This is a genomic window from Dyella sp. 01N448 (assembly GCF_056399225.1).
Map to the genome: position 1 here is coordinate 1 of NZ_JBFTQX010000017.1, position 56653 is coordinate 56653.

53 protein-coding genes and 2 tRNA genes (1 of these 55 cut by a window edge) are annotated in these 56653 nt (G+C 64.6%); 34 read left to right on the forward strand and 21 right to left on the reverse strand.

Features of this window, described 5'->3' with window-relative positions; translation table 11 throughout:
- Window positions 1–459: 459 nt before the first annotated feature.
- Both phbB and gluQRS read right to left on the reverse strand, forming a co-directional pair.
- A complete protein-coding gene (phbB, locus tag AC1DKY_RS18980; protein ID WP_441605131.1) occupies window positions 460–1200 on the reverse strand; it encodes an acetoacetyl-CoA reductase in 741 nt (246 codons plus the stop codon).
- 155 nt (window positions 1201–1355) lie between these two features.
- Window positions 1356–2216 carry a tRNA glutamyl-Q(34) synthetase GluQRS gene (gene gluQRS / locus AC1DKY_RS18985; RefSeq protein ID WP_441605132.1) on the reverse strand — a complete coding sequence of 287 codons (861 nt, stop codon included), beginning with the start codon at window positions 2214–2216 and terminating at the stop codon, window positions 1356–1358.
- A gap of 204 nt (window positions 2217–2420) precedes the next feature.
- Between gluQRS and htpX the strand changes: the two genes are divergently transcribed.
- From htpX to AC1DKY_RS19015, 6 genes are all read left to right on the forward strand, one after another.
- Entirely contained in the window at window positions 2421–3320 is a 900-nt protein-coding gene (gene htpX, locus AC1DKY_RS18990; protein ID WP_441605133.1) for a protease HtpX, read from the forward strand.
- A 101-nt stretch (window positions 3321–3421) separates the two neighbouring features.
- A complete protein-coding gene (gene htpG / locus AC1DKY_RS18995; protein ID WP_441605134.1) occupies window positions 3422–5293 on the forward strand; it encodes a molecular chaperone HtpG in 1872 nt (623 codons plus the stop codon).
- A 126-nt stretch (window positions 5294–5419) separates the two neighbouring features.
- Window positions 5420–6322, forward strand: a complete 903-nt coding sequence (locus tag AC1DKY_RS19000; protein WP_441605135.1) for an AEC family transporter — start codon at window positions 5420–5422, stop codon at window positions 6320–6322.
- Window positions 6323–6331: 9 nt separating this feature from the next.
- A complete protein-coding gene (locus AC1DKY_RS19005; RefSeq protein WP_441605136.1) occupies window positions 6332–6688 on the forward strand; it encodes a nuclear transport factor 2 family protein in 357 nt (118 codons plus the stop codon).
- Between the two features lie 333 nt (window positions 6689–7021).
- Window positions 7022–7420, forward strand: a complete 399-nt coding sequence (locus tag AC1DKY_RS19010; protein ID WP_441605192.1) for an RNA-binding S4 domain-containing protein — start codon at window positions 7022–7024, stop codon at window positions 7418–7420.
- Window positions 7421–7533: 113 nt separating this feature from the next.
- The gene (locus tag AC1DKY_RS19015) at window positions 7534–8106 is read left to right on the forward strand and encodes a response regulator (RefSeq protein ID WP_441605137.1); all 573 of its coding nucleotides are present in this window, start codon (window positions 7534–7536) and stop codon (window positions 8104–8106) included.
- A 69-nt stretch (window positions 8107–8175) separates the two neighbouring features.
- On the opposite strand, the gene AC1DKY_RS19020 is transcribed toward AC1DKY_RS19015, so the two are convergent.
- Window positions 8176–9618 (reverse strand): catalase, encoded by a 1443-nt coding sequence (locus tag AC1DKY_RS19020; RefSeq protein WP_441605138.1) that lies wholly within the window; start codon window positions 9616–9618, stop codon window positions 8176–8178.
- Window positions 9619–9864: 246 nt separating this feature from the next.
- Here AC1DKY_RS19020 and AC1DKY_RS19025 point away from each other — a divergent pair, with 246 nt between their 5' ends.
- Window positions 9865–10116, forward strand: a complete 252-nt coding sequence (locus AC1DKY_RS19025) for a hypothetical protein (RefSeq protein WP_441605139.1) — start codon at window positions 9865–9867, stop codon at window positions 10114–10116.
- A gap of 53 nt (window positions 10117–10169) precedes the next feature.
- Here the strand turns inward: AC1DKY_RS19025 and mutS are convergent, their stop codons facing one another.
- A complete protein-coding gene (gene mutS / locus AC1DKY_RS19030) occupies window positions 10170–12749 on the reverse strand; it encodes a DNA mismatch repair protein MutS (protein ID WP_441605140.1) in 2580 nt (859 codons plus the stop codon).
- A gap of 205 nt (window positions 12750–12954) precedes the next feature.
- Between mutS and AC1DKY_RS19035 the strand changes: the two genes are divergently transcribed.
- The 10 genes from AC1DKY_RS19035 (at window position 12955) to AC1DKY_RS19080 (ending at window position 23618) form a co-directional block, all read left to right on the forward strand.
- On the forward strand, window positions 12955–14352 hold the full coding sequence (locus AC1DKY_RS19035) for an amidohydrolase family protein (protein ID WP_477180031.1): 1398 nt from the start codon (window positions 12955–12957) through the stop codon (window positions 14350–14352).
- Window positions 14339–15481: a dipeptidase gene (locus tag AC1DKY_RS19040; protein WP_441605142.1), complete on the forward strand. Its 1143-nt coding sequence runs from the start codon at window positions 14339–14341 to the stop codon at window positions 15479–15481. Before AC1DKY_RS19035 ends, AC1DKY_RS19040 begins: the two co-directional genes overlap by 14 nt.
- Before the next feature lie 108 nt (window positions 15482–15589).
- Window positions 15590–16096: a CinA family protein gene (locus tag AC1DKY_RS19045; RefSeq protein WP_441605143.1), complete on the forward strand. Its 507-nt coding sequence runs from the start codon at window positions 15590–15592 to the stop codon at window positions 16094–16096.
- A 122-nt stretch (window positions 16097–16218) separates the two neighbouring features.
- Window positions 16219–17250, forward strand: coding sequence for a recombinase RecA (recA, locus tag AC1DKY_RS19050; protein ID WP_441605144.1), 1032 nt, complete (start codon window positions 16219–16221; stop codon window positions 17248–17250).
- A gap of 116 nt (window positions 17251–17366) precedes the next feature.
- Window positions 17367–17852: a regulatory protein RecX gene (locus AC1DKY_RS19055; protein WP_441605145.1), complete on the forward strand. Its 486-nt coding sequence runs from the start codon at window positions 17367–17369 to the stop codon at window positions 17850–17852.
- Between the two features lie 81 nt (window positions 17853–17933).
- A complete protein-coding gene (gene alaS / locus AC1DKY_RS19060; protein ID WP_441605146.1) occupies window positions 17934–20570 on the forward strand; it encodes an alanine--tRNA ligase in 2637 nt (878 codons plus the stop codon).
- A gap of 260 nt (window positions 20571–20830) precedes the next feature.
- Window positions 20831–21037 carry a carbon storage regulator CsrA gene (gene csrA / locus AC1DKY_RS19065; protein ID WP_046971859.1) on the forward strand — a complete coding sequence of 69 codons (207 nt, stop codon included), beginning with the start codon at window positions 20831–20833 and terminating at the stop codon, window positions 21035–21037.
- 74 nt (window positions 21038–21111) lie between these two features.
- Window positions 21112–21204 (forward strand) — tRNA-Ser (locus tag AC1DKY_RS19070).
- Between the two features lie 535 nt (window positions 21205–21739).
- Window positions 21740–22849: a YXWGXW repeat-containing protein gene (locus AC1DKY_RS19075; RefSeq protein ID WP_441605147.1), complete on the forward strand. Its 1110-nt coding sequence runs from the start codon at window positions 21740–21742 to the stop codon at window positions 22847–22849.
- Between the two features lie 181 nt (window positions 22850–23030).
- The gene (locus AC1DKY_RS19080; RefSeq protein WP_441605148.1) at window positions 23031–23618 is read left to right on the forward strand and encodes a hypothetical protein; all 588 of its coding nucleotides are present in this window, start codon (window positions 23031–23033) and stop codon (window positions 23616–23618) included.
- A gap of 51 nt (window positions 23619–23669) precedes the next feature.
- On the opposite strand, the gene AC1DKY_RS19085 is transcribed toward AC1DKY_RS19080, so the two are convergent.
- The 7 genes from AC1DKY_RS19085 to AC1DKY_RS19115 form a co-directional block, all read right to left on the reverse strand.
- Window positions 23670–24398: a UDP-2,3-diacylglucosamine diphosphatase gene (locus AC1DKY_RS19085; protein WP_441605149.1), complete on the reverse strand. Its 729-nt coding sequence runs from the start codon at window positions 24396–24398 to the stop codon at window positions 23670–23672.
- Between the two features lie 6 nt (window positions 24399–24404).
- A complete protein-coding gene (locus tag AC1DKY_RS19090) occupies window positions 24405–25094 on the reverse strand; it encodes a peptidylprolyl isomerase (RefSeq protein WP_441605150.1) in 690 nt (229 codons plus the stop codon).
- An 89-nt stretch (window positions 25095–25183) separates the two neighbouring features.
- A complete protein-coding gene (locus AC1DKY_RS19095; RefSeq protein ID WP_441605151.1) occupies window positions 25184–26701 on the reverse strand; it encodes a Ppx/GppA phosphatase family protein in 1518 nt (505 codons plus the stop codon).
- 76 nt (window positions 26702–26777) lie between these two features.
- Window positions 26778–28880: a polyphosphate kinase 1 gene (gene ppk1, locus AC1DKY_RS19100; RefSeq protein ID WP_441605152.1), complete on the reverse strand. Its 2103-nt coding sequence runs from the start codon at window positions 28878–28880 to the stop codon at window positions 26778–26780.
- A 98-nt stretch (window positions 28881–28978) separates the two neighbouring features.
- Window positions 28979–30247 carry a phosphate regulon sensor histidine kinase PhoR gene (gene phoR, locus AC1DKY_RS19105; protein ID WP_441605153.1) on the reverse strand — a complete coding sequence of 423 codons (1269 nt, stop codon included), beginning with the start codon at window positions 30245–30247 and terminating at the stop codon, window positions 28979–28981.
- Window positions 30248–30320: 73 nt separating this feature from the next.
- A complete protein-coding gene (gene phoB / locus AC1DKY_RS19110) occupies window positions 30321–31010 on the reverse strand; it encodes a phosphate regulon transcriptional regulator PhoB (protein WP_441605154.1) in 690 nt (229 codons plus the stop codon).
- Between the two features lie 123 nt (window positions 31011–31133).
- Window positions 31134–32816: a M48 family metalloprotease gene (locus AC1DKY_RS19115; protein ID WP_441605155.1), complete on the reverse strand. Its 1683-nt coding sequence runs from the start codon at window positions 32814–32816 to the stop codon at window positions 31134–31136.
- Between the two features lie 242 nt (window positions 32817–33058).
- On the opposite strand from AC1DKY_RS19115, the gene grxC reads away from it, so the two are divergent.
- The 4 genes from grxC to AC1DKY_RS19135 all read left to right on the forward strand — a co-directional run bounded on the left by grxC (window position 33059) and on the right by AC1DKY_RS19135 (window position 36146).
- Entirely contained in the window at window positions 33059–33322 is a 264-nt protein-coding gene (grxC, locus tag AC1DKY_RS19120; protein ID WP_441605156.1) for a glutaredoxin 3, read from the forward strand.
- The gene (locus tag AC1DKY_RS19125) at window positions 33319–33726 is read left to right on the forward strand and encodes a carboxymuconolactone decarboxylase family protein (RefSeq protein WP_441605157.1); all 408 of its coding nucleotides are present in this window, start codon (window positions 33319–33321) and stop codon (window positions 33724–33726) included. Before grxC ends, AC1DKY_RS19125 begins: the two co-directional genes overlap by 4 nt.
- A gap of 199 nt (window positions 33727–33925) precedes the next feature.
- Complete coding sequence (locus tag AC1DKY_RS19130) at window positions 33926–34939, forward strand: isocitrate dehydrogenase (RefSeq protein WP_441605158.1); 1014 nt, start codon at window positions 33926–33928, stop codon at window positions 34937–34939.
- 133 nt (window positions 34940–35072) lie between these two features.
- Window positions 35073–36146: an acyltransferase family protein gene (locus AC1DKY_RS19135; protein WP_441605159.1), complete on the forward strand. Its 1074-nt coding sequence runs from the start codon at window positions 35073–35075 to the stop codon at window positions 36144–36146.
- Between the two features lie 55 nt (window positions 36147–36201).
- On the opposite strand, the gene AC1DKY_RS19140 is transcribed toward AC1DKY_RS19135, so the two are convergent.
- The 7 genes from AC1DKY_RS19140 to AC1DKY_RS19170 all read right to left on the reverse strand — a co-directional run bounded on the left by AC1DKY_RS19140 (window position 36202) and on the right by AC1DKY_RS19170 (window position 42532).
- Window positions 36202–36666, reverse strand: coding sequence for a carboxymuconolactone decarboxylase family protein (locus AC1DKY_RS19140; protein WP_441605160.1), 465 nt, complete (start codon window positions 36664–36666; stop codon window positions 36202–36204).
- 34 nt (window positions 36667–36700) lie between these two features.
- The gene (sigJ, locus tag AC1DKY_RS19145; RefSeq protein WP_441605161.1) at window positions 36701–37600 is read right to left on the reverse strand and encodes an RNA polymerase sigma factor SigJ; all 900 of its coding nucleotides are present in this window, start codon (window positions 37598–37600) and stop codon (window positions 36701–36703) included.
- A 58-nt stretch (window positions 37601–37658) separates the two neighbouring features.
- Window positions 37659–38603: an aspartyl/asparaginyl beta-hydroxylase domain-containing protein gene (locus tag AC1DKY_RS19150; RefSeq protein ID WP_441605162.1), complete on the reverse strand. Its 945-nt coding sequence runs from the start codon at window positions 38601–38603 to the stop codon at window positions 37659–37661.
- Window positions 38604–38697: 94 nt separating this feature from the next.
- Window positions 38698–39483 carry a bifunctional hydroxymethylpyrimidine kinase/phosphomethylpyrimidine kinase gene (gene thiD / locus AC1DKY_RS19155; protein WP_441605163.1) on the reverse strand — a complete coding sequence of 262 codons (786 nt, stop codon included), beginning with the start codon at window positions 39481–39483 and terminating at the stop codon, window positions 38698–38700.
- A gap of 214 nt (window positions 39484–39697) precedes the next feature.
- Window positions 39698–41077 carry a PhoH family protein gene (locus AC1DKY_RS19160; protein ID WP_121881422.1) on the reverse strand — a complete coding sequence of 460 codons (1380 nt, stop codon included), beginning with the start codon at window positions 41075–41077 and terminating at the stop codon, window positions 39698–39700.
- Between the two features lie 148 nt (window positions 41078–41225).
- Window positions 41226–41687: a peroxiredoxin gene (locus AC1DKY_RS19165; RefSeq protein WP_441605164.1), complete on the reverse strand. Its 462-nt coding sequence runs from the start codon at window positions 41685–41687 to the stop codon at window positions 41226–41228.
- 278 nt (window positions 41688–41965) lie between these two features.
- Entirely contained in the window at window positions 41966–42532 is a 567-nt protein-coding gene (locus AC1DKY_RS19170; protein WP_046971840.1) for a glycine cleavage system transcriptional repressor, read from the reverse strand.
- Between the two features lie 208 nt (window positions 42533–42740).
- Between AC1DKY_RS19170 and AC1DKY_RS19175 the strand changes: the two genes are divergently transcribed.
- The 4 genes from AC1DKY_RS19175 (at window position 42741) to AC1DKY_RS19190 (ending at window position 45464) form a co-directional block, all read left to right on the forward strand.
- Window positions 42741–43223 (forward strand): hypothetical protein, encoded by a 483-nt coding sequence (locus AC1DKY_RS19175; protein WP_441605165.1) that lies wholly within the window; start codon window positions 42741–42743, stop codon window positions 43221–43223.
- A 49-nt stretch (window positions 43224–43272) separates the two neighbouring features.
- The gene (locus AC1DKY_RS19180; protein ID WP_441605166.1) at window positions 43273–43779 is read left to right on the forward strand and encodes a hypothetical protein; all 507 of its coding nucleotides are present in this window, start codon (window positions 43273–43275) and stop codon (window positions 43777–43779) included.
- Between the two features lie 159 nt (window positions 43780–43938).
- Window positions 43939–44832, forward strand: coding sequence for a 4-hydroxy-tetrahydrodipicolinate synthase (gene dapA / locus AC1DKY_RS19185; RefSeq protein WP_441605167.1), 894 nt, complete (start codon window positions 43939–43941; stop codon window positions 44830–44832).
- Between the two features lie 38 nt (window positions 44833–44870).
- On the forward strand, window positions 44871–45464 hold the full coding sequence (locus tag AC1DKY_RS19190) for a hypothetical protein (protein WP_441605168.1): 594 nt from the start codon (window positions 44871–44873) through the stop codon (window positions 45462–45464).
- 101 nt (window positions 45465–45565) lie between these two features.
- On the opposite strand, the gene fdxA is transcribed toward AC1DKY_RS19190, so the two are convergent.
- Window positions 45566–45889, reverse strand: a complete 324-nt coding sequence (gene fdxA, locus AC1DKY_RS19195) for a ferredoxin FdxA (protein WP_441605169.1) — start codon at window positions 45887–45889, stop codon at window positions 45566–45568.
- Window positions 45890–45939: 50 nt separating this feature from the next.
- A tRNA-Glu gene (locus AC1DKY_RS19200) sits at window positions 45940–46015 on the reverse strand.
- A gap of 183 nt (window positions 46016–46198) precedes the next feature.
- Between AC1DKY_RS19200 and pcnB the strand changes: the two genes are divergently transcribed.
- From pcnB to pgi, 6 genes are all read left to right on the forward strand, one after another.
- Window positions 46199–47557 (forward strand): polynucleotide adenylyltransferase PcnB, encoded by a 1359-nt coding sequence (gene pcnB / locus AC1DKY_RS19205; RefSeq protein WP_441605170.1) that lies wholly within the window; start codon window positions 46199–46201, stop codon window positions 47555–47557.
- Window positions 47554–48036, forward strand: coding sequence for a 2-amino-4-hydroxy-6-hydroxymethyldihydropteridine diphosphokinase (folK, locus tag AC1DKY_RS19210; RefSeq protein ID WP_441605171.1), 483 nt, complete (start codon window positions 47554–47556; stop codon window positions 48034–48036). The genes pcnB and folK overlap by 4 nt, the downstream gene beginning before the upstream one ends.
- 56 nt (window positions 48037–48092) lie before the next feature.
- Window positions 48093–48923, forward strand: a complete 831-nt coding sequence (gene panB, locus AC1DKY_RS19215; protein WP_441605172.1) for a 3-methyl-2-oxobutanoate hydroxymethyltransferase — start codon at window positions 48093–48095, stop codon at window positions 48921–48923.
- 19 nt (window positions 48924–48942) lie between these two features.
- Window positions 48943–49788, forward strand: coding sequence for a pantoate--beta-alanine ligase (gene panC, locus AC1DKY_RS19220; protein WP_441605173.1), 846 nt, complete (start codon window positions 48943–48945; stop codon window positions 49786–49788).
- A 102-nt stretch (window positions 49789–49890) separates the two neighbouring features.
- Complete coding sequence (gene panD / locus AC1DKY_RS19225) at window positions 49891–50277, forward strand: aspartate 1-decarboxylase (RefSeq protein ID WP_046971832.1); 387 nt, start codon at window positions 49891–49893, stop codon at window positions 50275–50277.
- Window positions 50278–50389: 112 nt separating this feature from the next.
- Window positions 50390–52030 (forward strand): glucose-6-phosphate isomerase, encoded by a 1641-nt coding sequence (pgi, locus tag AC1DKY_RS19230; RefSeq protein ID WP_441605174.1) that lies wholly within the window; start codon window positions 50390–50392, stop codon window positions 52028–52030.
- Between the two features lie 97 nt (window positions 52031–52127).
- Here pgi and queG read toward each other — a convergent pair whose 3' ends face one another.
- Entirely contained in the window at window positions 52128–53198 is a 1071-nt protein-coding gene (queG, locus tag AC1DKY_RS19235) for a tRNA epoxyqueuosine(34) reductase QueG (protein WP_441605175.1), read from the reverse strand.
- 59 nt (window positions 53199–53257) lie between these two features.
- Here queG and AC1DKY_RS19240 point away from each other — a divergent pair, with 59 nt between their 5' ends.
- The 3 genes from AC1DKY_RS19240 to AC1DKY_RS19250 all read left to right on the forward strand — a co-directional run.
- A complete protein-coding gene (locus AC1DKY_RS19240) occupies window positions 53258–54742 on the forward strand; it encodes an NAD(P)H-hydrate dehydratase (protein WP_441605176.1) in 1485 nt (494 codons plus the stop codon).
- Entirely contained in the window at window positions 54739–55197 is a 459-nt protein-coding gene (tsaE, locus tag AC1DKY_RS19245) for a tRNA (adenosine(37)-N6)-threonylcarbamoyltransferase complex ATPase subunit type 1 TsaE (protein ID WP_441605177.1), read from the forward strand. The genes AC1DKY_RS19240 and tsaE overlap by 4 nt, the downstream gene beginning before the upstream one ends.
- Before the next feature lie 196 nt (window positions 55198–55393).
- Window positions 55394–56653, forward strand: the 5' portion of a protein-coding gene (locus tag AC1DKY_RS19250; protein ID WP_441605178.1) for an N-acetylmuramoyl-L-alanine amidase. The gene runs 393 nt beyond the window's last position; only the first 1260 of its 1653 coding nucleotides appear in the window; it begins with the start codon at window positions 55394–55396; the stop codon falls past the right edge of the window.

Sequence of the window (56653 nt, forward strand, 5' to 3'; positions counted from 1 at the left end):
TTCGTTCGAACGGCTGCCGCCGCTCGAGTCACTTTTCTTTTGCTGGCCCAAAAGATCCCTCGGGACTAGCTTCGCGTCGAAAGTAACCCAAAGAAAATGGCCTGATAACGCCCGCAGCATCGTGCTGGGATAAGCCCGAACGCTCGAGGCGCGCCGTCGTGGGACAACCTCCGAGGGTACAGAGGGGATACTTCAAAGCGTTGCGCAACGCGCCCGAATCCCTGAGGACTTAAAGCGGGGCCACGCTGCGCATCGGCTATCGGCTATCGGCTATCGGCTATCGGGTTTCGCGGTGCACGCCACTTCTCCCTCTCCCCTGCGGGGAGAGGGCTGGGGTGAGGGGCGGGTGCTCGCGGGGAGGCATCGACTGAGCGAGCTTTGATCTGGTTCTTCAAACCAACCTTCTCAGCACGGGCGTTTATCTTCAATCCGCCCGAGGGGAAGATGGCGGGTGGCAAATCACCACCCCATGTAATGCCCACCATTGATCGACAAATTCGCGCCCGTAATCCACGCCGCTTCTTCGCCGGTCAGAAACGCCACCGCATGCGCAATTTCCTCAGGCTTGCCGAGTCGACCGACAGGAATCTGCGCGACGATCTTTTCGCGCACCTCTTCAGGCACGGCCATCACCATATCGGTACCGACATAACCCGGCGAGACGGTGTTCACGGTGATGCCGAATTTGGCATTTTCCTGCGCCAGCGAAATGGTGAAGCCGTGCATGCCTGCCTTGGCGGCGGCGTAGTTGGCCTGGCCGTACTGGCCCTTCTGGCCGTTGATGGAGCTGATCTGGACGATGCGGCCCCACTTGTTGTGGCGCATGCTTTCGATCACCGGGCGGGTGACGTTGAAGCAGGCGTTGAGGTTGGTGTTGACCACTTCCATCCACTGCGGATAGGTCATCTTGTGGAAGGTGGTGTCGCGCGTGATGCCGGCGTTGTTGACCAGGATTTCCACCGGGCCCATCGCGCTCTCGATGATGCGCACCATCGCTTCGCAGGAATCGGGATCTTTCACGTCGCCCGGCACCAGCAGCACTTCGATGCCTTCCTTCGCCATCATTTCCTTCATGGCTTCGGCTTTGGACTGGTCACGATAGTTGGTGGCGACCCGGTGTCCCTGGCGCCCGAGGTAGCGAATGATGGCCGTACCGATACCGCCCGTGCCGCCAGTGACCAATGCCGTGCGTTGCGTCATGCCTGTTCTCCAAGGATGCGAGTGACCATTCAACCCCGATCGTGCAACCGGGACGCTGCCATGTCTACCACGCCATACGTGGCAAATCGTCTACGCAGAGTACGCCGACTTGCGCTTCTGTGTGGCAGTTGGACGATGAATGCGTTGATGGCCGTTTAGGCTGCCGCGCGTTCGCTGCAATGCGGTAGTCGATCCGGCGTGAATTCGGCGAGGGCGTGCGCTAGCAGGGCCGAGGGCTCACGTGCCGCCGGCGCCACCGGCAGATCCAGAAAAGCCAGCGCGCGGCGCAGTGCGGGCAGCGGGTCGGTAGGGTCCACCGGATGGGCGCGCTCGGACTTGGACAGCTTGCGGCCGTCGTCATCCAGGGCCAGCGGCAGATGCAGGTATCCGGGCGTCGGAAGCTTCAGGCAGCGCTGCAGGAAGATCTGCCGCGGCGTCGAGTCCAGCAAATCGTTGCCGCGTACCACCTGGGTGATGCCCTGGTGAGCGTCATCGACCACGCAGGCGAGCTGGTAGGCGTAGTAGCCCTCCACTCTGCGTATCACGAAGTCGCCTGCGGCCAGGCGGAGATTCTGGGACTGCGGGCCCTGCAAGGCATCGACAAAATCGAGCTCGATATCCGGCACGCGCAGACGCCAGGCCGGGGTTCGGCCTTCCATGGGCGGCGCCAGGCAGTGGCCGTCCAGATGCAGGCCGCCCGCGAGATCGTTGCGGCTGCACCAGCAAGGGAAGACGAGATCGGCCGCCTTGAGCCGCTCGAACGCTGCGTCATAGGCCGCCTGGCGGTGGGACTGGAACAGGGCGGGCGCGTCGGCCACCAGCCCGAAGGCGGGCAGGGCCGCCAGGATGCTTTCGGCCGAACCGGGCATCTCCCGCGGCGGATCGATGTCTTCCACCCGCAGCAACCACGCGCCACCGGCGTGGCGGGCGCACAACCAGCTGCCCACGGCAGCCACGAGGGAACCGAAATGCATGTGGCCGGTCGGAGAAGGGGCGAATCGTCCGCGGTAGTTCATCGGGCCATTTTACGGGCCGTCGATGGCCCGCAGGAACGCTTGGCGCGCGGTCGGCGAGTGGGTCCTTAGCTGACGCGCAGTTGAAAGCTGGACGTCGGGTAAGAAGATTCCCGGCTCACAGCCCTTGAAACCGCAAGAATTCGCCACGATCCTTTCACAGCGGCGAAAGTCGCATCCCCTTTCATGACTGCCCGAGAGACAGCCATGCGTCGCATCGCATTGTTCCTGCTTACCAATATCGCCGTCCTTTTCCTGCTGAGCATCGTCTGCCGCCTGTTCGGCATCGATCAGTGGGCTGCCGCCCGTGGTTACGGTGGCATGGGCGGTTTGCTGCTCTACGCCGCGGTCTTCGGCATGGGCGGCGCTTTCATCTCGCTGGCCATGTCCAAGTGGATGGCGAAGATGTCCACCGGCGCCCGCGTGATCGAGCAGCCGCAGAACGAAGCCGAGCGCTGGCTGCTGGACACCGTGCGCCGCCACGCCCAGGCGGCCGGCATCGGCATGCCCGAGGTGGCGATCTACGACGCACCGGAAATGAACGCGTTCGCCACCGGCATGACCAAGAACAGTTCGCTGGTGGCGGTGAGCACCGGCCTGCTGCAGCAGATGGACCGCGAGCAGGTCTCCGCCGTACTCGGTCACGAGATCGGCCATGTGGCCAACGGCGACATGGTCACGCTTACCCTCATCCAGGGCGTGGTGAACACCCTGGTGATCGTCGCGGCTCGGGTAGTCGGCCGCCTGGTGGACAGCTGGATGTCCGGCGGTCGCGACCGCGAGGGTGGCGGCGGCATCGGCTACTTCGTGTCGGTGCTGGTGCTGCAGCTGGTGTTCGGCCTGTTCGCCTCGATGATCGTGGCGGCCTTCTCGCGCTGGCGCGAATTCCGCGCCGACGCCGCCGGCGCCAAGTTTGCAGGCCGCGGCGCGATGATTTCCGCCCTGCAGCGCCTGCAGGTGCAGCACGGCGAGAGCACGCTGCCGCAGACGATTGCCGCGTTCGGCATCTCCGGTCCCCTGGCGATGGGCTTCAAGCGGCTGTTCATGAGCCACCCGCCGCTGGAAGAGCGCATTGCCGCCTTGCAGAATCCTTCGGCCAACGCCTGAATTCACCCGCTTTCCCACGCAGAGCGGGCATCATAAGGGGCCGATTCGTCGGCCCCTTCGCTTGTTACTCCTTCGACTGACCTTTGCATGAGTCTCTCCGCATGACCACTACCGCGCCCGAAACCCGCAAATTCGAAGCCGAAGTGGCCCAGGTCCTGCACCTGGTCACGCATTCGCTCTATTCGCACAAGGAGATCTTCCTGCGCGAATTGATCTCCAACGCCTCCGATGCCTGCGACAAGCTTCGCTTCGAATCGATCGCCAATCCTGACCTGCTCAGCGGTGACGGCGAGCTGCAGATCCATGTGAGCTGGGACCCGCAGGCACGCACCGTGACCGTGCGCGACAACGGCGTCGGCATGAGCCGCGATGAAGTGGTGGCCAACATCGGCACCATCGCCAGCTCGGGCACGCGCCGTTTCCTGGAAGCGATGAGCGCCGAGCAGAAAACCGATGCCCGTCTGATCGGCCAGTTCGGCGTGGGCTTTTACTCCTCGTTCGTGGTGGCCGATCGCGTCACCGTGCTGAGCCGTCGCGCCGACCTGCCGGCGAGCGAAGGCGTGAAGTGGGAGAGCGACGGCAAGGGCGAATACAGCCTGGCCCAGGTCGATCTGCCCGAGCGCGGCACCGCGGTGATCCTGCACCTGAAGGCCGACGAGGACGAGTTCCTCAAGGGCTGGGAGCTGCGTTCGCTGATCCGCAAATATTCCGACCACGTCGCTTTCCCGATCCGCTGCCCCAAGGACGAGGACGGCAAGCCGGGCGACGAATGGGAGACCGTCAACGACGCCTCGGCGCTGTGGGCCAAGCCGCGCAACGAGATTTCCGACGAGGATTACCAGAGCTTCTACAAGTCGCTCGGCCACGATTTCAACGATGCGCTGGCCTGGACGCACAACCGCGTCGAGGGCAGCCAGAGCTTCACCACGCTGTTGTACATCCCCGAGCAACCTCCGTTTGATCTGATGATGGGCGGCCGCGACGAGCGCAAGGGCCTCAAGCTCTACATCAAGCGCGTCTTCATCATGGATGCGGCCGAAGAACTGCTGCCCAACTACCTGCGCTTCGTGCGAGGCGTGGTGGATGCAGACGACCTGCCGCTCAACGTGAGCCGCGAAATCCTCCAGCACAATCGCCAGCTGGAGCGTATCCGTGCGGCCTGCGTGAAGCGCGTGCTCGACTTGCTGGAAAAGCTCTCGCGCGATGAGCCGGAGAAGTTCGCCACCTTCTACAAGGCCTTCGGCAATACGCTGAAGGAAGGCATTGCCGAAGATCCCGCCAATCGCGAACGCATCGCCAAATTGCTGCGCTTTGCCTCCACCAAGGGTGATGGCGCCGCGCAGACCGTATCGCTCGACGACTATATCGGCCGCATGCCGCTCACCCAGGACACCATCTGGTACATCACCGCCGATAGCTACACCGCCGCCATCGGCAGCCCGCAGCTGGAAGCATTCAAGGCCAAGGGCATCGAAGTGCTGCTGATGTCCGACCGCATCGACGAATGGATGCTCAACAGCCTCACCGAATACAGCGGCAAGAAGCTGCGCAACGTGGCCAAGGGCGAACTGCCGCTGGACGAGGCGGACAAGAAGCAGCAGGAAGAGGCGAGCAAGGCAGCCGAGCCGCTGGTGCTCAAGCTGAAGGAGTTGCTGGGCGACCGCGTCGGCGACGTGCGCGTGTCGGCGCGCCTCACCGATTCGCCCTCGTGTCTGGCCTTGTCCGATTACGAGATGGCGCCGCACCTGGCACGCCTGCTGCGCGAGGCCGGCCACGACGTGCCGCTGGCCAAGCCGACGCTGGAAGTGAATCCACACCATCCCTTGCTCCAGCGTGTGGAGAGCGAGAGCGATCCGGCCAAGTCCGCCGATCTCGCCAACCTGCTGCTTGACCAGGCCGAGATTTCGGCGGGCGCGCAGTTGCCGGATCCGGCGGCGTTTGTGCAGCGTTTGAATCGCCTGATCGTGGGGTGATGATCCAGGGCTCGTCATTCCGGCCTGCGCCGGAATGACGATGGGGTGGCGTGACGTTGTTCGACGTCACCAAGCCCCCCAACAAACGGCCGCTATACTGCGGCCGTTTCGTTTTCCAGGAAGCCCATGGGCGCGTTGCTACTGTTGTTCACCTGCCTTTTGCTTGGCGTACTGGTCGCGCGTTTCGCCCGAACGCCGGCCGGCCTCGTCCATGGCATCAACTGGTGGGTGATCAATATCGCGCTGCCGGCGCTGGTTCTGGCGCTGGTGCCCAAGGTGAAGGTGGACACGCAGCTATGGTTTCCCGTGGCGTCCATGTGGGTGACCTTCTTTGGCGCGTGGCTGCTGTTCGCGGTGCTCGGGAAAATCCTGGGCTGGTCGCGCGAACGCATCGGCGCCCTCACGCTGGTTTGCGGCCTTGGCAATACCTCGTTCATGGGGTATCCGATGATGCAGGCCTTGCATGGCAAGGAGGGCCTGGCACTCGCCGTGGTGGCCGATCAGCTGGGTTGTTTTCCCTTGCTGGCCTCGGCCGGCGTGGCGGTGGCATCGCTGTATGCCGGGCGATCGCCGCAGCCGGCCGTGATTGCGCGTCGCATCCTCACCTTCCCGTCTTTCCTGGCCCTGGTGCTCGCCGCGATCGTCGGCGCGCTGGGTGGCTGGCCGCCGATCGTCGATGAGGTTCTGCTGCCCGTAGGCGCCACGCTGACGCCGCTGGCGCTGTTCTCGGTGGGTTTGCAGATCAAGTTCCACTTGGGCGAGCGCCAGCTGCCGCCGTTGCTGCTGGGTCTGGGTTGGAAGCTGCTGCTCGCGCCCATCGCAGCCTTGTTGCTGGGCATGACGGCGGGCGTCGGTGGCCTTACGCTGACCGTGGGCGTGTTGCAGGCGGGCATGGCGCCGATGATTTCCGCGGCGATTCTTGCCGACGAGTACAAGCTGGAACCGTCGCTCGCCAACACCTTGCTGGGTGCCGGCATCGTGTTGTCGCTGATCACCATACCGCTGGGCAATCTGCTGCTGGGCAGCTGAGGAACGCGCATGGATCTCGCCGCGCATCTGCTGGATCTGGAGACACAGCTGCATCGACAGGACGTGCGTGCCGATGAGGCGGCGCTGCGGCAGCTGATCGCCGAAGACTTCTTCGAGTTCGGTGTCTCGGGCACCGTCTGGTCACGCGATGCGGTCGTGGAAGCGCTGCGCGGTGAATCGTTTTCGCCGCGTGAGGTCAGCGATTTTCGGCTGACGATGCTGGCTGCGGATGTGGCCTTGGTGACCTACCGTGGGCATCGCTTCGCCACGCCGCAGCGCCCGGCGTCGGATTCGCTGCGCAGCTCGATCTGGCGCCTGCGCGATGGCCAGTGGCAGATGCTCTTCCACCAAGGCACCCCCTTGTAGGAGCGCACCCTGTGCGCGACCGCAGCGTTTCGGTGTAGCTCAGTCCTGAAGGTCTTCGCGAAAGGCTGTCGCGCACAGGGTGCGCTCCCACAGAGGGCGCGGGTGATTGGGGGCGCCCGGTGCGCGACCGCGGCGCTTCGGTTTACCTCAGTCCTTGATGTCCGCGCGAAAGGCTGTCGCGAACTACAAAAAGGGCTGCGTGGATGGTTGTAGGAGCGCACTTGTGCGCGACCGCAACGCTTCGGTTTAGCTCAGTCCTGGATGTCCTCGCGCAAGGCTGTCGCGCACAAGGTGCGCTCCTACAAGGGGATCGGATGCGCGATAATTGAGGGCATGTCACGGCCCGAATCTTCTTCTGCAGCCCCTCTACGCGCCGATGTGTGGCTCTGGGCGGCGCGCTTCTACAAGACCCGTAGCCTCGCCAAGCAGGCCATCGAGGGCGGTCGGATCGACCTCAACGACGGCAGCTGCAAACCCGCCAAGGCGGTGCATGTGGGCGACGTGTTCCGCATCAACCGGGGCGAGGAGCGGCTGGAAGTGGAAGTTCTGGCGCTCTCCGAGAAACGAGGCCCCGCTCTGGTTGCGCAGGCGCTGTATCGCGAAAGCGAGGCCAGCATCGCCGCGCGTGAGGCGGCGAAGGCTCAGCGTAAGTTACTGGGCACCATGGCTCCTCCAGGGCGTCCGGATAAGCAGGCACGTCGAGAATTGCGACGGCTTAAGGATTCCATGTGAGTCACCCATCTCAGAACGCAGCGCCGTTCTGGGTAAGCATGTCCTCCAAGGAAAGCTGCGCGGGCGCGTGGTTTTCCCTTAGGAATTGAGGTGGGAGGGCGACAATGGCGGGGATGGGATTTCTAAAGCGACTGCTTTCGAGCGCAACGCCGGGGCAGGTCGAGCAGACGTGGCGCAAGACCACGCATGGTGCACGGATACTGGTGGTGGACGATTCGGCGACGATCCGTGCCGTGCTCGGCCGCATGCTGGAAGTGGACGGCTACGATGTTGTGCGAGCGGCTGATGGCGAAAGTGCGCTGGAAATGGCGCGCGCCGAGCCGCCGGCGATGATCTTTCTGGATATCGTGCTGCCGGGCATGAATGGCTTTGCCGTGTTGCGCGCGCTGCGCCACGACCCGGCCACGCAGCACGTGCCGATCGTGATGATCAGCGGCAACCAGCAGGCGACCGAGCAGTTCTACGTGCAGCGCTTTGGCGCGGACGATTTCATCAGCAAGCCGTTCGGTCAGGCAGAAGTCGCGCGCAGCATCGATCGCCTGGTGGGCTTCGGGCGGCTGTCCGCGCGCGAAGCGGCCAAGGTGGTGTCCTTGCCGGTGTCGGTGCCGGTGGAAACCATTCCAGCCCTGCTGGCCAATGCCACGGACGAACCGGTCCTGGTGACCGTTCCCGAAATGGCGGCCTGAGCGTTCTCTTCGCAAGCAAAACAGAAGGCGGCGCTCGCAAGAGACGCCGCCTTCGTTTTTTCCAGCAGCTTAGAGCGTGATGCCCACCGCCTTGGCGACGCCTTCGCCATAGGCCGGATCGGCCTTGCTGAAGTGGGCGATCTGACGACGGATGATTACCTCCGGCACACCGCGCATCGACGCGGCGATATTGCCGAATAGTTGTTTCTTTTGATCCGGACTCATCAAGCGGAACAGATCGCCCGGCTGCGTATAGTCGTCATTGCCATCGCGATGGTCGTAGCGATCCGCATCGCCGGAGATGGCCAGCGGCGGCTCCTGCACCGACTTGTCTTCGACCGGGCCATGGAACGAGTTCGGCTCGTAATTCACGCTGCCGCTACCGTTGCCGCCGAAGCGCATCTGGCCGTCGCGGTAGTAGTTGTGCACGGGGCAGCGCGGGCGATTGATTTCCAGCGCTTCGTGATTGGTGCCCAGGCGATGACGTGCCGTATCCGCGTAAGAGAAGATGCGAAATTGCAGCATCTTGTCCGGGCTGAAGCCGATGCCGGGAATCACATTGGCCGGCGAGAAGCTCGATTGCTCCACTTCGGCGAAGTAGTTGTCCGGATTGCGATTGAGCTCGAGCACGCCCACTTCGATCAGCGGATAGTCCTTGTGAGGCCATACCTTGGTGAGGTCGAACGGGTTGTACGGCGTGTTCTGCGCCTCGGCTTCGGGCATCACCTGCACGTACATCGTCCACTTCGGGAAGTCCTTGCGCTCGATCGCTTCGTAAAGGTCGCGCTGGTGCGACTCGCGATCGCGTCCGATCACGCCGGCTGCCTTGTCGTTGGTCCAGTTCTCGATGCCTTGCTGGGTCTTGAAGTGGAACTTCACCCAAAAGCGCTCGCCCAGGTCGTTCCAGAAACTGAAGCTGTGGCTGCCGAAGCCATGCATATGGCGCAGCGTCGCCGGCAGGCCGCGATCGCTCATCAGGATGGTGACCTGGTGCAGCGACTCGGGCGACAGCGACCAGAAATCCCACATGGCGGTGGGGCTGCGCAAATTGGTCCGCGGATGGCGTTTCTGGGTGTGGATGAAATCGGGAAACTTGTATGGATCGCGCACGAAGAATATCGGCGTGTTGTTGCCAACCAGATCCCAGTTGCCTTCTTCGGTGTAGAACTTGATGGCGAAACCACGCACGTCGCGCTCGGCATCCGCGGCGCCGCGCTCGCCTGCCACGGTGGAGAAGCGCAGGAACAACGGCGTCTTCGTGCCGGGCTTGAACAACTTGGCGCGGGTGTACTTGGTGATGTCGTGCGTGATGGTCAGCGTGCCGTGCGCTGCGGAGCCGACGGCGTGCACCACGCGTTCGGGAATGCGCTCGCGATTGAAGTGCGCGTGCTTCTCGAACAGCTGGTGGTCCTGCACCAGCAGCGGGCCGCGGGGACCGGCGGTCAAGGCGTTCTGGTTATCGGGGACGGCTGCACCGGATGAGGTGGTGAGGGTCTTGCGGCGGTCGGTCATGCGTGGCTCCTTGCACGTGGGTGAATGGCTGCGTGCACCCGACTCTAGGTAGCTGCTCCCATTTGTGGAATTCGATAGTTTTGATGTCGCCCATAGCTGCGGCCTATGGAGAGAGGCTCGTGCCGTGTACCCGCTGGCTTGGACAGTGGAAGCAGGGCCACCGATGACGTTGCATCACGGCTTTCACGCACACACCACCATGCCTGTCTGACGATGCCTGCCTCTTGATCCCAGCGGAGAGTCGTCGTGGCAGAGCACATCCAGGAAGGCGACATGGTTTTCGTGGCCGACGGCGAAGATGGCATCGGCTCGGTACGCCGGCTGCTGGCAGGCGGCCATGCACTGCTGGTCTATATCGAGAACGGCGGCGACTTCGAGATACCGGTGAGCGCCGTGCGCGCCGTGCATTCAGGCAAGGTCGTGCTCGACCTCGATCATTTGCCGACGCCGGTGCTCGAAGCGATCGGCAACGCCCGCAAGTCGGAATATCCGCACTAGATCCGGCTGTGTGATATCGACTCGCTCTCCGGCGAGCCGATGTCCGCTGCCTCTCAGGCCAGCGACTTGAGCCGATAAAGCGCTTCCAGCGCGTCGCGCGGCGTCATCGCATCGGGATCGATGCCTTCCAGTGCACGTTCCACCACGGACGGCGCCGCGGCGAACAAGCCCATCTGCGGCGACTCCTGCGCTGGCGTCTTGGTTTCCGTCGCCGAGGCGTGTTGATACATGCCACGTTCCAGCTCGGCCAGCGTGCGCCGCGCATCGGCGATCACCGACTTGGGCAGGCCGGCGAGCGCGGCCACCTGCAAGCCGAAGCTGCGATTGGCAGGGCCTTCCTTCACCGCGTGCATGAACACCAGCTGCTCGCCGTATTCCACCGCGTCCAGATGCACGTTGGCGATCGTGGCGTATTCGTTGGCCAGCTCGGTCAACTCGAAATAGTGCGTGGCGAACAGCGTGTACGAGCGGCTGCTGGCGGCCAGATGCACCGCCGCCGCGCGTGCGAGCGCCAGGCCGTCATACGTGCTGGTGCCGCGGCCGACTTCATCCATCAGCACCAGGCTGTGCTCGGTGGCGTTGTGCAGGATGTTGGCGGTTTCGCTCATTTCCACCATGAAAGTGGACTGGCCGCGTGACAAGTCGTCGCCCGCGCCGATACGCGTGAACACGCGATCGATAGTGCCGATTACCGCACGCGACGCCGGCACGTAGCTGCCGATATGCGCCAGCAGCACGATCAGCGCGTTCTGGCGCATATAGGTCGACTTACCGCCCATGTTCGGACCGGTGATCACCAGCATGCGACGATTGTCGTCCAGCATCAGGTCGTTCGGTTCGAACGGTTCTTCGCGTACTTTCTCCACCACCGGATGGCGGCCGCGCTCGATCGCGATGCCGGGCTCGTCGGTGAGTTCGGGCGCGCTCCAGTCCAGTGTCATGGCGCGCTCGGCGAGCGTGGCCACCACGTCCAGTTCGGCCATCGCGGTCGCGGCGCTCTTGAGCGGTTCCAGTTGCGCGATCAGGGTGTCGAGCAACGCTTCGTACAGCGCGCGCTCGCGCATCAGCGAGCGCTCCTTGGCCGAGAGCACTTTGTCTTCGAAGTTCTTCAGCTCTTCGGTGATATAGCGCTCGGCGTTCTTGGTGGTCTGGCGACGCGTGTAATGCGTGGGCGCCTTGTCGGACTGGCCCTTGCTGATCTCGATGTAGTAGCCGTGCACACGGTTGTAGCCCACCTTCAGCGTGGTGATGCCGCTGGCGGCTTTCTCGCGTTCTTCCAACTCGACCAGATATTGGTCGGCATGCGTGGCGAGGCGACGCAGTTCATCGAGCTCGGCGTCGTAGCCGTCGGCGATGACGCCGCCGTCGCGCTGCAGGACGGGCGGCTGTTCCACCACGGCCCGGCCGAGCAGCGCCGCCGCGTCGGCGTGATCGCCGATGCGCTCGACCAGCGCATGCAGCAGCGGGCTGTCGAGCGGCGCGATCAACGCACGCAGCAAAGGTGCAGCGGCCAGGCCATCGCGCAGTGTGGACAGATCGCGCGGACGCGCCGAACGCAGCGCCACACGCGCCAGGATGCGTTCCAGGTCGCCGATGCCGCGCAGCTGCTCGCGCAGGGGCTCGTGCTGGCGTTGATCGATCAGGCTGCCGATGGCCTGATGGCGTGCGCGCAACAGCTCGCGCGAACGCAGCGGGCGATTGAGCCAGCGGCGCATCAGGCGTGCGCCCATCGGGGTGACAGTTTCGTCGAGTACACCGAGCAAGGTGTGCTCGGTGCGCCCGCTGGGATGCGTATCCAGTTCCAGATTGCGGCGCGTGGCGGCGTCCAGCGCAATGGTGTCGCTGGCACTTTCCACCGACATGCCGGAGAGATGCGGCAGCGCGCTCTTCTGCGTTTCTTCCACATAGCCGAGCAGGCAGCCTGCGGCGGCAATCGCGAGCGGGAGCCGATCGACGCCGAAGCCGCCGAGATCGCGTGTGCCGAAGAAGCGGTTGAGTTCGCGCCTGGCGGCATCGCCGTCGAAGTGCCACGGTGGACGCTTGCGCAGGCCGGGCAGGGTGCTGACCAGTTTCGGCCACGCCACGTCCTCTCCCACCAGGGTTTCCGCCGGCTGCAGGCGCGCCAGTTCGGAAGCGAGCGCTTCGGCGCTGGGTACTTCGCTGAGCAGGAAACGGCCGCTGGCCAGATCCACCCAGGCCAGGCCATAGGCGCCGTGCGCGCCGGCGGCGATGGACATCAGCAGGTTGTCGCGGCGTTCTTCCAGCAGCGCGGCATCGGTCACCGTACCCGGCGTGACGATGCGCACCACCTTGCGTTCCACCGGACCCTTGGAGGTGGCCGGGTCGCCGATCTGCTCGCAGATCGCCACCGACTCGCCCAGCCGCACCAGCCGCGCCAGATAGTTCTCGGCAGCGTGATAGGGCACGCCTGCCATCGGGATCGGTTGGCCGCCGGACTGGCCGCGCTGGGTCAGCGTGATGTCCAGCAGGCGCGCGGCCTTGCGCGCGTCGTCATAGAACAACTCGTAGAAGTCGCCCATGCGAAAGAACAGCAGCACATCCGGGTGCTGAGCCTTGGCGCCAAGGTACTGGCGCATGAAGGGAGTGTGGCTTTCGAAATCCTGGGCGACCATAACGTGCTGTTCTGTCGGGCCTTATGCTGAAACCGGCCGTGGCGGGAAGGCGCTGCGCGCCAACGAAAAATGCTCGCCAAGATAACCGAATTGGCCCGGCAAGTATCCCGCGAGACGCAGCGCGACTCCTGAGCTTGGCCGGCCGCCGGTGCTTGCCGCGGGCGTCCTTGTGATGGGCGGAATCGGCTGTGTAGGATCGACCGCCATGCATAGACGCCCACGATCCGCGACTTCACTGGTGACAGCGCTGCTGGTCGCGCTGTCTGCGTCCACCGCGTTTGCCGCCGACAAGCAGGCCAAGCCGTCGCCTGCCGATGCGCTGACGCTCTACGCCGGCGCCACCGTCATCGATGGCACGGGAGCGGCGCCACGTGCCGATCAGGACATCCTGGTGCGCGGCGAACGCATCCTGGCGGTGGGGCCGCACGGGTCGCTGGCGGAGGCGAAGGGCGCCGCGGTGAAAACCGTCGACCTGCACGGCCGCTACATGATCCCCGGCCTGATCGACAGCCACGTGCATATGGCCACGCCGCCCGATGCCAAGCGTGCACAGGCCATCCTGCGTCGCAATCTCTACGCCGGCGTGACCGCTGTGCGCGACATGGCAGACGATCTGCGCTCGGTCGGCGAGCTGGCCCGTCAGGCGCGTGCCGGCGAGATTCCCTCGCCCGACATCTACTACGCCGCCGTGATGGCCGGTCCGGAGTTCTTTGCCGATCCACGCGTGGCCGCCGCCAGCTACGGCGTCAAGCCGGGCACGAGCCCATGGATGCAGGCCATCGACGAGAAGACCGATCTGCGCGAAGCGGTGACGCTGGCGCGTGGCACATCGGCGACCGCCCTCAAGGTCTATGCCGACCTTCCGCCCGACCTGGTGAAGGCGATCACGGCTGAGGCGCATCGCCAGCACTTGATGGTGTGGGCGCACAGCGCCGTGTTTCCCACGAGGCCGGTGGATGTGATCGACGCTGGTGTCGACGTGGTCAGCCACGCCTGCTACCAGGCCTATCAGCTCGAACCGGTGATGCTCAAGGCCTATGAGGATCACACGCCGTTCCACGAAAACCTGCTGGCCAAGGACGGCGACGATCCGGTGATGGCCGGTCTTTACCAGGACATGCTCAAGCACGGCACCATCCTCGACGCCACCGGCAGCCTGTTCGTGCGCTACGACGCCGAACGCAAGACGCATCCCGGGCGCAAGCCACTTCGCTGCACCGGACCGACCACCATCCGATTGGTCCGCCAGGCGTGGCAGGCGGGCGTGCCGATCTCGACCGGCACAGACAGCGACCCGGGTTTCAAAGACGTTTGGCCGTCCGTTTACGAGGAGATCTTTTTCCTCACCCACGACGTGGGCATGCCGCCGCTGCAGGCCATTCGTTCCGCGACGCTGATCGGCGCCGAAGCGGCCGGGCAGGCAAACGACATGGGTTCGATCGAGGCAGGCAAGCTGGCGAACTTCGCCGTGTTGTTAGCCGATCCGCTGAAGAACATCGGCAACCTGCGCAGCATCCGAATGACGGTAAAACGCGGCCATGTGTATCCGCGTGCCGACTATCGACCAGTGACCAAGGAAGAAATGGGCAATGACGACGATTGATCGGCGAACCTTCCTGACCGGCCTGAGCTGGGCTGCCGCCGCTTCCATGCTGCCGTGGGATGCGCGCGGCGCAGAGGCACCGCGTGCAACCGCGGCCGATGGCGGCATCATCATCAACGCGCTGGGTGGCCTGGGAGATCCCAATCGCGCGTCCGACGCACTGGTGCCCGAGCTCACCCCGCGCGTGCTGGCCGAAGCGCATGCATCAGGGCTGACGGCGGTCAACATCACCTTGGGTTATGTCTCGGGCCCCGACGATCCATTCGAGGCCAGCGTGCGCGATATCGCCGCCACCGATGCTCTGGTGCGCAAGCACGAGCGCGACGTGCTGAAGATACTCACTGCCGCCGACATTCGCCGCGCCAAGGCCGAGCACAAGATCGGCCTGATTTACGGCTTCCAGAACGGCGCCATGATGGGCAAGGACGCCACACGCGTCGACATCTTTTCGGACCTTGGCGTGCGCGTGTTCCAGCTCACCTATAACCCGGCCAACCAGCTGGGTGATGGCTCGATGGCGAAGGAAAACCGTGGACTGACGCCCTTCGGTCGCGAGGTAGTGGCGCGGCTCAATGCCTGTCATGTGATGGTCGATCTGTCGCACAGCGGCGAGCAGACCTGCCTCGAGGCCGCCCGCGTATCCACCGCGCCGATCTCGATCAATCACACCGGTTGCCGCGCGGTGACCGACCTGCCGCGCAACAAGACCGACGCCGAACTGAAACTGGTGGCGGAGCGGGGCGGCTTCATCGGCATCTATTTCATGCCCTTCGTCAACGCCTCGGGACACGCGCATGCCGAGGACGTGGTCGCCCATATCGACCACGCGGTGAACATCTGCGGCGAAGATCATGTGGGCATTGGCACCGACGGCTCGGTGACCCAGATCGATGATCTGCATGCCTATCAGGCGACGCTGGCCAAAGAGATTGCGCAGCGTCAGGCGGCCGGCATCAGCGCGGCGGGCGAGCGGCCGGATACCTATCCCTTCGTGGTCGATCTGCGCGGGCCGCAACAATTCCACAAACTGGCGCAGCTGCTTGCCCAGAAGGGCTATTCGACGGGGCGCATCGAGAAGATCCTGGGCCTGAATTTCCTGCGCTACGCCGAGTTGGTCTGGGGCAGCTGAGCGCCTCCATCCTCCCGGACGGGCCAGCCCATCGATCCTTGGACTCTTGGCGCGGTGCCCCCATCGCGGTAGAAGAGTCCACTTCCGCCTGTCCCCCCCGGAATCCCCATGAGCTTGTCTGTTCCCACTGATGCCGATCTCTATGCCCTGGCCGAACAGGTGGCCGCTGCGGCCCTCCAGCGGCGCCTGATGCTGGTCACCGCCGAGTCCTGCACCGGCGGCTGGGTCGCCAAGGCGCTCACCGACCTGTCGGGCAGCTCTGCCTGGTTCGACGCGGGTGTGGTCACCTATAGCTATGGGGCGAAGGAGGCCTTGCTCGGCGTCAATCCGCGCACGCTGGAGCGCACTGGCGCGGTCAGCGAGGAAACCGCGCTGGAAATGGTCTCGGGCGCGCTGGCCCGATTTGGCGCCGGCATGGCCGTAGCCGTCACCGGCATTGCCGGACCTACCGGCGGAACTCCGGAGAAACCCGTCGGCACCGTCTGGATCAGCTGGAAACGGCGCGGCGGCTACGCCCACGCCAGCCTCTTCCAGTTCGCCGGCGACCGCGAAGCGGTGCGCCGTCAGACCGTGGCCGCGGCGCTCAATGGCGTCATCAAGGCGCTGACGGACTGAGTCGAAAGCCGGCCACTGGGTCGCTTGACCGGTGTGGGATACTCGTCAGTCACAGATCGCAGCCCGTGAGACAAACCGCGGGCATCATGTCTTCATTCACTGCCACTCCGGGATTCAAGACGATGGATGACAACAAGCGCAAGGCGCTCACTTCCGCCCTCGGCCAGATCGAGAAGCAATTTGGCAAGGGCGCCGTCATGCGCCTGGGCGATCGCGTCGACGACGCCATCGACACCGTGTCCACCGGCTCGCTGGGCCTGGATATCGCGCTGGGCATCGGTGGCCTGCCGCGCGGCCGCGTCGTCGAGATCTACGGTCCGGAGTCCTCGGGCAAGACCACGCTGACCCTGCAGGTCATCGCCAACTGCCAGAAGAACGGCGGCACCGCGGCGTTCGTGGACGCCGAGCACGCGCTCGATCCCACCTACGCCGCCAAGCTGGGCGTCAACGTGGAGGACCTGCTGGTCTCCCAGCCCGACACCGGCGAACAGGCGCTGGAAATCGCCGACATGCTGGTGCGCTCCGGCGCGGTGGACGTGGTGGTGGTCGACTCGGTCGCCGCGCTCACGCCCAAGGCTGAAATCGAAGGCGAAATGGGCGACTCGCACGTCGGCCTGCACGCCCGCCTGATGAGCCAGGCGCTGCGCAAGCTCACCGCCAACATCAAGAAGTCCAACTGCCTGGTGATCTTCATCAACCAGATCCGCATGAAGATCGGCGTGATGTTCGGCAGCCCGGAAACCACCACCGGCGGCAACGCGCTGAAGTTCTACGCCTCGGTGCGCCTGGATATCCGCCGCATCGGCGCGGTGAAGAAGGGCGAAGAGGTGATCGGCTCGGAAACCCGCGTCAAGGTGGTCAAGAACAAGGTGGCGCCGCCGTTCCGACAGGCTGAATTCGAAATCCTTTATGGCGAGGGCACCTCGCGCGAAGGCGAAATCATCGAGCTGGGCGTGGCGCAGAACCTGATCGACAAGTCCGGCGCCTGGTACAGCTACAAGGGCGACCGCATCGGCCAGGGCAAGGAGAACGTGCGCCAGTTCCTGCGCGACAATCCGGCCATTGCCAATGAAGTCGATGCCGAACTGCGCAAGCGTCTGCTGGTGTCGAACGGCACTTCGCCGCTGCCGGCGGTGGAAACCGAGGAAGCCTGATCGGACATCGGGCACCCGCTGGGCCGCGCCCATGCGCGCTTTAGCGGGTACCCGTTCCAGATCAGCCGGGAGGGTGGCGCACGTCGCCCTTCTGATGGCAAGACCATAGGTCACGCATGCCGCGAGAACCCGGTGACAAACCCAAAACCTCAGCCTATGACCGGGCGTTGGGGTTGCTTGCGCGCCGTGAGCATTCCCGGCGTGAGCTGAAGCTCAAGCTGCGGCAGAAGGGCTACGAGGGCGACGAAGCCGGCGAGGCCATCGACCGGCTGGGCGAGCAGCACTACCAGGACGACGAACGATTCGCCGGGTCGCTGGTGCGCAGCAGAGCGTCCCAGGGTTACGGACCCATGCGCGTGCGTGCCGAACTCAAGAGTCACGGTTTGTCCGACGCCCGCATCCGGGCCGTTCTGGACGAAGCAGGCGTGGATTGGGACGCCAACGCCCTGAACGTGCTGCGGCGGCGTTTTGGCGGCAAATCGCCGCCGGATCACGCAGAAAAGGCACGTCGGGCGCAATTCCTCTTGCGCCGGGGCTTTCCCGCCGCCACAGTACGGAGTGTTACCCACGCCGACGTGGACGACGCAGCCGACGACGCCTGACCTCCCCACTGCTGGGACGGGAGAGTGTCGCTTCGGCGGTGCTTCCCGGCGTGACCCATCCGCCAGGTCCTCCCCAGTCGCATGAAAACCGCCGAAATCCGCTCGACCTTCCTCGACTATTTCCGTTCGAAAGGGCACACCATCGTGCCGTCCAGCTCGCTGGTGCCGGCCAGCGATCCGACGCTGCTGTTCACCAACTCGGGCATGGTGCAGTTCAAGAACGTGTTCCTGGGCAGCGAAAAGCTGCCGTACGTGCGCGCCGCCGATGTGCAGCGCTGCCTGCGTGCGGGCGGCAAGCACAACGACCTCGACTCGGTGGGCTATACCGCGCGTCACCACACCTTCTTCGAAATGCTGGGCAACTGGTCGTTCGGCGACTATTTCAAGCGCGATGCCATTGCCTATGCGTGGGAGCTGCTGACCGACGTCCTCAAGCTGTCCAAGGACAAGCTGTGGGTCACCGTCTATCACACTGATGACGAAGCCTTCGACATCTGGAACAAGGAAGTGGGCGTGCCGGCCGAGCGCATCGTGCGCATCGGCGACAACAAAGGCGCGCCTTACGCTTCGGACAATTTCTGGCAGATGGCCGACACCGGTCCCTGCGGTCCGTGCACGGAAATCTTCTACGACCACGGCGAAGACATCGCCGGTGGCCCGCCGGGCTCGCCCGATGAAGACGGCGATCGCTACATCGAGATCTGGAACCTGGTGTTCATGCAGTTCGACCGCGCGCCCGACGGCACGCTGTCGCCGCTGCCGGCGCCGTGCGTCGATACCGGCATGGGCCTGGAACGCCTGGCGGCCGTGCTGCAGCACGTGCATTCCAACTACGAGATCGACCTGTTCCAGCACCTGATCAAGGTCGCTGCCGAACTCACCCGCACCAAGGATCTGGCCAACAAGTCGCTGCGCGTGATCGCCGATCACATCCGCGCGTGCTCGTTCCTGATTGTCGATGGCGTGCTGCCGTCCAATGAAGGTCGTGGTTACGTGCTACGCCGCATCATCCGTCGCGCATTGCGCCACGGCTGGATGCTCGGCGTGCGCGGCGATTTCTTCTGGAAGATGGTGCAGCCGCTGGTCGAGGAAATGGGCGAGGCCTATCCGGAACTGGCGCAAAAGCAGGCCTTCGTGGAAGAAGCGCTGCGCACCGAAGAGCGCCGCTTCGGCGAAACGCTGGAAAACGGCATGCGTCTGTTCGATGCGGTCGCAGTGAAGTCCAACGGCAGCATTCCCGGTGCCGATGCTTTCCGTCTGTACGATACCTACGGTTTCCCGGTCGACCTCACCGCCGACATCGCGCGCGAGCGTGGCCTCACGGTGGACATGGATGGCTTCGAGCAGTCCATGAAGGAACAGCAGGAACGCAGCCGCGAAGGCGGCAAATTTGAAGCCAAGGGCCAGATGCCGGCCGAGCTGGCCAGCCAGCTGCCGCCGACCGCTTTCCTGGGCTACGACGCGCTGATGAGCCAGGGCAGCAAGGTGGTCGGCATCGTGCGCGGCGGCAAGCAGTACGACCAGCTGGGCGAGGGCGAAGAAGCCCTCGTCATGCTCGACCGCACGCCGTTCTACGCCGAGTCCGGCGGCCAGGTGGGCGATACCGGCGTGCTGGTGAACACGACGGGCTCGTTCGCGGTGGCCGACACGCTCAAGATGGGCGGCGTGTTCTTCGGTCATGCCGGCCGTTGGAACGGCAAGCAGGCACTGCGCGTCGGCGACGTGGTCGATGCCAATGTCGACGGCTCGCGCCGTCAGGCCATCGTGCTCAACCACTCGGCCACGCACTTGCTGCACGCAGCGCTGCGCAAGGTATTGGGCGAGCATGTGACGCAGAAGGGTTCGCTGGTCGCCCCCGAGCGCCTGCGTTTTGACTTCTCGCATTTCAAGCCGATGAGCGCGGACGAACTGCGCCAGATCGAGACGCAGGTGAACGCCGAAGTGCGCCGCAACGCGGCCGCCGAAGTGCATCACATGGGCTACAACGAGGCGATCGAGTTCGGCGCGATGGCGCTGTTCGGCGAGAAGTACGGCGACGAAGTGCGCGTGCTCAAGATGGGCGAGTTCTCCACCGAGCTCTGCGGCGGCACGCATGTCGGTCGCACTGGCGACATCGGCCTGTTCAAGATCGTCAGCGAAGCGGGCGTAGCCTCCGGCGTGCGCCGTATCGAAGCTGTTACAGGTGCGGGCGCGTTGGCCTATGTGGCTGATGAGGAGCGTCGCCTGGGCGAGTTTGCGCAGCTGTTGTCCTCCAATGGTGACGATGCTGTGGAGAAGCTGCGCCAGCTGTTCGACAAGCAGAAAAAACTCGAGCGCGAATTGGAGTCGCTGCGCGCCAAGGCTGCCGGTTCGGCGACGGCGGATCTGGCCTCCACGGCGAAGGACGTGGCCGGCATCAAGGTCATCGCCGCGCGCCTGGAAGGCCTGGACGCCAAGGCACTGCGCGACAGCATGGATCAGCTCAAGCAGCAGCTGAACGATTGCGTGGTGCTGCTGGCCGGTGCCGCTGACGGCCGCGTTTCTCTGGTCGCAGGCGTCGGCGGTACGGCGCTGGGTCGGGTCAAGGCCGGCGACGTGGTGGCGCATGTCGCCAGCCAGATCGACGGCAAGGGCGGCGGTCGTCCCGACATGGCCCAGGGCGGTGGCAACGACACTGCCGAATTGCCCGGCATTTTGGAGGGCTTGGCCGACTGGATCGGTCAGCGCCTGGCGTCCTGAGCGGGTCAACCACCGGGAGTCCGTTGCCGTTTACGCATTGCGCTGCCATCGGACGCTCGGCTAGTATCCAAATACTGCTGACACCGATGGTTGCGCCGGTGTCGCTTGACATGGCATCACAGGGGATGCCTCGTCTGTGTAACCGGGAAGGCGGTAGGGCCTTCGGCGGTAGCATCGTCGAAATGTCCAGATGGTGAAGCTCAGGGGTGAGGCATAACCGTCTGTTGGCCTGTGACCAAAGTATTCATGGAGTGGCAAACATGTTGATTCTGACCCGCAGGGTCGGTGAAACCTTGATGATCGGTGACGAGGTGACCGTTACCGTTCTCGGCGTCAAGGGCAACCAGGTGCGCATTGGTATTAATGCGCCGAAGAACGTTGCCGTGCATCGCGAAGAGATCTATCAGCGGATCAAGAACGAGCACGAGCCGGACGGCACAGCCTCCGGCGGCACTGGCGAACACTGACAGGCAAGAAACGCTTTACCTCGAGCGCGCCGGTTAGTATCCTTGCCGGCTCCGCAGAGATGCGGACAAAAAACGGAGAGATGCCCGAGAGGCCGAAGGGGCTCCCCTGCTAAGGGAGTATAGGGTCAAAAGCCTTATCGAGGGTTCGAATCCCTCTCTCTCCGCCAGATACGCAAAAAGCCCCTCGCGGGGCTTTTTGCGTATCTGGCGGAGAGAGGTGGTGGACGAACCCTCCCGGGTTCGACAAATTTGCCTGGAACTAGTTGGACAGCCGCAGGCTGGCCCTGGAGCGCGCAGCGCGGAAGGGTGAGGCCCATGGATGGGCCGAACAATCCCACCCTCCACGCGACCGCGCCCTTCAACGAAGGCAGACGCTTTTTGCGTATCTGGCGGAAAGAGAGTTGTGGACGAACCCTCCAGGGTTCGACAAATTTGTCTGGAACAAATTTGGACAGCCGAAGGTTGGCCCCCGTAGCGCGCAGCGCCATGGATGGGCCAAACCATCCCACCTTCCAGCGACCGCGCCTCGCAACGAAGGTAGAGCTTCTCGCGCAGCCACACCGCTTGAGACTCCCACTCAAGATCGCATTCATCTCCCGTCTCACCTTCTGAACCCTAACGAACCCACCCCTCACCACCGCGTATAACCTCTCACCATCTCCCGCGTTATGGTCAGCAGGTCCCCGCACTGGGAGTGGCGTTATGGAATGGCTCAAACCCCGCCGACGCGCAGCGTCGCAACGCTGCCTATTCCTCGCCGCCCTGGCACTCGCCACGGCAGCCGCCCTCCCACTGAATGCAAACGCCGAAGTCTCGGTCGGCGTCTCCGTCGGCATCGCACCACCACCCCTGCCGATCTACGTGCAACCAGACATTCCCGCACCCGGTTACATCTGGGTGCCGGGCTATTGGGCTTGGGATGGCGACGGCTATTACTGGGTGCCTGGCACCTGGGTCTATCCGCCCTACGTCGGCGCGCTATGGACCCCGGGTTACTGGGGCTGGGGCGGTGGCGTGTACGTGTTCCACCGCGGCTACTGGGGCCCGCACGTGGGCTTCTACGGCGGCATCAACTATGGCTATGGCTACACGGGCGTCGGCTACGCTGGCGGCTATTGGCGAGGCCGCGCGTTCTACTACAACCGGTCGGTGAACCACATCGACAACGTGCACATCACCAACGTTTACAGCCGCACGGTGGTGAACAACAACTTCAATCGGGCCAGTTTCAACGGCGGTCAGGGCGGCATCGCCGCGCGACCTTCATCTCGGGAGTTGGGCTACGCGCATGAGCAACACGTCGCTCCGGTTGCCGCGCAGGAGCAGCAGCGGACGCTGGCGAGCCAGAACCAGGGCATGCGTGCCTCCTTCAACCACGGTGCGCCTGCAGTAGCCGCCACGCCGCGCGCGGGCGCCTTCAATGCGGCGAGCGGAGCGGCTCATGCGCCGGCAGTCCAGGCGGCGCCGGCTGCTGCCCATGCAGCGCGCGTTGCTGCGCCGGCGGCCGCATCGAACAATCCCATGGCGCTGCACTCGGCGGGCTTCGCGCCGCATGGCAGCAGGGGGACGACAGCAGCTGGCGGCGCGCCTGCCTACCATCCATCAGCGACGACGAGCCACGCGGCGTATACGCGTGGGCCTTCCAATCCTCCGGCGGGCTATCACGCAAGCAGTCGCCCCCAGCCGGCCTACGCAGCGCATGCGTCGCCGATGCCGGCCTATCACCCGCAGGCAGCTCGTCCGGTCGCCGCACCGCATCCCCAGGGGCATGCGCCGGCAGGGGCGCCCCATGGTGGGCCGGAACATCGCTGACCGGCCGGCCGCGGGAACAATCTGAAAAACGCCAGCTGCTTCTTTTAGCCGGCGTCCTACGTCGCAAACAGCGAGGAATGATGGCCTCCTGCCCCTAGAATGGCGTGCGGTTCTCCAGGACCGCGAACGGATACGGGAGTAGCCGTTCCACAAAACCATCGAAACAAGGAGAGGGGAGTCGATGTTCAAACGTATCGTATTTGCAGCGCTGCTGGTGGCGTCAGGCAGCGCCATGGCGTCGAAGGATCCGAGCAATATTCCGCTGGTGTGGTCGCCCACGCAGAGCTTCGCGGAATTTGGTGCGGTGGACTTGAACGGCATCGGCAAGGTGAAGGTGCAGTTCAACGGCTTCACCGACGTGCGCAAGAATCCGCCACTGATCGCCGAGAACCATGAGAAGGAACCGGCGCGCCAGGTCACCACGAAGGACAACGTGGCGGCATTCGTTACCGACCACGTGAAAGATACTTTCAGCAAGGCCGGCATCAACGTGGTCGATAGCGGTGGTGACGTGATCGTGTCGGGCGAGATCCGCGACTTCTTCGTCAACGAGACCGAGCAGTACGTGGGCAATGTCACCGTCTACATCACGATGACGAACCAGTCTGGCAAGGTGCTGTGGCAGGGCGTGGCTGGCGGCGGCGCGAACAACTTTGGTCGTTCGTACAAGGCGGACAATTACTACGAGACCTTGTCCAACGCCGTACTGAAGCTCAGCAACAGCATGCTCAACAGCCAGGGTTTCCGGAGCGCGATGCAAGCGCCCTGATGGCGGGAGAGGGACGATCACTCGCCGCGCGCGGCGGGTGATCGTTCGACGTCAGGAGAGTGCGAGTCCCCGCAACTCCACGGCTTCAGGCGAGACACGCAGCACCGAGCCGTGCTCGTACCAGTCGCCCAGCACGATGCGTTCCGCCGTTTGGCCGTCCAGATCGAATCGATGGATGGCGGGGCGATGGGTATGCCCGTGGATCAGCCGCGAGACGCCGGCCTTGCGCATGGTGTCCGCCGTCGCATCGGCATTGACGTCCATGATGGTTTCCATGGTGGCGCCCGTATGCGCCTTGCTGTCGGCACGTGCCTTGGCGGCAAACGCGCGGCGCGCTTCCAGCGGCATCGCCAGGATCTGCGCCTGCCACTCCGGCGTGCGCACCTGCTTGCGTACCGCCTGGTAGGCGAGGTCGTCGGTGCACAACACATCGCCATGCATCAGCAAGGTGGGACGACCATAGAGTTCGTGAACGGTACCGTCTTCGAGCAGCGTCATGCCAGCGCGTTCGGCAAAGGTCTGGCCGAGCAGGAAGTCGCGGTTGCCCACGATGAAATATACGGGCACGCCATGGTCGCGCAGCGCCTTGGTGGCGCGGGCGATGCGGCTGGGGAGTTCGGCATCGTCGTCGTCGCCGATCCACGCTTCGACCAGATCGCCGAGGATATAGACGGCGTCGGCGGAGCGCGCCTCGTCGCTGGCGAGAAAATCTTCGAACAGGCGAGTGATCTGCGGACGGCTATCGTCCAGATGCAGATCCGCGATGAACAGTGTTGCCATGTTGCGTCAGCCCTTCTTGCTGCCTGGCTTCTTGGCCGGCTCGGTGGCGGGCGCGGCGGGCTTGGGCGGGGTGGCCGGAGCGGCGGCCGCTTCTTCGCCAACCACGTTGGCGCTGTCGATCACCACCAGCGGATTGGGCACGTCGCCGGCAAACGGGCCGAGCCCGCGCGTCGGCAGCGCAGCCATCTTGTCGACCACGTCCATGCCCTTGATGACCTTGCCGAACACGGCATAGCCCCAGGTCAGGCCGCTCTGGTTGCCGACGAAATCGAGACGGCGGTTGTCGACCAGGTTGAAGAAGAACTGCGCCGTGCCCGAATTCGGATCGGCGCTGCGCGCCACTGAAACCGTGCCGCGCACATTGGACAGGCCGTTGTCCGCTTCGCTTGGGATCGCCGAGTGGGTCCGCTTGGCCTGCAGGTCGCGCGTATACAGGCCGCCCTGCACCAGATAACCGGGAATGGCGCGGTGGAACACGGTGCCGCTGTAGAAGCCGTCGCGGACGTACTGCAGGAAGTTCGCCACGCTCTTGGGCGACTTGTCGGGGTAGAGCTCCAGCGTGATATCGCCCTGCGAGGTATGCAGCACCACTTCCGGATGCGTGACGGCAGGTGCGGCCACGGCAGGCTTGTTGGCCTGGGCGAGCAGCAGGGACGAGGGCAGCAGCAGGAGCGCGGCGAGCAGGAGTCGGGTCATGGCAGGTCGGGCGGCGTGTGGCATCAGGACATCATACGCGGCGAAGAGGCTCCATGGCCGGGCCGACCGGCGGCCCGTACCAGCAGAGCTCAGGATGGATGGACTTCGAGCAGCAGACCGAGCTCGTTCAACGGAGCCTGTTCCTGGTCCAGGTCGGCCTCGCTCAGCGGATGCTGGTCGATCCAGGCGGCCGGCACGGTGAGGCGCAGGCGCTGCGTGGTGGCCGCCAGCTGCATCTGGGGCAGCGATTCGGCCCGGCGTGCGCGCCGGAACAGCACGCCCAGGCGGAGCAGGGCGGTGATATAGCGCGCCAGCTGCCGGTAGCGCTGCGGCAGCGCCGAGAAGGTGGCCTTGTCCGGCTTGCGGCGGTGCGACTCAACGATGGCCGCAAGGAGTTGCTGCTCCTGTCGCGAGAAACCGGCGAGATCGGCGTTGCGCAAAATATACGCGCCGTGATGGTGATGCTGGCTGTGCGCGATGGCGAGGCCGATTTCGTGCACGCGTGCCGACCACGACAGCCACTCGCGCGCTTCGGCGTCGAGCTTCCAGATGCGTGCGATCTGGTCGAAGAACATCAAGGCCGTCGATTCCACGCGACGCGCCTGCGCGCGATCGACGCCGTAGCGGTTGGCCAGCGCGTCGATGCTCGCCGTGCGCGGATCGCTGCCGCCGGCGCGGCCGAGCAGATCCCACAGCAGGCCTTCGCGCATCGAACTTTCGCAGACGCGCAGGCGCTCGATGCCGAGGGCTTCAAAGGCCGCTTCGAAAATCACCACGCCGCCGGCGATGACGGGAGCGCGATCGTCCGCCAGGCCCGGCAACTTGAGTGTTTCAATCTGACCCTGGGCGAGCAAGGCGTCGCGCAGCTGGGCCAGCGACGCCGGCGTGATGCCGTCATCGGAAAAGCGCATGGTCTGCACCACCGAGCCAATCGCCTTGGCGGTGCCCGACGAGCCGAATGCCTCGACCCAGCCGGACTCGCGGTAATCCTCGGCGAACTGCTGCAGCAACACGCCGATTTCATTGTTGGCGCGCTGCCAGCGCTTGCGGTTGAGCTTGCCGCCAGGAAAGAAGCGCAGGGTCGAGGCAATGCAGCCCGCCTGCACGCTTTCGGTGTGCATGGGCGCGAAGCCACGACCGATGATGAATTCCGTACTGCCGCCGCCCACGTCGATCACCAGTCGGCTTTCGCGCGAAGCGGGCAGGTCGTGCGATGCGCCGAGAAAGATCAGGCGGCCTTCTTCGCGTCCGGAGACGATTTCCACCGGATGGCCCAGCGAGGCCTCGGCGGCGGTGAGGAAAGTTTGCGGCGAGGCGAGCCGGCGCACGGTATTGGTGGCCACCGCACGCACGCGGCTGGACGGCACGCCGGCAATGCGCTGGCCGAAGCGGGCAAGGCAATTGAGCGCCCGGGCGCGATGCTCGGCATCCAGGGTGCCGTCGGCGCGCAGGCCGGCGGCCATGCGCACGGTTTCACGCAGGCGATCGATCACACGGGGCTCGCCGTGTTCCACGCGCGCCACCACCATGTGGTAGCTGTTGGAGCCCATGTCGACGGCAGCGATCAGTTCGCCGTCCTTGATCTGGATCTGATCGCCTTGACTCATGCGGGGCTCGTTCCGGGCTGCAGAGTGTGAATTCTCTCACGCGGGAACCGGGGCGAGTAGCGCAAATTACGTTGGGCTACACCGTGCCGGGCGTCAGCTTCTCCAGCAGCGACTGCTGCGCGCTGTGCGGCGGCTGGTCGCCGGGCTGCGCGCGGGTGTAGCGGCCGTCGCCATCGAGCAGCCATGCCTCGGTGTTGTCAGCGAGGTAGTTGGCCAGGGTTTCGTCGTAGACGCGCGCGGCGTGCACCGGGTCGAGTATGGGGAAGGCCACTTCGATGCGACGCTTGAGGTTGCGTTCCATCCAGTCGGCGCTGGCGCAATAAATCTCGGGCGCACCATCGTTGCCGAACCAGTAGACGCGGCTGTGCTCGAGGAAGCGACCCACGATCGAGCGCACGCGAATGCGTTCGGACACACCGGGGATGCCAGGCCGCAAGGTGCACGCGCCGCGCACGATCAGGTCGATCTCCACCCCTGCCTGCGAGGCGCGATAAAGCGCCGAAATGACATGGGCTTCGTTGAGCGCATTGAGCTTGGCCACGATGCGCGCCGGCCGCCCCGCTTCGGCGTGTGCCGTCTCGCGCTCGATCTTGGCCAGGACGCAGCGGTAGAGCGTGAAAGGCGAATGCAGCAGGTGCTTGAGCTCGATCATCGGGCCCAGGCCCGAGAGCTGCTGGAACACCTTGTGCAAATCCTCGCCGATGCCCGCATGCGAGGTCATCAGGCCGATGTCGGTGTAGCTGCGGCTATTGCCCTGGTGATAGTTGCCGGTGGAAAGGTGCACGTAGCGGCGCAGCACCTCTTCTTCGCGGCGCACGATCAACAGCATCTTGGCGTGCGTCTTGTAGCCCACCACGCCGTAGACCACTTGCACGCCGGCTTCCTGCAGGCGCGTGGCGAGGCGGATGTTCGCCTCTTCGTCAAAACGCGCGCGCAGCTCGATCACCACGGTCACGTCTTTGCCGTTGCGCGCCGCTTCCACCAGCAGGTCCACCAGCGGCGTGTCGGCGCCTGCGCGATAGAGCGTCTGCTTGATGGCCAGCACAGCGGGGTCCTGCGACGCCTGGCGCAACAGATCGACCACGGTGGCGAACGATTCGTACGGGTGATGCAGCAGCACATCGCGCTGGCGCAGCACCTCGAACTTGCAGCGGCTGCCGTTGAAGGCGGCCGGCAGCTGCGGGATGAAACGCGGGAACTTCAGATCCGGGCGATCCAGGCCGTCATAGATGGTGCCGGCGCGGATGATGTTGACCGGACCGTCGCAGCGATAGACGTCGGTTTCTTCCAGCTCGAAGTTGGCGATCAGCATGGCCACGATCGCCTTGGGGCAGTCGTTGCCGATCTCCAGTCGCACCGGTCGCGCATAGCCGCGGCCGATCAATTCTTCGCTCAGCGCCCGGGCGAGGTTTTCCACCTCGGCCTCTTCCACCATGAGCTCGCTGTTGCGGGTGACGCGGAACTGGTAAGACCCGGCCACCTTGAAGCCGGGGAACATCAGATCGACGAAACCCTGCAGCAGTTCGGCCAGGAAAATGTAGTGCTCGCCGCCGTCGCACACTTCGCTGGGCAGGCGGATGATGCGTGGCAAGGAGCGCGGCGCGCGCACGAGTGCCATATGGCCTTCGCGACCGAATGCATCGCGGCCCTTCAGCACCACGGCGATATTGAGCGTCTTGTTGAGGATGCGCGGGAACGGATGGGCCGGATCCAGGCCCAGCGGCGACAGCACCGGCATCACTTCATTCTCGAAGTAGCCCTGCAGCCACAAGCGTTGGCGCGGCGTCCAGCGATCGCGCGTTAGAAAGTGGATGTTCTCGGCATCGAGCGCGGGGCGCAGTTCGGCCTGCCAGGTTTCGTACTGCAGGTCGACCAGATCCAGCACGCGCTTGCGGATGCAGGTGAGCAACTCGCCGGAGGAGATGCCGTCCGGGCCGGGCGCGGCCGAGCCGAACATGTGGTGGTGCTTGAGCATGGCCACGCGCACCTCGAAGAACTCGTCGAGGTTGTTCGCCACGATGCTCAGGAAGCGCAGACGTTCCAGTAGCGGAATACGCTCGTCGCGCGCCTGCGCCAGTACACGGAAATTGAATTCGAGCGCAGCCAGCTCGCGGCTGAGAAACAGCTCGGGAGCAGCGCGGTCGATGACGGGAGGAGGGGTGGCAGGCTTGCGACGCATTCGTGCATTCTGGCCGATCCCGCACTTTGTTACATGGCGCAGTGCCGCGTAGTGTGACGGCCGTTCAGCTGAGACGCCGGGGCGCCCGCGGATACCGCTTATTCAGGGTCGCCCACGCCCGGCGCAAGCAGGCGTTCGGCGCTGAACCAGCAGGCAAAAGTCGAGCCCTGTCCCGGTTCGCTCTGGATGTCCAGGCGCGCCTGATGCAGGTTCAGCACGTGTTTGACGATGGACAGGCCCAGGCCGGTGCCGCCGCTTTCGCGTGAGCGGCTGGAGGAGACGCGGTAGAAGCGTTCGGTGAGACGCGCCAGGTGCGAAGCCGGAATGCCGTAGCCGGTATCGGTGACGGAGTAGACCGCACCCTCGGACGTGCGGCGCCAGCGGATGGTGATGCGGCCGCCGGTGGGCGTGTAGCGCACGGCATTGCTCACCAGGTTGGAGAAGGCGCTGTGCAGATCCTTCACCGAGCCGAGCAAGTCGGCTTCGGCGGTGGATTCCATGGTGATCTGGTGGCGGCCCTGGCTCAGCGCCTCGGCCTCCTTGCGGATGGTGGCGAGCAGCGGGGTCATCTGCACGCGCTCGTCCTGCACGTGCTCCTGGGTTTCCAGGCGCGAGAGCGTGAGCAGGTCTTCGACGATCTGACCCATGCGCTTGGATTGCGCACGCATTTCGTTGAGCACGGGCGCGAGTTCCGGCACGTCTTCCGGATCGATCAGTTCGAGATAGCCGTGGATCACCGTCAACGGCGTGCGCAATTCGTGCGACACGTTGGCGACGAAATCGCGGCGGATCTGTTCCAGGCGCGTGAGATGGCTGATGTCGCGTGCCAGCAGCAGGCGCTGGCGACGACCGAACGGCAGCAGCGTCACGTTGATGTGGCGGTTGGGATGGCCTGGCGCGGCCACGTCGTTGAGCGGCTCGCGTGCGCCTTCCTTCAACCAGGTGGCGAGTTCGGTGGTGCTCAGGCGTTCGTCCAGATGCGCACCGCGATCCTGCGGACGGCGCAGGCCGAGCAGGTCTTCGGCAGCATGGTTGAACCAGCGGACGTGTTGCTCGTTGTCGAGCAAGACGACCGCATCCGGCAGACTGCCGGCGGCACTGCGCAGGTCGCGCAAACTGGAAGCGATTCGGCGGGAGCGCGTCATGAAACGGTCATGCTGGAGAGAGGTCAGCCTAGGATCTTGCGTCATCATGAGCTGCGCTTGATGACGGATTCGGGTCACTAAAAAGACGATTTCCACGACGGCGACCAGCGCCAAACCCGTGGCTACGTGGCCTCCCGCAAGCCAGCCGGCGACAGCGCCCAGCAGCAGTCCGGCGCTCAGCGCGGCCGGCAGCTTCCAGGGTCGGTCGAAGGTTGTTGGCATAGGGAGGATTCAGTCGTGCCGGGCTGGCGGTGCGCCAGCATCGGCAAAAGCCTGCGATCCCGCAATAGGAAAGTCAGACGCTGGCGGAGAATCGATAACCCGCTCCGCGCACGGTCTGCACCATGTCATCGAGCTTCCATGGTTCGAGCGTCTTGCGCAGGCGGCGGATATGGACGTCCACGGTGCGTTCTTCCACGTACACGCTGCCGCCCCACACATGGTCGAGCAGCTGTGCGCGCGAGTACACGCGTTCGGGATGCGTCATGAAGAAATACAGCAAGCGGTATTCGGTGGGCCCGATGGTCACCGGCTCATCGCCGGCAAACACGCGGTGCGCCGGACCGTCGATGCGCAGGCCACCCAGCTCCACCATGCCCGAGCCGTCGTCGCCCTGGCTGCGGCGCAGTACCGCTTTGATGCGCGCCACCAGTTCGCGGGTGGAGAAAGGCTTGACGACATAATCGTCGACGCCGGCCTCCAGCCCGTTCACGCGGTCCATTTCTTCGCCGCGCGCCGTGAGCATGATGATCGGAACCTCGCGGCTCAGCTCCTCTTTGCGCAGGCGGCGGGCCAGTTCGAGGCCGCTGGTACCCGGTAGCATCCAGTCGAGCAGGATGAGGTCGGGTACCTGTTCGGCAATGGCCAGTTGTGCCGCACGCGCGTCAGCGGCGTGGATGGCGTCCATGCCGGACTTGCGCAGGGCAAAGGCGACCATGTCGCGGATCGAAGCTTCGTCTTCGACAATCAGAATGCGCTTATGCACGCTTGAGGTCCGCTGGGGGAGGGGCTGTGACGCATTTATTGCAGCGGTCCAATGTTACGCCCGGATGACATTTCACGCGGTCGCAACAACATGGCGTGTCTGGCGTCTCAGGTTTGGCTGAAATCAGCGCACCGAATTGGTGGCGCCAAAGCAGAGCCGGCCCCGGCAATTCTCGTTGTTTTGCAGCTGCTGGCTGCGGCCGTCGGGGTTGTCGTCGGTCTGCACGCGCCGCTTGCGCAGCTCCATCACCAGGGGCGTCAAATCGTTGATGCGGGCTTGGATGCGGGCGCGGGCGTAATAGTCCAGATCGGGGCGTTTGAGCAGGTTCTTGAGCTGTTCCATGGCGTCGAAGGGGCGGCCGGACAGGTAGGAGGCATCGGCATAGGCCTCACCGGAGCGCACGCTGTCGCCGGCTTTATCCGCCGCACGAGCATAGGTGCGGTAGAGCTCGGGCTCGTCGTTGTTGTCCAGCATCGGCAGCACCATGCTGGCCGCCTGCTTGGCTTCATCCTGCGAACCGCCCTCGGTCAGTGCCTTGGCATAAGCCATGGCGATGGCTCGATTGCGCGGCGATTGCTGGTTGAGCTCGGCATACAGGGTCAGGGCCTCCGCGCGGCGGCCCGCCTGCAGCTTGGCGTCGGCCATGGCCAGGCGTACCACCTGGCTGTCGGGATGCGCGCTGAGCACCGGTTGCAGTTCGTCCACGGCCTTGGCGCCGCGATTGCTGCGGATGAGGGCCAAGGCATAGCCGTAGCGATTGGATGGCGTATCGAAGCTGCGCTCGTTCTGCAGGTTGGTGGCGTAGTAGGTGGACAGCTGGCCGGCGTCGCCGGAAAGCACGCGGACGCGCTCGCGCATCAGCAGGTACACGTCGAGGCCGCCCTTGTTGTCGCGGGAGGCGATCGCGGTAGGGTCTTTGACAAAGGAGATGGGCGCCGTGCTTTTTTCCCACTGCGCCTTGTCCAGCGTGGGGCCGTTCGGCCGCTGCTTTTGCTGGGCGATCAAGGTGCCGGCGCGCGCCTTGGCGTCGCTGATGCGGTCCATGCTGACCGGATGGTCCTGCAGCAGCGCCGGTACGTCGCCGAGGTCGCCGCCGGAACCGACGCGCAAGGTGTCTTCCATGCGGCCGAAAAACGAGGCCATGGCGTTGGGGTCGTAGCCAACGTTGGCCAGCGTCTGGATGCCGGCGCGATCCGCTTCGATTTCGTCCTTGCGGGTGAAATTGATCTGGCGCTGCATCAGCAGCCCCTGGCCGCCCATCATGATCGCACCCGCCGCATCGCCCGCACCGGCGCCGGCGCCGGCCGCAATGGCGCCCAGCAGGATCAGCGCCATCAACGGCGTGTCCTTCTTGGAGGCTTCGAAGGCGCGTTGCAGGTGGTTTTGCGTGATATGGCCGATTTCGTGGGCGATCACGCCGGCCAGCTCGCTCTCGCTGTTGGTGATGATGATCAGGCCCGAGTTCACCGCGATATAGCCGCCAGGCGCGGCAAACGCGTTGATCACGTTGTCATTGGCGATGAAGAACTGGAAATGTTCCTTCGGTTTCTCGCTGCCGGAGACCAGGCGGTAGCCCAGGTCGTTGATGTAGTCGTCCAGCATGGGGTCGTCGACCACCATGTTCAGCGCACGCATCTGGCGCAGCATGGCAGCGCCGTAGTCCTGGGCTTCCTGCGGCGAGATCAGGGCGTTCGCCGAACTGCCCAGGTCGGGCAGGCGCACGTCCTTGTCCTGCGCGGCGGCGCTCAGCGTCAGGCCGGCGCAGAGCAGGGCGGCCAGCAGGCGGGTGGGCGTGAAGCGGCTCATGGGCGTCCCGCCCGCGGGCTGTGCGTCGTCATTGTTCCGTTTTCGTTAGCCCGCCCTGCGGCATTCCGCCCCCGTTTTACGGGGAAACGGATTGTCTCCGGGGCGGGGCGTGGTGCCATGCGCATAGGTCAGCGACAATAGCATTAGTGACACCAGCTTACGGTGTCAGTTCACTGTTGTTTACGCCCCTGGCGGACCCCATGTAGGGCTGCCGTAGGGTTCCCGGATTTTCGAGGTGTGTTGTGCCCAAGATTGAGGTCTATTCCACGGCGGTATGCCCGTACTGCGTGTCTGCCAAAAACCTGCTCAAGTCCAAGGGGCTGGAGTGGAGCGAAGTGCGCATCGATACCGACCCGGCGCAGCGCGACGCCATGCTGGCCCGCAGCGGCGGTCGTCGCACCGTGCCGCAGATTTTCATCAACGACCACCATGTGGGCGGTTTCGACGATCTGGTCGCAGCTGACCGCAGCGGCAAGCTTGCCCAACTGCTGGAGATCAATGCATGAGCCACCTGAAGGACGAGGCCGGCAAGGACCGCGTTGCCGAATTCACCGCGTTTCGCCAGCGCATGAACGAGCGCATTTTGTCGGAGGACAACCAGGTCGTCCGCCGCTTCTTTGCGCTCGATACGCAGACCTACAAGCCCGGCGCGCTGGACGTGAAGACCAAGGAGCTGCTCGGCCTGGTCGCCTCCATGGTGCTGCGCTGCGACGACTGCATCAGCTACCACGTGGCCCAGTGCAAAGAAGCGGGCGTCACGCGCGAGGAATTCTTCGAAACCTTCAGCGTCGGCCTGGTGGTGGGCGGCTCCATCGTGATTCCGCACCTGCGCCGGGCGGTGGACTTCCTGGATCAGCTGGAATCGGACCAGGGCGCCACGCCGGCTGCGGACTGCGCCAGCCACGCCTGATATTGCTTCGGGGCGGCTCCCTCCTTGCCGCCCCGTTGACGCATGCGAGTTTATTCAATGCTGCGTGCGAGGATTTGCAACGGCGGCCAGGGCTTGTGCTCTGGCCGCTTGGCGACGCATCGGGGATAATCGACGGGTTTTATAACCCTGTCGTACCCCGCCACAGGGTTGCTCGATTCATATCCCAAGGAGTGTCCCCATGAGCAAGACCATTGCCGTGATTCCGGGCGACGGTATCGGCCCCGAGATCATGAACGCCACGTTGCGCGTGCTCGACGCCCTGGACTGCGGCCTGTCCTACGAGTTCGTCGATGCCGGCATGGTCGCGCTGGAAAAGAGCGGCGACCTGCTGCCGCAGCCGACGCTCGACGCCATCGCCAAGCACAAGGTGGCCCTGAAGGGCCCGCTGACCACCCCGGTGGGCGGTGGCTTCACCTCGATCAACGTCACCCTGCGCCGTCATTTCGACCTGTACGCCAACGTGCGTCCGGCGATCAGCTTCCCGGGCACCAAGGCGCGCTTCGACAACATCGACATCATCACGGTGCGCGAGAACACCGAAGGCGCGTACCTGTCCGAAGGCCAGTCGATTTCCGAAGACGGCGAAACCGCCATCTCGATGATCCGCAATACGCGCAAGGGCTCCAGCCGCATCGTGCGCTACGCCTTCGACCTGGCCGTGAAGAAGGGCCGCAAGAAGGTCACGGCCGTGCACAAGGCCAACATCATCAAGACCGCCTCGGGCCTGTTCCTCAACGTGGCGCGCGAAATCGCCAAGGAATACCCGCAGATCGAGTTCAACGAGATGATCGTGGACAACGCCTGCATGCAGCTGGTGATGAAGCCCGAACAGTTCGACGTGATCGTCACCACCAACCTGTTCGGCGACATCCTCTCGGATCTGTGCGCCGGTCTGGTCGGCGGCCTGGGCCTGGCCCCGGGCGACAACATCGGCACGGAAGCTGCGATTTTCGAAGCCGTGCATGGTTCGGCGCCCGACATCGCCGGCAAGGGCATCGCCAATCCGTGCGCGCTGCTGCTCGCCGCGGCCGACATGCTCGATCACCTGGGCATGGTGGAGAAGGGCGACAAGGTACGCAACGCCATCCGCGACACCATGACCAACGACCGCGACAGCGTCACGCCGGACATCGGCGGCAAGGGCACCACGTCGAGCTTCGGCGACGCCATCGTCAAGCGCGTCAAGGCGTAATAACCGGCACCGCCGGAGCTCTTGCGGCTCGCCCCAGGGCTCTGGCTCTCGTACCATCAGGCGCATCCCGCACCGGGGTGCGTCTGATGCAAGACGCTGTGACGGCTCGAGCCGTCTTGCGCAAGGGGAAATCGTGCTGCGTACAAGGACGTTGGCGGAAGCGCTGGAGCTGGGGCAGGACAACTTCCTGCTGCTGCGTTTCCTTGCCGCGAGCCTGGTGATCTACGGTCACGGGCCTGCCATCGGCGGCGGAAACGTGTGGCCTGATTTGTTTACCTGGCTTGGCTGGGGGACATACTCCGGCGACCTGGCGGTCGACGTATTCTTCGTCACCAGCGGATACATGATTGCGGGAAGCTATTTGCGCCGCCGCAGCCCGTTCCAATTCCTCTGGGCGCGCGTGCTGCGCATCTATCCGGCCTATGTTTTCTGCCTGTTGGCATCAGCATTCGTGCTCGGGCCGCTGATGACTTCCCTAGCTCCGTCGGCGTATTTTGCCGATCACGGTGCGCTCCGCTATGTGACCAAGAATCTGGAGTTGGGCAAGGGCTTGGCCTGGTATCTGCCGGGTGTATTCACTGGCAATCCCCTGGCTGGCGTCGTGAACGGCTCGATCTGGACGCTGCCTGCCGAAGTGCGCATGTACTTGTGGGTGCTGATCGCCGGTGTGCTCGGCTTACTGGCGCGACCTCGCTGGTGCAACCTGCTGCTGTTTGCCTTGTTTGTCTGCGGCATCCTCGCACCGGGTCGCCTGCCGCTGGTTCCGTTGGAGTCGTTCGTGCGTTTGGCCGCCTATTTCGCTGCGGGCGTCTTTTGCTACGTGAACCGGCAATGGTTGCGCATCAGTTGGTGGTGGGTGATCGGATTGGCGATCATGGCTGTCCTGCTGCGTCAGACGATGTTCTATCCGTTTGCGATGGGACTGGCCTTGGTCGCCTTCGTCTTTGCCTTTGCCTATCTCACACCCTGGCGCGGCTTCAACCGTTTTGGCGACTATTCGTACGGGATTTATCTCTGGGGATTCCCCATGCAGCAGCTGGTTGCCAGCCATGCAACAGGGTCGATCGTCGCTTTGAACGCGTTGCTGGCCTGGCCGCTGGCATGTGCGATGGCCGTGCTCTCATGGCATTTCGTCGAGAAACCGGCATTGGCATTCAAGGGGTGGCCAAGCCGATGGCGCCTTCGCTGGTCGATGGGCCAGGCCTAGATTTTCGGGCGCATCCTGAGAGGGCGGGAATGCCTCCCGCCCTCTTTGCTCGATATCAGGCCACCTGTTTCGCCGCCGGCTTATAGCTGCCGGCCGGCGTCTGGAACGCTACGTTGATGCGGTTCCAGGTGTTGATCAGGCCTACCAGCAGGGTGAGGCTCAGCAGTTCCGCTTCGCTGAACGAGGCACGGGCGCGCTCGTAGACGGCGTCGGACACACCATGCTCGCCGAGGCGCGTGACTGCTTCGGCCCACTCGAACGCTGCGCATTCGCGCTCGCTGTAGAACGACGCTTCGCGCCAGCCCGCCAGCACGTACAGACGCTGCTCGGTCTCGCCGGCGGCGCGCGCATCCTTGCTGTGCATATCCATGCAATAGGCGCAGCCGTTGATCTGCGACACGCGCATCAACACCAGCTCCACCAGCGGGGCTTCCAGGCCGCTTTCATGCATCGCCGCACTGAAGTCGAGCAGCGGCTTGAGGGCCTGGGGGTACTTCATAAACGAAAGACGCTTGGACATGACGGGTTCCTTGGCATGCGGCCACCGTGGCCGCTCATGACAAAGACGTACCAGCCTGCGGATTCGTGACAGCTTCCAGGCGCGCGAGTTTGTCCGGGTTGCGCAGCGAGTGGATGCTGGTGATGCGCTCGCCGTCCGTTTCGATCCACGCGACCGTCGAGAGCTTGGTATTCACCCAGGTCAGCAGCGCGGGCGCCCCGTTGAGCCACTGCAGCCGGTGCACGATCGAATAGTCGCGATAGCGCTGGGCGATGATGGCGTACAGCCGCACGATGCGGTCAGCGCCATGCAGCGGGCGCAGCGTGGCGCGAGCCTTGCCGCCGCCATCGGCCAGGTGGACGGCGTCTTCGGCAAACAGCGCCTGCAGGGATTGGACGCTGGCGCTTTCCAGCGCATCGCGAAACTTGGCCAGCAGGCGGCGCTGCACGTCCGGCGCATGGGTGAAGCGCGGGCGTCCTTCGCGCAGGCGCTGGCGTGCGCGATGGACGCGCTGGCGGCAGGCGTCTTCGCCGATCTGCAGCATCTGGGCCGTTTCGCCGTGGCTGTAATCGAACACCTGGACCAGCAGGAAGGCGGCGCGTTCTTCCGGACTCAGGCGTTCTAGCAGGGCGAGGAAGGACAGGCTGAGACTTTCCGTGCGCTCCAGCACCGCTTCCGGCTGCTGCGTCTCTTCCACCAGCGGCTCGGGGAGCCAGGGGCCGGTGTAGTGCTGGCGTTCGGTCTTGGCGCGGCGCAGGCGGTCGAGCGACAGCCGGGTGGTCACCGTGACCAGCCACGCCTCGGCGTCGTCCAGGGCGGTGGCGTCCTGCTGGTGCCAGCGCAGCCAGGCGTCGTGCAACACGTCCTCGGCATCGGCCTGGGTGCCGAGCATGCGGTAGGCCAGGCCCAGCAGGCGAGGGCGGTGGTGCTGGAAGGTGGTGGTGGCAGCGTCCATGACGTTCTCCGACAGGAAGACACCTCAAGGACGCGCGAGTATCGCGATTCGTGACCGCTCAGCGAAAGAACGGCCAGGGCGCCAGGAAGATGATCCAGATCAGCACCAGCATGCCGATGTATTTCGCCGTGCGGAACAGCTTGGGATGTTTCTTCTTGAACGCGCGATTGCGATCGCGGCTGCGCTGGTTGAGCGCGAACATGCGGTTGACGAAGCCGGTTTTTTCCTCCGGCGATTCGGTGTTGGGGGACGCGGTGATCTTGCCCATGAAGGCACCCACGCGATGATTGATGGCATTCATGAAGCGCGTGCGCAACGGACGTTCCACGTCGGCGAACAGGATCACGCGCGTCTGGTCGGTGCGGTTCTCCGCCCAGTGCACGTAGGTTTCGTCGAACACCACGTCCTTGCCATCGCCCCAGCTGTGCATCTCGCCATCGACAAAGATGCGGCAGTCTTCGGAGTTGGGTGTGATCAGGCCCAGGTGGTAGCGCAGCGAACCGGCGAACGGGTCGCGATGCGGGTTGAGCTTGCTGCCGGGCGGGAGCAGGGCAAACATCGCCGCTTTCACGCTGGGAATGGCATTGAGCAGGGCTACTGTCCGGGGGCACAGCGTTTCGGCCGAGGCCAGCGGCTCGCCGTACCACTTCAGATAAAAGCGCTTCCAGCCCTGCTTGAAGAAGCTGTTGAAGCTGGCGTCGTTGTTCTTTTCCGCGGCGCGGATAAAGCCCTCGTCGAACAGGTGCAGTGCTTCTTCGCGTATGGCCTGCCAGTTGGCCTGCAGCAGATCGAGCTGGGGAAAGCCGCGGCGATCGAGGATGGGGGTGGCGGGCACTGCCGAGAACGCGTACATCAGCAGGTTGTACGGCGCGAACACCGCCGAGTGATCCACCAGTTGGCGATCGAAGCGCAGCCTGGCGCGACCGCGCAGATGCACCAGCAGCACGCACAATGCAAACAGTGCGAACAGGATCAACAGTACGAGGCGCGGGGCAAGGATCATGGACGAGTCATGGCGGCGAGCGGAAGCCGCCATTCTACTCCCTGGGGCCGTGCCCGCCCGGACGCCGATTCAGCGACCGTGCGGATTGGCCGCATCAATGGCCGAGCACATGAACCTCGCCGCCGCCCGGGCGATAGCTGCGTTCGAGCGCGCGCTGCACGTAGGCCACGGCGCGACGCACGGCCGAGCGCGGCGCATGGCCCTTGGCCAGCTCCGCCGCAATGGCCGAGGCCAGCGTGCAGCCGGTGCCATGACCTTCGATGGGGAGGCGTCGGTGCCGCAACTCCATCACGCCGCTTTCGTCGTAGAAACGGTCGATCACCTGACGTTCGTCCGAATGGCCGCCTTTGAGCAGCACGGCCCGTGCGCCGAGGGCCAGCAGGGCCTTGCCGGCACGGTCGAAATCCTGCGCCTTGCGCAATTTTTTACCCAGCAAGGCTTCGGCCTCGGGCAGGTTGGGCGTGAGCACGTCGGCCAGCGGAATCAGTTCTTCGACCATGGCCTCAACCGCGTCCTCATCGAGCAGTCGCGCGCCGCTGGTGGAAATCATCACGGGATCGACTACTAGCCATGCGGGCTTACGTGCGCGCATCTCCTTCGCCACGAGCCTGGTCACCGAAGCGCTTCCCAACATGCCGGTCTTCACGGCGCCAATCGCGAAGTCGTCGAACACGGCGTCCAACTGGCTGCGAATGTGCTTCAGCGGAACCGTGTGCACCGCGGTCACACCCTGCGTGTTCTGCGAAGTGATCGCCGCGATCACCGAGAGACCATGCACCTCGCGGGCGTGGAAGGTTTTGAGATCGGCCTGGATACCGGCGCCACCACCCGAATCGGAGCCGGCGATGGTGAGGGCGATGGGCGGGGCGATGTGGGGCATGGTGTGTCTTGGATTTGGATATGGGTGTCTTCGAATTCTGCTGCGCGCCAAATGACGGGCGTGTCGAAGAACAGCGCATCATAGGCGCTAATTGTGGGAGCGCACCCTGTGAGCGACAAGCCTACGGAGCGGTGACGCCCAGCGTGCCGTCGCGCACAGGGTGCGCTCCCACAGAGGAGTTGCTCCGACGGTCGTCGGAGCAACTCGGTTTCTCTTACAACGCTTCCGACGCAAAATCCGCCAGGCGCGAACGCTCACCGCGACGCAAGGTGATATGCGCCGAGTGCTCCCAGTGCTTGAATCGATCCACCGCGTAAGTGAGGCCCGAAGTGGTTTCCGTGAGGTAGGGCGTGTCGATCTGCTCGACGTTGCCCAGGCAGACGATCTTGGTGCCGGGACCTGCACGCGTGATCAGCGTCTTCATCTGCTTGGGCGTGAGGTTCTGCGCTTCGTCGATGATCAGATAGCGCGAAAGGAAGGTGCGGCCGCGCATGAAGTTCAGCGAGCGGATCTTGATGCGTGAGGCGAGCAGGTCGTTGGTGGCCTGGCGTCCCCAGCTGCCGCCTTCCTCCGGATTGGCGAGCACCTCGAGGTTGTCGGTGAGCGCTCCCATCCACGGCGTCATCTTTTCTTCCTCCGTGCCGGGCAGGAAGCCGATGTCTTCGCCCACCGAGACGGTGGCGCGCGTCATGATGATTTCGCGATAGCGCTGCTGGTCCATCACCTGCGCCAGGCCGGCGGCAAGGGCGAGCAAGGTCTTGCCGGTGCCGGCAGTGCCAAGCAGGGTGACGAAATCGACATCCGGATCCATCAGCACGTTGAGCGCGAAATTCTGCTCGCGGTTACGCGCTGCAATGCCCCACACGGCGTGATTGGCGTGGCTGTGATCATCCAGCAACACCAGCGTGGCCTTGGCGTCGTCCACGTGCAGCACGCGCAGTTCCACGCTGTTGTCGCCAGGCAAAAACAGGCACTGATTGGGATACCAGTCTTCGTCGTCGCGACGGTCGAGCTTGTAGAAGGTGCGACCGCGTTCGTTCCACGACTGCACTTCGGGGTGCTTGTCCCAGAAATCCTCGCCCAGCTCGGTGGAGCCGGTGTAGAGCAGCGCAAAGTCATCCAGCGCGCGGTCGTTTTCATAGTCTTCCGCATCGATGCCGTAGATCTTGGCCTTGATGCGCAGGTTGATGTCCTTGCTGACCAGCACGACCGAGCGGTCGGGATTCTGGTCGCGCAGTTCGATCACCGCCGACAGGATCAGGTTGTCTGCCTTGCCGTGGCCGTTGGTGGTGCGCTGCTGGAAATACAGCCTGCCTACCGCGCCGCCGCGTTTGAGATTGACCCCTTCGGGGTTGGACAACTCCAGGCCGTTGCTGATGCCGTGGCCGTTGCCACGCACGATCAGTTCATTGAGGAAGCGGCTGACTTGACGACCATTGCGCGAAACCTCGGAGGCGCCCTTTTTCTTTTCGTCCAGTTCCTCCAACACCGTCATGGGGATGAAGACATCGTGTTCTTCAAAGCGGAACAGCGAAGTCGGATCGTGCAGCAACACATTGGTGTCGAGAGCGTAGATGCGCTTGCTTCCGGTCATACGGAAGAAACCTCTTGAGAGTGCGAGGTGGAAGAACCGCGGCATGCGGCGTGCCGCGGGAAGTCGGCCGATGGGCCGGGATGCCATGCACGATAGGGAGTCGTCCCGGCGGGACGGGCAGCGGCATGGCGAAAAAGGAGATCGCGGGTCACTGGGCGGGGATGGCGTCGAGCACGGCCTGGGCGTGCCCTGGGACTTTCACGTTGCGCCATTCCTGGGCCAGCCTGCCTTCGGGATCGATCAGGAAGCTGCTTCGTACAACACCCATATGACGTTTTCCGTACAGCACCTTCTCGTGGATCACGTCGAAAGCGTTGCACCAGGTCTCATCAGGGTCGGAAACCAGAGGAAACGGCAGTTCCTGCTTGGTGGCGAAGTTGGCGTGGGATTTCACCGAATCACGCGAAACACCGATGATCTGCGCGTGACGCTTTTTGAAGTTCGGATAGAGGTCGCGGAAATCCTTGGCCTCGTTGGTGCAACCGGGGGTACTGTCCTTCGGGTAGAAGTACACCACCACCCAGTGGCCTTTCAGGCTGTCCAGCTTCAGTTCGCTGCCATCGCCGGTGAGGCCTTTGAGTTTGGGGACTTTCTTGCCAACTTCGGGCATAGGTTCTCCTGCGAGGCCGCGGCCGGCTTCGACTGGGTGTCGTCAATCAAGGGAAACGAGACAGCGGAGGTGGGTGCGAAGGCGGTCAGGGCTCGCCCTGCGATCGGTGCAAATCGACCCGCCTGCTGCATGCCATCTCTCCGGTACTGCTCTTGAGGTCAGAGACTAGCGCTTGCCGTGTAGGGAATGACAGTCCTTGCAGCAGGGCGCCTCAGGGAGCATGCTCAAGGACCCGGCGAGCACGCCGGAAAACCGGTTTTCCGCGCGACATCCGCCGCTCAGAATTTCACCGGATCCATGATGGCGTCGAGATTCAGGCCATCGCAGAACTCCAGGAAGTCATCGCGCAGCGCCGCAATATGCGTGGCCGCCGGAATGCCGATGGTGATCTGTGCCTGGAACATGTCCGCACCCGTCTGCATCGCCTGGTAACGCAGCGAGCTCAGCTGCTCGATGACGATGTCGCGGCGGTCGAAGAAGTCGATGATCTTCACCAGGATGCCCGGGCGATCGGCCGAGATCACCTCGATCAGATACGGCAGCAGGTGCGAGTGGTGCTCGCGCGGACCGGTGCGATAAAACGAAAGGCGCAGATCTTCGTCCCGGGCCGTCTTGGCCAGCGCGGTTTCGAGTTTGGCCACGGCGTCCCATGCGCCGGTGGCGAGCAGGGTCAGCGAGGTATCGGCGCCGATCGCCGACACCCGCGCATCGGCGAGGTTGCAGCCGGCTTCGGCAATACGCTTGGCCAGCGTCAGCAAGGGCGCGCTTGTGGAGGGAGTCAGGGTCTGGATCAGCAGCTGGTTGTCGCTGCCGGTGCGCGCGGAAGAACGATTCAAGGAGTCCACCTGTGGCGCTCCCGCACGATGCGGGTCAAGAAAGCACGTCGGTTGAGCTTACTTGCCGCTGCCAGAGACCCGCAAGTAAGTCCTCTGGCCGGCTGAAAGTCGCTTTTTGACTGCCTGCCAGGCCGGGCGTAACATTTTGGCGGTCGCGCCGCCGTCCTAGGGGCTCATCAATGGGGAGCGGATTATGAAGCACGTGCATGCGTGGTTGATGGTTGCCGCCATGGCAATCCCGTTTTCGCAGGCGCTGGCGTATGCCAAGAATCCAACGCCGCCGGACGTCAAGGCAGATACCAAAGAGAAGTTCGAAGGGGTCATGGACCATGTCCATCAGGAGATGGGCGCGGGCGGACGTTTCGAGTTCCTGACCGCGGAAGAGCGCGAGACGGTCGAGCACGATATGAATGACATGCATGGCTTGTTCGACCGCTTCGGCAAGGTCGATGCGATGGACGACAAGTCCAAGATCCAGCTCTACAACGATCAGTCGGAAGTGAACGCGCTGCTCACCAGGCGCGACGGCGAACGCGAAATCTGCACGCACGAGCAGCCGACGGGATCTCATCTTCCCAAGACCACCTGCCGCAACTACGCCCAGATAGAGCGCGAGCGGCGGGACATGCTCAACATGAAGGATGCCATGCTGCATACGATGCGAGAGGCGGCTCCGTCCTCGGCGCTGGGTACGCATTGACGCATCGGGATGGCGTTTGTTTCGGCTAAGACAACCAGGGGGTTAGATCATGAAGTTGGTGCGTGCGCAGCTTGCTGTTGCGGTATTGGTGTTTCTTGTTCCTGCGACTTCGCTGCTGGCGAAGAGCCCGCCACCGCCTGACGTCAAGGCCGATACGAGGGATACATTCGCCCCTGTGGCCGACCATGTGCGCGAACAGATGCAGGCAGGCGGCCGCTTTGAGTTCGTCAACGCTGAGGAGCGCGGCACCGTCACCAAGGACCTTGGTGATATGCAGTCGCTCCTGGATCGGTTCACCAAGGTCGACGCCATGGACGACAAGTCCAAGATCCAGCTCTACAACGACCAGTCCGAGATCAATGCGATCCTTACCCGCCGCGATGGCGACAAAGAGATCTGCGTACACGAACAACCCACCGGGTCCCATCTTCCGAAGACCACCTGTCGCAAGTACAGCGATATGGAGCGCGATCGCGCGGCCACGATGCAGATGAAGGATGAGATGTTGCATACCACCATCCCGAAACCCCTGCTGATCGGTCCGAACGCCCATTGAGGGGGAATCCAGGACTGCGCCCGCTCCATGGACTTGGGCGGGCTGTCCAGGGTGAATTCGGACGCGGGATAGCGCTGGCAGGGCCGGCCCAGGGCTCTGTATTGGCTGAACAAGCTTTTCCGGTAACATGCCGGGTTTGAGTTTCAGGCGGAGCCGGTCTTGAACATTCGCGGAAGCATCTGTGCGCTGGTCACGCCGTTCGCGGCGGACGGGGCGCTTGATCTTGCGGCTTTCGCAAAGCTGCTTGACTACCAGATCGACGGCGGAACCGAAGGCGTGGTCGTGGCCGGTTCAACCGGCGAGGCCCATATGCTCGAGCACGACGAATACGAGCGCCTGCTCGCGTTTGCCGTGGAACGGGTGGCCGGCCGCATGTTGGTCCTTGCCGGGACCGGCGAGGCGGGCACGGCCAAGACCGTGGCGCTCACGCGGCGTGCGAAAGCGCTGGGTGCTGATGCGGCCCTGGTGGTGGCTCCGTACTACGTGCGACCGACCCAGGAAGGCCTGCGTCGCCATTTCCTCGAAGTGGCTGACCATGGCGGCCTGCCGGTGGTGCTGTACAACGTGCCGGCGCGCACGGGTTGCGACCTGCTGCCGGCAACGGTGGCTGAACTGCGCGACCACCCGGCCATCGTGGGCCTCAAGGAAGCGCTGGGCACCGATGAAAGGATTCGCGCCATCGCGGAACTTGCGCGGCCGGATTTCGTCTATCTGTCCGGTGACGACGGCACGGCCTGCAAGGCGATGCTCGCTGGCGCGGCGGGGACGATCTCGGTGGTAGCCAATCTGGTGCCTCGCGCGTTTCGCATGTTGTGCGATGCCGCCACGGCAGGCGATCGGGCTGAAGCACAGCGTTGCGACGCCGTGCTGGCGCCGCTGGTTTCGGCGCTCAACTGCGCGCCGAACCCGATTGCTGTGAAGGCCGGATTGCCGCCGCTGGGCTTGGGATTGGCGGCGCCACGCCTGCCTTTGGTTGAATTGGAGGATGGTCCGGACCGCGCGCGACTTCGCGAAGCGCTGGCGGGTCTGGCATCCTTGGCGAATGCGGCCTGACATTTCGGGCAACTGATACTCCTACGGAATCTGCTTACATGAAGAAATCCCCGCTTGTCGTGGCCCTGCCGGTACTGGCCCTGTCTGCCTTGCTGCTCTCTGGCTGCGGCATGTTCCGTTCGCAGAAGGCCTGGGAAACGGCCAAACAGGAGTCGCCGCTGGAAATTCCGCCGGGCCTGGATACGCCTTCCACCAGCGCCGCGCTGGTCATTCCGGAAGCGGGCGCCAACAACCCGACCTCCAATGGTGCGACCGCGCGCGTGGGCAACAGCAGCGCCCAGATCGCCGACGGCTTTGTGCTGAACGACAGCATCGACAACACCTATCGCCGCGTGGGCCAGGCCCTGGAGAATGGTGATATTGGCCAGGTGGTGGGGCACGACGATGACGCGCACACCTATACGCTTAGCGTGGTCGCATCGGATCAGCCGACCCAGAAGAAGGGCTTCTTCAGCAGCATGTTCAACGGCAAGTCCAAGGAGTCTGCGGATGCCCCGGGCGCCAAGCCGCGCCAGGTGCTGCTGACCGTGGGCACCAGCGGCGAGAAGGCCAGCGAAGTGCGCGCCCAGGGCGATGCCGCCGCGGTGGCCAAGGTGATCGATACCCTCAAGGGTCGCATGGGCGGCGGTTGATCCGTTGCCTTACGGCCAATAAAAACGCCGCCTCAAGGGCGGCGTTTTTTTATGCGCGAACCGGGGTGTCCTGCGGAGGGGTACAGCGTCCGGGATGGCGTTCAGCGTTCGAGCAGGTCGAGCTTGTTTGGCTTGTTTTCCCAGTCCTTGGCGTCGGCGAGGCCGTCCTTGCGCTCGGTGATGACCGGCCAGCTCTTGGCCAGCGCCGCGTTCAGGGCAGTGAAGCTTTCCTGTCCGGCGGGCACGTCGTCTTCCGGATAGATCGCGTTGATCGGGCACTCCGGCTCGCACAAGGTGCAGTCGATGCACTCGTCCGGATCGATCACGAGGAAGTTGGGGCCTTCGTGGAAGGCGTCGACGGGGCAAACTTCGACACAGTCGGTGTATTTGCACTTGATGCAGTTGTCGGTGACGACAAAAGTCATACGCTCTCGTGCCTGTCTTGAATGAGCCGGGGCCCGTGCCAGGCCGGAAGTGGCGCTCCCTACGAGGTTCGAACTCGTGTTCCCGCCTTGAGAGGGCGGTGTCCTAGGCCACTAGACGAAGGGAGCGAAATGCACCGGAGCGCGCTAGTATAGCGGAATTGCTTCGCCCGGCAATGCCCTCAGGGGCTCAAGGACCGACCGGGCGGACGGCCACCGGCCCGATGGGGCATGGTGGAATGTGGAGGCGGCGGAACGATGCCGCATTGATCGCTTTGAATGGCGCTAAGCGCCTGCAAGGATCCAGACCGCTTGAATCACGACGCAAGGACCAACGCCACGCCTGCATTGCGCATCATCCCGCGCGAGCAGCACGTGATTTCGCGCAAGAACATCAGCAAGGCAGCGCTGCGCGTGCTCTATCGCCTCAACGAGGCCGGCTACCAGGCCTATCTGGTGGGAGGCGCCGTTCGCGACCTGCTGCTGGGCGGTCATCCCAAGGACTTCGACGTGGCCACCAACGCCACGCCCGACGAGGTCAAGAAACTCTTCCGCAATTCGCGCCTGATCGGCCGCCGTTTCCGGCTGGCCCACGTGGTGTACGGTCCGGAAATCATCGAAGTGGCCACCTTCCGTGGCACCGGCGAAGAAGAAGGCGAGGGCGATCGCCACATCGTCGACGGCCGCATCGTGCGCGACAACGTGTGGGGCTCGATCGAAGAGGACGCGATCCGTCGCGACTTCCGCGTCAACGCGCTGTACTACGACATCAGCGATTTCTCGGTGCGCGACTATGTCGGCGGCATGCAGGACGTGCAGGACCGCGTGCTGCACCTGATCGGCGATCCGGAAACGCGCTACCGCGAAGATCCCGTGCGCATGCTGCGTGCCGTGCGCCTCGCGGCCAAGCTCAATTTCCGCATCGACGCGGCCGCCGCGGCGCCGTTCGACGAGCTCGGGCCGCTGCTGGCCGACGCTGCGCCGGCGCGATTGTTTGACGAGTCGCTCAAGCTGTTCCTGTCAGGGCATGGCCTCAAGAGCTTCCACATGCTCGAACAGACCGGCCTGCTGAAGTTCATGTTTCCGGCCACGGCACGCGCGCTCAAGCGCGGCGACAAGGCGCTGCGTGCGCTGATCGAGCAGGGCCTGGCCAATACCGATGCACGCGTCGCCGAAGGCAAGTCGGTGACGCCGGCCTTCCTGTTCGCCGTGCTGCTGTGGGGCGAAGTGCGCGACCTGGCGCATACCTGGATCACCAAGGGCATGGAGCCAGTGGCCGCGTGGGAACGCGCCGCCACCCACGTCATCGTCGAGCAATGCCAGCGCGTGGCGATCCCGCGTCGTTTCACGCTGACCATGGAAGAAATCTGGGGCATGCAGCCGCGCTTTGAACAAGTGCAGCGCAAGCGCGTATTCCGCCTGATGACGCATCCGCGTTTCCGTGCCGCCTTCGACTTCCTGCTGCTGCGTGCGGAGGAATCCCCCGCGGTGCGCGAGCTCGGCGCATGGTGGCAGCACGCGCAGCAGTTGCCGCACGAAACGCTGGCGGCGGCCTTGTCGGGCAGCGCGTCGGGTTCGGCAGTGGAAAGCGCTGCGCCGGCCGCCAAGCCGCGCAAGCGCCGTCGTCGCAAGCCGAGCTCGAAGTCGGGCAACAAGTCGGATCCCGCGTGACGGTTGCGTTCATTGCGTTGGGCAGCAACCTAGGCGACGCGCAAGGACACGTGCTGGGCGCGTTCGGCGCGCTGGATGCACTCCCGCAAACCCGCTTGCTCGCCCGCTCAGCGCTGTATCTCACGCCTCCCTGGGGCGTGCTCGATCAACCTGCTTTCATCAATGCGGTCGCTCAGATCGATACCGGACTGACGCCGCACCAGCTGCTCGATGCCTTGCTGAAGATCGAGCGCGATGCCGGCCGGGTGCGCGATGGCGAGCGCTGGGGCCCGCGCACGCTTGATCTCGATGTGCTGCACATGGACGGCGTCGTGCTATCGGACGATCGCCTGACGCTGCCTCATCCGCGCATGGCTGAGCGTGCTTTTGTACTGTTGCCACTGAACGACCTGGCGCCGACGCTGGAGTTGCCGGGCCAGGGTAAGGTGGCGGATCTGCTGGCAGGCATCGAAACCACCGGTTGCGAGCGTCTGCCTTGAGCCCTTCACGCCACACGCGGGATAATCCGCGCCTGCCTCCGTTCTAGGGAATTGTCGTGTACTCGCAAAAAGCGAACGCCCCCACGCGCAAGCCGGTCACCGTGCCGGCGTTGCGCGGGATGAAGGAAGCAGGCCAACGCATCGTCATGCTCACCTGTTACGACGCGAGTTTCGCGGCGCAATTGGAAATGGCTGGCGTCGACGTGGCGCTGGTGGGCGACTCGCTCGGCATGGTGATCCAGGGGCACAAAAGCACGCTGCCGGTGACGCTGGACCACATGGTCTATCACACCAGCATCGTGTCGCGCGGACTCAACGCCACTTTGCTCATCGCCGACTTCCCGTTCATGGCCGATCGCGATGTCGCCCACGCGTTGGAAGCTGGCGCGCAGCTGGTGGGCGAGGGTGGCGCCGCGATGGTGAAGATCGAGGGCGCCTCGCCGCATATTCTCGAAGTGATCACCGCGCTGGTCGAACGCGCCATTCCGGTATGCGCGCACCTGGGCCTGACGCCGCAATCGGTGCACAAGTTCGGCGGTTTCCGTATCCAGGGCCGCGCGCAGGACGCCGCCGACCGCCTGGTCGAGGACGCCAAGGCGGTGGAAGCCGCGGGCGCCGACCTGCTTGTGCTGGAAGGCATTCCCACCGCACTGGGCGAGCGCATCACGCAGGCTGTGTCCATTCCTACCATTGGCATCGGCGCCGGCCCGCATTGCGACGGGCAGGTGCTGGTGATCCACGACATGCTGGCGGTGACGCCCGGCAAGCGACCCAAGTTCAGCAAGGATTTCCTCGCAGGACGCGACTCTGTGGCTGCGGCGATCGCGGCCTATGCCGAGGATGTGCGCAGTGGCGCCTTCCCGGCGCCGGAACATTGCTTCGACTGAGGCAGCAGAGCTCAAAGACATGCAGACTGTGCAAGATGCCGCGGCGCTCCGCGCCACCATCCGCGGCTGGCGCGGCCAGGGCCTTACGGTGGGTTTCGTGCCCACCCTGGGTAACCTGCACGCCGGTCACCATTCGTTGATCAAACTGGCCCGAGCCCGCGCCGATCGGGTAGTGGCCAGCGTGTTCGTCAATCCCACCCAGTTCGGCCCGAACGAAGACTTCGAGCGTTATCCGCGCACCCTGGTGCAGGATCAGGTGGGGTTGGCCGAACAGGACTGCGACCTGCTGTTTGCCCCGGAAGTGCCCACGCTGTACCCGTTCGGCGCGCAGAACAGCGTGAGCATCCATGTGCCGCAACTCACCGAAACGCTCGAGGGTGCCCACCGCCCGGGGCATTTCGACGGCGTGGCTACGGTGGTGTGCAAGCTGTTCAACCTGGTGGAGCCGGATCTGGCCGTGTTTGGCCAGAAGGATTTCCAGCAGCTCAAGGTGATCGAGCGGATGGTTCGCGATCTCTCGCTGCCGGTGAAGATCATTGCGGCGCCCACGCTGCGTGCCGAGGACGGCCTCGCCTTGAGCTCGCGAAACCAGTACCTCTCGGCCGAACACCGCACCCTGGCGCCGCAGATCTACGCCACCCTGCAGCAGATGCGCGATCTCATCGCCAAGGGGCACGCCTGGTCGGTGGTGGAGCAGGCGGCGGCTTCCAAGCTTGCCCGGGCCGGTTTCGACCCTGATTACGCCGTCATTCGGCGCTCCGAAGACCTGGCTGAACCGGTCGACGGCGAGACCGAAGGCCTGGTCGCCCTGATCGCGGCCCGGCTGGGCTCGACCCGGCTGATCGACAACTTGCCTTTCGACTGACCGACCCCATCAAGGGCCTGCCGGGACCCCATGTTGCGACGCGGCGCGTCTCGGCGGGATAATAGTGGGCTACGCGGGCAATTCCTGCCGGAAACTGAAGTCATGAACCTGAACATGCTCAAGGCCAAGATCCACCGTGCGACGGTGACCCATGCCGAGCTCCATTACGAAGGCTCCATCGCCATCGACGGCCTGTTGCTCGATGCCTCCGGCATTCGCGAGTACGAGCAGATCCATGCGTGGAACATCAACAACGGCAAGCGCTTCGTCACTTACGCGCTGCGTGCCGAGGAAGGCTCGGGCATCATCTCGGTGAACGGCAGCGCCGCCCACCGCGCACAGCCGGGCGACCTGGTCATCATTGCCGCGTTCTGCCAGCTGTCCGAGGCCGAGCTCGAGCAGTTCCAGCCGACCCTGGTGTACGTGGACGCCAACAACGCCATCTCGCACACCAATCGCTCGATTCCCAAGCAGATGGCCGCGGCCTGAAGCTTTGCGCCTCGCCTCAGGGCGGGGCCTGGGTGCGGTGCAACAATCTGCTGGCAAAGGGTGCGCGAAGCTGCGTAAGATCGACGTCCCCCTTCGCCGAGCATGAGTTCCCATGTCGTCCGAGCGCCGTCCGTCTTTTCTTGCAGAACACGTTGACCGGCTCGCAGGCACGCACCTGCGGGAATTGCTGAAGGACGCCGCCCGCGGCAAGCGCCTGCGCCATCGCCTCGGGCCAATCCTGCTGGACCTGAGTCGCCAGAAGCTCGACCAGGTTGCGTTGGACGCTCTCGGCGCGCACGTCGAAGCCAGCGGCTGGCAGGCAGCGCGCGATGCGATGTTCTCCGGCCAGCCCATCAATACCTCCGAAGACCGTGCGGTGCTGCACACCGCGCTGCGCGCCGGCGGTTCGCAATTGCCTTCGCCCGCACCGCGCGATGCGCTCAAGGAAATCGACGCCACGCTCAAGCGCATCGATGCGCTGGTCAAGGCCGTGGAACTCGGCGACGCCAGCGCCTTCGGCGTGGCGCCCGGCATCACCGACATCGTGAACATCGGCATCGGCGGCTCGGACCTCGGGCCGCGCCTCGCTGCCCGCGCGCTCACGCCGTATCACGTGCCGGGGCTGCGCAGTCATTTCCTCACCAATGTGGACGGCCAGTCCGCCTACGAGCTGATGCATCAGCTCGATCCCAAGCGCACGCTGGTGATCGTGGTCTCCAAGACCTTCACCACGCAGGAAACCTTGCTCAACGGCAACGTGATGCGCGAGTGGATCAGCCGCGCCTACGACGGCGACCAGGCTGCCGTGTCGCGCCACTTTCTTGCCGTGAGCGCCAATGTCGCCGAGGCGGCAAAGTGGGGCATTCCGGCGGCACAGGTTTATCCGATGTGGGACTTCGTCGGTGGCCGCTTTTCCGTGTGGTCGGCCGTGGGCCTGTCGCTCGCGCTGGCTATCGGCTCGTACAACTTCCACGAGCTGCTCAAAGGCGCGGCGCTGGTGGACGATCATTTCCGCAGCGCGGCCTGGTCGGAGAACTTGCCGGTGCTGCTGAGTCTGGTGGAGTACTGGAACCGCGACGTCCAGGGCCGCGGCAGTCGCGCAGTGATCCCTTACGCCGACCTGCTCACCGATCTCACCTCCTACCTGCAGCAGCTGGAAATGGAGAGCCTGGGCAAGCAGGTCACCAAGCAGGGACAGCCGGTCGCGCAACCGACCTCGGCGGTGGTGTGGGGCAGCGTGGGCACCAATGCGCAGCATGCGTATTTCCAGTCGCTGCACCAGGGCACCGATGTGGTGCCGCTGGAGTTCATCGGCGTGGTGAAGCCGGCGCACGATCTCACCGCAAACCACGAGGCGCTGTTGTCGAACTTGCTCGCCCAGGCGGCTGCGCTTGCGCTGGGCAAGACGTTCGACGAAGCGCTCGCCGAAGCGAAGTCGGGTACTGACGAAGAGCGTCGCGTGCTGGCCGCGCAGCGCACTTTCCCGGGCGATAGACCCAGCACGGTGATGCTACTGGACGCGCTCACGCCGGAAAGCCTCGGTGCACTGATCGCGTTGTACGAGCACAAGGTGTTCATGCTTGGCCACCTGTGGGGTGTCAACGCGTTCGATCAGTGGGGCGTGGAGCTGGGCAAGTCGATTGCGCGGCAGATTCTGCCGGCGTTGGAAGAGGGCGGGGCGAAGAAGGTCGCAGGACTGGATTCGTCCACGCAGGCGCTGATCGAGGCGATCCACGAGCGCCGCAAGGTCTGAGCCGCCACTGTGGGAGCGCACCCTGTGCGCGACAGGCCTCGCGAGGCGTCAGTCGCGCACWGGGTGCGCTCCCACAGGATAAGCATTGTTGTGCGTGTCAGGCAGGATGCTTCGCCAGCGCCCACGCTACATGCTCGCGCACGATCTCCGACGGATGATCGCTGCGCGCTAGCAGCGCATCCCGCACCTCATCCGAATGAGGCGCATTGCCCAGCGCCACCGCGATATTGCGCAGCCAGCCTTCGTAGCCGGTGCGACGGATGGCCATGCCTTCCGTGCGCTGCAGGAATTCCTGCTCGCTCCAGCCGAACAGCTCCACCAGCTTCGCGCCATCAAGCCGATGACGCGGCGCGAAATCCGGTTCAGTCGCATCCTGCGCAAATTTGTTCCAGGGACAGATCAGCTGGCAATCGTCGCAGCCGAAAATGCGGTTGCCGATCGGCTCGCGTAGTTCCTCGGGAATACTTCCGCGCAATTCGATGGTGAGATACGAAATGCAGCGTCGCGCATCGAGCTTGTATGGCGCGACGATCGCCTGGGTAGGGCAGATATCGATGCAGCGACGGCAGCTCCCGCAGTGCGCGCTGGCAGGTGCGTCCACCGGCAGTGGCAGATTGGTGTAGAGCTCGCCGAGGAAGAAGTACGAACCGGCGCTGCGGTTGATCAGCACGGTGTGCTTGCCGATCCAGCCCAGTCCCGCATTTCGGGCGAGCGCTTTTTCGAGCACGGGAGCCGAATCGACGAAGGCGCGATAGCCGAAGTCGCCGATGGCGCCATGAATGCGCTCGGCCAACTTCTGCAAGCGGTTGCGCATGAGCTTGTGATAGTCGCGGCCCAACGCATAGCGCGCGACATAACCGGCTTCGGCATCGCCCAGGACATTCCACGCGTTGCGCGTGCCCGGCGGAATGTAATCCATGCGCACGGAAACGACGCGAAGCGTGCCCGGTTCCAGTTCCGCCGGGCGGCTGCGTTTGTCGCCGTGGCGGGCCATGTAATCCATCTCGCCGTGATGGCCGTCGTCCAGCCAACGCTTCAGGTGCACCTCGTCCTCGCCCAGCTCGGTGCCGGCGATGCCGCAATCGGCAAAGCCAAGCTCCTGCGCCCAGCGCTTGATATCGAGCGCAAGCGCAGCGTAGTCGGCAGGTGGGGCGGCAACAGGGGACATGTGGCTATTGTAGGCGGTCCGTGCGCTAAGGCCTGCGCTGGCATGCCTATAATTCCCGCATGACTGCCCACCCCCATCGTCACGAGCTCTATACCGTCGAACAGGTGCGAGCGCTCGATCGCCGCGCCATCGAAGAGCTCGGCATTCCCGGTTACGAACTGATGCAGCGCGCCGCCGCTGCGGCGCTGGTTTGCCTGCGCCAGCATTGGCCGCAGGCGCGGCGCATCGCGGTGTACTGCGGCCCCGGCAACAACGGTGGCGACGGCTTCCTGCTGGCGGCGCTGGCGCGTGAGGCCGGACTGCATGCCGACGTTTTTGCGCTGGGCGAGAGCCGTGGCGACGACGCTGGTCGCGCGCGTCGCGAGTTCGAGCACGGCGGCGGTACGGTGCACGTGTGGAGCGACGCCGTCGCGCTTCCGTCGGTCGATGTGCATGTCGATGCCTTGTACGGCACCGGCCTGCAACGCGCGCTGGCAACCGAGGTCGCTGCGCTGGTCCGGCACATACATGCGACCGGCGCGCCGGTGTTGGCGTTGGACGTGCCCTCGGGCGTCAATGCCGATACCGGTGATGTGCCGGGCGAGGCGGTGCAGGCCAGCGTCACCGTGACCTTCATCGCGCCCAAACGCGGGCTCTATACGGGGCTGGCGCCGGGCTATGTGGGAACCGTGCAGTTGGAGTCGTTGGGCTTGCCGGAAACGCTTTGGCAGCACGCCCGTGCGGCTGCAGAACTGATGCATCCGTGGACGCTGCCGCCGCGTCCGCGACAATCGCACAAGGGCAATAACGGGCACGTGCTGGCCATCGGCGGCGATCACGGCACGGCCGGTGCGATCCGCTTGTGCGGTGAAGCGGCCCTGCGCGGTGGCGCCGGACTGGTCAGCGTCGCGACCCGTGCCGAACATCTGATCGCACTCAACAGCGCCCGGCCAGAGCTGATGGCCCATGAGGTAAACGGGCCGCAGGCGCTGGAGGCCTTGCTGCCGCGTGCCAGCGTGCTCGCCGTGGGACCCGGACTGGGGCAGGGAGCGTGGGGGCATGCACTGTGGTTGACCGCGCTCGACGCCGATCTGCCGCTGGTGCTCGATGCGGACGGCCTGAATCTGCTCGCGCTCGAGCCGCGCGAGTTCTCCCGCCCGGCGGTGATCACGCCGCATCCCGGCGAGGCAGCGCGCCTGCTGGGATGCGATACCAAGGCCATCGCGGCCGACCGTTTTGCGGCCGTGTGCGAACTGGCCAGGCGCTATCGGGTCGTCGCGGTGCTGAAGGGCGCAGGTAGCCTGGTGGCCGATCCGCAGGGGCGTGTTGCCGTCTGTCCCTGGGGCAATCCGGGCATGGCCAGCGGCGGCATGGGGGATCTGCTGACCGGCATCGTCGCCGCGCTGCTGGCGCAAGGCTGCGACGCCTGGCAGGCCGCCACCCTGGGTGTCTCCCTGCATGCCCGCGCGGGCGATCTGGCGGCCCGTCACGGCGGTGAGCGTGGCTTGATCGCCAGCGACTTGCTGGAGCCGCTGCGCCGGCTGCTCAACGGAATCGACGCATGACGGAACCGAGCTGGAATCTGCCCGACGAAGCCACCACCGCCGCGCTGGCCACCCGCCTGGCCGGCGCGCTCGATGATGGCCTGGTGGTCTATCTGCATGGCGACCTGGGCGCCGGCAAGACCAGCTTTGCCCGTGCACTGCTCGGCGCCCTGGGCGTCGGCGAGCGCATCAAGAGCCCGACCTATAGCCTGGTTGAGTCCTATCGCGCCAACGGACGGCCGGCCTGGCATCTGGACCTCTACCGCATCGCCGATCCCGGCGAGCTGGAATGGCTGGGTCTGGACGCGCTGTCCGATCCCTCGGCCCTAGTGCTGGTGGAGTGGCCCGAGCGTGGTGCGGGCGCCTTGCCGGCCCCTGACCTGGTCGTGCACCTCAGTTATGCCGGGAGCGGGCGCCATGCCCGCATGGAAGTGCGCACCCCCCGCGGCGCGGCGGTCACCTCGCGTCTGGCCTGACGTAAACGCGGCCCGAATCACCTAAGTATCGGTACTTGCTGAGATTTTTCCCTCGGCAGGCATAAGGGAATTCGCCTTCAGTTTGCGTGGCTTGCGGCCGATAGCTGGATGTCGCCTGACAAAACTTACGCAGGTTATGGATATTCAAGGGAAAACCTATTGCAATCCCCGGGCGGGTGGGCTTCAATTCCGCTCCATGAAGGGATATAGGACGCATCCTGCTCTGCTCAGTGCCGTGGCCCTGCTGGCCGTGGTGCCTTTTTGCGCGTCGCGCGCGGCCGATGTGAAGTCCGCCCGCGTCTGGGCAGGCCCCGAATACACCCGCGTGGTGCTCGATGTTTCCGGCCCGGTTACCTACAAGGTCGACCAGGACGGCGACGAGCTGACCGTGGACATCAACGGCAGCTCGGTCGTTGGCGGCTTCAATTACCCGGCGGCCACGGGCCTGTACAAGGGCATGAGCGGCGCCAAGCAGGGCAATAACGTCCGCCTGACCGCCAAGGTCGATCCCTCGAGCAACGTCAAAAGCTTCCTGCTCAAGCCGCAGGCGGAGTACGGCTACCGCTTGGTGGTCGATCTTTATCCGGGCAGCGGCTCGGTGGCTAAGGCCTCGTCGCCGGAAAAGCGGCCTGTACCGAATATTCCCATCCCGGCTGCCGCCCCATCGGATGACGACGGCGACAGCGCCTCCGCCTCCGCCTCGGCTGCCGCAGCGCCCGAAGCTGCTCCGCCGCCGGCTGCCATGCCGCCGCCGGCACCCATGCCCGAGTCGCGCAGCTCGACCCGCTCCTCGCTGAAGCCGACCCAGAGCGGCATGGCCTCGACGCGTGCGGCAGCCAGCCTGCTCAATGGCGAGCGCAAGGTGGTGATCGCCATCGATGCCGGTCACGGCGGCGATGACCCGGGCGCTCACGGTCCGGGCGGGACGCTGGAGAAGAACGTCACCCTCGCGGTGGCGCGCCAGCTGGCGGACCAGATCAACCAGCAGCCCGGCATGCGTGCCGTCCTGACCCGCAACGCCGATTTCTTTATCCCGCTGGCGCAGCGCTACCAGATCGCCCGCAACAACTCGGCGGACCTGTTCGTCTCGATCCACGCCGACGCCTTCATCAACGGCGACGCCAAGGGTTCGTCCGTGTGGGTGCTCTCGCCACGCGGCAAAACCAGCATGGCTGCGCGCTGGCTGGCCGACGGCCAGAACCGGGCCGACCTGATCGGCGGCGTGACGCTGGACGACAAGAACGACGGCCTGGCGGCCGTGCTGCTCGACCTGCAGCAGGGTTATTCCATGCAGGCCAGCGAATCGGTGGCAGGCAACGTGCTGAAGGCGCTGGGAAATCTCGGCCCCACCCATCGCGGCTACGTAGAGCGCGCCAACTTCGTGGTGCTGCGCTCGCCGGATGTGCCCTCGATCTTGGTCGAGACGGCCTTCATCAGCAATCCGGACGAAGAGCGC

Excerpts from the sequence above, each read along its gene's own strand:
- recA (WP_441605144.1), top strand. The coding sequence starts at position 16,219 with ATGGATGACAACAAGCGCAAGGCGCTCACTTCCGCCCTCGGCCAGATC.
- panC (WP_441605173.1), top strand. The coding sequence starts at position 48,943 with ATGCAGACTGTGCAAGATGCCGCGGCGCTCCGCGCCACCATCCGCGGC.
- fdxA (WP_441605169.1), bottom strand. The coding sequence starts at position 45,889 with ATGACTTTTGTCGTCACCGACAACTGCATCAAGTGCAAATACACCGAC.
- AC1DKY_RS19150 (WP_441605162.1), bottom strand. The coding sequence starts at position 38,603 with ATGATCCTTGCCCCGCGCCTCGTACTGTTGATCCTGTTCGCACTGTTT.
- sigJ (WP_441605161.1), bottom strand. The coding sequence starts at position 37,600 with ATGGACGCTGCCACCACCACCTTCCAGCACCACCGCCCTCGCCTGCTG.
- AC1DKY_RS19090 (WP_441605150.1), bottom strand. The coding sequence starts at position 25,094 with ATGACCCGACTCCTGCTCGCCGCGCTCCTGCTGCTGCCCTCGTCCCTG.
- AC1DKY_RS19040 (WP_441605142.1), top strand. The coding sequence starts at position 14,339 with ATGACGACGATTGATCGGCGAACCTTCCTGACCGGCCTGAGCTGGGCT.
- phoR (WP_441605153.1), bottom strand. The coding sequence starts at position 30,247 with ATGCCAACAACCTTCGACCGACCCTGGAAGCTGCCGGCCGCGCTGAGC.
- AC1DKY_RS19015 (WP_441605137.1), top strand. The coding sequence starts at position 7,534 with ATGGGATTTCTAAAGCGACTGCTTTCGAGCGCAACGCCGGGGCAGGTC.
- AC1DKY_RS19080 (WP_441605148.1), top strand. The coding sequence starts at position 23,031 with ATGTTCAAACGTATCGTATTTGCAGCGCTGCTGGTGGCGTCAGGCAGC.
- htpG (WP_441605134.1), top strand. The coding sequence starts at position 3,422 with ATGACCACTACCGCGCCCGAAACCCGCAAATTCGAAGCCGAAGTGGCC.
- phbB (WP_441605131.1), bottom strand. The coding sequence starts at position 1,200 with ATGACGCAACGCACGGCATTGGTCACTGGCGGCACGGGCGGTATCGGT.
- AC1DKY_RS19035 (WP_477180031.1), top strand. The coding sequence starts at position 12,955 with ATGCATAGACGCCCACGATCCGCGACTTCACTGGTGACAGCGCTGCTG.
- AC1DKY_RS19045 (WP_441605143.1), top strand. The coding sequence starts at position 15,590 with ATGAGCTTGTCTGTTCCCACTGATGCCGATCTCTATGCCCTGGCCGAA.
- AC1DKY_RS19075 (WP_441605147.1), top strand. The coding sequence starts at position 21,740 with ATGGAATGGCTCAAACCCCGCCGACGCGCAGCGTCGCAACGCTGCCTA.
- thiD (WP_441605163.1), bottom strand. The coding sequence starts at position 39,483 with ATGCCCCACATCGCCCCGCCCATCGCCCTCACCATCGCCGGCTCCGAT.
- csrA (WP_046971859.1), top strand. The coding sequence starts at position 20,831 with ATGTTGATTCTGACCCGCAGGGTCGGTGAAACCTTGATGATCGGTGAC.
- AC1DKY_RS19010 (WP_441605192.1), top strand. The coding sequence starts at position 7,022 with ATGTCACGGCCCGAATCTTCTTCTGCAGCCCCTCTACGCGCCGATGTG.
- AC1DKY_RS19055 (WP_441605145.1), top strand. The coding sequence starts at position 17,367 with ATGCCGCGAGAACCCGGTGACAAACCCAAAACCTCAGCCTATGACCGG.
- AC1DKY_RS19175 (WP_441605165.1), top strand. The coding sequence starts at position 42,741 with ATGGTTGCCGCCATGGCAATCCCGTTTTCGCAGGCGCTGGCGTATGCC.
- ppk1 (WP_441605152.1), bottom strand. The coding sequence starts at position 28,880 with ATGCGTCGCAAGCCTGCCACCCCTCCTCCCGTCATCGACCGCGCTGCT.
- AC1DKY_RS19005 (WP_441605136.1), top strand. The coding sequence starts at position 6,332 with ATGGATCTCGCCGCGCATCTGCTGGATCTGGAGACACAGCTGCATCGA.
- AC1DKY_RS19180 (WP_441605166.1), top strand. The coding sequence starts at position 43,273 with ATGAAGTTGGTGCGTGCGCAGCTTGCTGTTGCGGTATTGGTGTTTCTT.
- AC1DKY_RS19115 (WP_441605155.1), bottom strand. The coding sequence starts at position 32,816 with ATGAGCCGCTTCACGCCCACCCGCCTGCTGGCCGCCCTGCTCTGCGCC.
- pgi (WP_441605174.1), top strand. The coding sequence starts at position 50,390 with ATGTCGTCCGAGCGCCGTCCGTCTTTTCTTGCAGAACACGTTGACCGG.
- AC1DKY_RS19125 (WP_441605157.1), top strand. The coding sequence starts at position 33,319 with ATGAGCCACCTGAAGGACGAGGCCGGCAAGGACCGCGTTGCCGAATTC.
- AC1DKY_RS19130 (WP_441605158.1), top strand. The coding sequence starts at position 33,926 with ATGAGCAAGACCATTGCCGTGATTCCGGGCGACGGTATCGGCCCCGAG.
- gluQRS (WP_441605132.1), bottom strand. The coding sequence starts at position 2,216 with ATGAACTACCGCGGACGATTCGCCCCTTCTCCGACCGGCCACATGCAT.
- AC1DKY_RS19000 (WP_441605135.1), top strand. The coding sequence starts at position 5,420 with ATGGGCGCGTTGCTACTGTTGTTCACCTGCCTTTTGCTTGGCGTACTG.
- AC1DKY_RS19095 (WP_441605151.1), bottom strand. The coding sequence starts at position 26,701 with ATGAGTCAAGGCGATCAGATCCAGATCAAGGACGGCGAACTGATCGCT.
- AC1DKY_RS19140 (WP_441605160.1), bottom strand. The coding sequence starts at position 36,666 with ATGTCCAAGCGTCTTTCGTTTATGAAGTACCCCCAGGCCCTCAAGCCG.
- tsaE (WP_441605177.1), top strand. The coding sequence starts at position 54,739 with ATGACGGAACCGAGCTGGAATCTGCCCGACGAAGCCACCACCGCCGCG.
- AC1DKY_RS19020 (WP_441605138.1), bottom strand. The coding sequence starts at position 9,618 with ATGACCGACCGCCGCAAGACCCTCACCACCTCATCCGGTGCAGCCGTC.
- AC1DKY_RS19160 (WP_121881422.1), bottom strand. The coding sequence starts at position 41,077 with ATGACCGGAAGCAAGCGCATCTACGCTCTCGACACCAATGTGTTGCTG.
- AC1DKY_RS19085 (WP_441605149.1), bottom strand. The coding sequence starts at position 24,398 with ATGGCAACACTGTTCATCGCGGATCTGCATCTGGACGATAGCCGTCCG.
- mutS (WP_441605140.1), bottom strand. The coding sequence starts at position 12,749 with ATGGTCGCCCAGGATTTCGAAAGCCACACTCCCTTCATGCGCCAGTAC.
- queG (WP_441605175.1), bottom strand. The coding sequence starts at position 53,198 with ATGTCCCCTGTTGCCGCCCCACCTGCCGACTACGCTGCGCTTGCGCTC.
- AC1DKY_RS19240 (WP_441605176.1), top strand. The coding sequence starts at position 53,258 with ATGACTGCCCACCCCCATCGTCACGAGCTCTATACCGTCGAACAGGTG.
- AC1DKY_RS19190 (WP_441605168.1), top strand. The coding sequence starts at position 44,871 with ATGAAGAAATCCCCGCTTGTCGTGGCCCTGCCGGTACTGGCCCTGTCT.
- AC1DKY_RS19165 (WP_441605164.1), bottom strand. The coding sequence starts at position 41,687 with ATGCCCGAAGTTGGCAAGAAAGTCCCCAAACTCAAAGGCCTCACCGGC.
- alaS (WP_441605146.1), top strand. The coding sequence starts at position 17,934 with ATGAAAACCGCCGAAATCCGCTCGACCTTCCTCGACTATTTCCGTTCG.
- htpX (WP_441605133.1), top strand. The coding sequence starts at position 2,421 with ATGCGTCGCATCGCATTGTTCCTGCTTACCAATATCGCCGTCCTTTTC.
- panD (WP_046971832.1), top strand. The coding sequence starts at position 49,891 with ATGAACCTGAACATGCTCAAGGCCAAGATCCACCGTGCGACGGTGACC.